The sequence below is a fragment of the Jidongwangia harbinensis genome, assembly GCF_020216025.1.
Lineage (GTDB): Bacteria > Actinomycetota > Actinomycetes > Mycobacteriales > Micromonosporaceae > Actinoplanes > Actinoplanes harbinensis.
This window is the reverse complement of the sequence record NZ_JAIWNC010000046.1, coordinates 1-57,671: the sequence shown is the minus strand read 5'-3', so window position 1 is coordinate 57,671 and position 57,671 is coordinate 1. Positions and strand designations below refer to the sequence as shown.

The window sequence follows — 57,671 nt, the reverse complement described above, 5'->3', positions numbered from 1 at the left end:
TGGTCAACCTGGTGGCGTTCGCGCTGCTCCGGGACGGTGCCCGGGAGAGCATCAACGTGCGCGGCGCCTACCTGGAGGTCCTGGGCGACCTGCTGGGCTCGGTCGGCGTCATCGTGGCCGCGGCGATCATCGCGGTGACCGGCTGGTCGTACGCGGACCCGATCGTCGCGGTGCTCGTGGCGCTGATGATCCTGCCCCGGACGTTCGCGCTCGGCCGGTCCGCCGTCCGCATCCTGGTCCAGGCCGCACCCCGCCACCTGGACGTGGGCACGGTGCGCGACCGCCTCGCCGCGGTCCCCGGCGTCTGCGACGTGCACGACCTGCACGTCTGGACGCTCACCTCGGGCATGGACGTGGCCTCGGCCCACCTCAGCCTGGACCCGGACGCCGAACTCGGCGCGGTGCTCGCCAGTGCCCGCGACGCACTCCACGAGGACTTCTCGATCGACCACGCCACGCTCCAGGTGGAGCCGGTCGGCGCCGGGCGGTGCACACCGGTCGGCTGGTGAGCCGGGAGGACAGTTCGCCGAACGGCGCGCGGCATCGCAGAACATCAGTGAAAATTGGGACATGAGTGCGGTCATGGTGTTCGCTCCGGCCCCCCAGCTGACGGTGACCATCGAGCAGCAGCACGACCAGCCGGAGCTGCACGTCCACCCCGGCGGGCAGGGCATCTGGCAGACCCGCATGATCACCTCGCTGGGCGCCGAGGTCACTCTGGTGGCCGCGGTCGGCGGCGAGGTCGGCGCGGTGCTGGAGCCGCTGCTCGCGTTCGAGGGCGTCACGGTGCGGACCGTGCACCGCGGTTCCGGCAGTGGGTGGTACGTGCACGACCGGCGCAGCGGCAGCCGCGAGGAGATCGCCGAGCAGCCCGGCGTCCCGCTGTCCCGGCACGTCCTGGACGAGCTGTACAGCCTGGCCCTGGCGGAGGGCCTGCGGGCCGGCGTGGCGGTGCTGAGCGGGCCGGCGCACCCCTCGGTGATCGGTCCGGACGTGTACCGGCGGCTCGCCGGCGACCTCGGCGCGAACGGCTGCCGGGTGATCGCCGACCTGTCCGGCGACCACCTGGCCGCGGTGCTGGAGGCCGGGCTGCACGTGGTGAAGGTGAGCCACGAGGAACTCATCGCGGACGGCCGGGCCGCCGACGACTCCCCCGGCGAGCTGATCAAGGCGCTCCACCGGCTGCACACCGACGGCGCCGGGACGGCACTGGTCTCGCGCAGCGACGCGGGGGCGTACGCGCTGATCGACGACCGGGTGTACGAGGTCGGCATGCCGACACTGGCACCCGCCGAGACACGTGGCGCCGGCGACTCGATGACCGCCGGCGTCGCGGCCACCCTGGCCCGCGGCGGCGACCTGGCCCAGGCGGTCCGCACCGGCGCGGCCGCCGGCGCACTCAACGTCACCCGGCACGGCCTCGGCACCGGCCACGCCGACGCGGTCCGGGTACTCACCGAGCGGGTCGACCTGACCCCGATCAAGGCGGACTAGATGAGCGAACGCATCCTGATCACCAACGACGACGGGATCGAGGCGCCGGGCATCCGGTGGCTGGCCCGGGCCGCGCAGCGCGCCGGATACGACGTCGTGGTCGCCGCGCCGCTCACCGAGGCCAGCGGGAGCAGCGCCGCGATGACCGCGGTGGAGAAGGACGGCAAGATCGTGGTGGAGCCGCGGGAACTGACCGGGGCGCGCAACATCCCGGCGTACGCGGTCGCGGCCTCCCCGGCGTTCATCGTGCTGCTGGCGCTGCGGGAGGCGTTCGGCGCGGTGCCGACCGTGGTGCTGTCCGGCATCAACCGGGGCGCCAACGCGGGGGCCGCGGTGATCCACTCCGGTACCGTCGGCGCCACCCTGACCGCCTCGCACGCCGGCCTGCGCGGGCTGGCCGTCTCGCTGGACGTGCTCACCCCGGCCGCGGCCAGTTCGTCCAGCGGCGGCGCGGCGATCGCCGACCTCGACAAGGTGGACGACGAGCAGCGGCACTGGGACAGCGCGGCGAACCTGGCCGTGCAGCTGCTGCCCACGCTGACCCACACGCCGCCCGGCACCGTGCTCAATCTGAACGTCCCGGACCTGCACTGCGACGGGATCCGCGGGCTGCGCCGGGCCCGGCTGGCCCGGTTCGGCCAGGTCCAGGTGAGCATCGCGGAGGCGGGCGAAGGCTTCGTCCGGACCGCGGTGCAGGCCGCCGAGGAGGCCCTCGAGCCGGACACCGACCTGGCCGCGCTGGCCGACAACTACGCGGTGGTGACGCCGATCCGGGCGCCCGGCGAGGCCACCGACGTACGCCTGAACCTGGAGTCGATCCGGGTGCAGTCCCCGGCGCTCTGACCGGTCACACCGACAGCCGGCGCAGCGCACCGGCGATCTGGCCGACCGCGGCGTGCGCGGCGTCGAACAGCGCGAGCTTGCGGACGAAGTTGTGGTTGACGCCCTGGTAGCGGGCGCACACGACGGGTACCCCGGCGGCCTGCAGCCGGGCCGCGTACCGCTCCCCCTCGTCGCGCAGAATGTCCAGCTCGGCGGTGACCACCACGGCCGGCGGCAGCCCGGCCGGGTCGGCGGCCAGCGGGTTCAGGTCGGGGTCCGCCCGGTCCACCCCGGGCGGCGCGAACGCGTCCCAGAAGAACCGCATCTCGTCGGTGTGCAGCCCGTAGTCGTCCAGGTCGGGGTAGGCCATGGCGGGGTCGAGCGCCGGGCAGATCAGCACCTGCGCGGCGACCGGGAGGCCGGCGTCCCGGGCCCGGCGCGCCACCACCGCGGCGAGATGCGCGCCCGCGGAGTCACCGCCCACCGCCACCCGGGGGGCCGCGCGCCGCAGCCAGCCCAGCGCCCGTTCCACGTCGTCGACCGGCGCCGGGTACGGGTGTTCCGGGGCGCGCCGGTAGTCGACCGCGAGCACCGACCAGCCGCTCGCCGCGGCCAGGTGCCGGCACAGCCCGTCGTGGGTGTCCAGGTCGCCCAGCACCCAGCCGCCGCCGTGCGCGTAGAGCAGCGCGGGCGCGTCGGCCGCGCCGGTGCGGTACCACCGGGCGGGTACGCCGTCCGCGTCCACGTCGGCGACGCTGTGCAGCTGCGGCCCCGTTCCGACCTCGGCCGGCACGGCGTCGACCATGCTGCGCCGCACCTCCGCGAGGCGGGCGACGGTGAGCGGTACCCGGTGCTGAGTCTGCATCGCGACACGGGCCTGGAAGTGGAGGCGGGAGAGGTCCATCGGGGTGCACAGTAGCGGCATGACTGAGTTGCTGCCCGCGCTGCCTGAGGACTGGGAACGGTGCCTCGCGGTGGCGGCGCATCCCGACGACATCGAGTACGGCACGGCGTCCGCGGTCGCCCGCTGGACCACCCAGGGCAAGCAGGTGACGTACCTGCTCGCGACCCGCGGCGAGGCGGGCATCGACGGCATCCACCCGGCGCAGGCGGCGCCGCTGCGGGAGCAGGAGGAACGCGCGGGCGCCCGGGAGGTGGGCGTCGACGTGGTGGAGTTCCTGGACCACCGGGACGGCGTGGTGGAGTACGGCCTGGACCTGCGCCGGGACATCGCCCGGGCGATCCGCCGGCACCGCCCCGAGGTGATCGTCTCCGGGGCGTTCACGGTCCGGATGATGGGCGGCATGCCGAATCAGGCGGACCACCGGGTGGTCGGGCTGGCGACGCTGGACGCGGCCCGGGACGCCGGCAACCGGTGGATCTTCCCGGAGCTGCTGGACGAGGGTCTGGAGCCGTGGGGCGGGGTACGGCTGGTGGCGTTCGCCGGCGCGGAGCGGCCGACCCACGCGGTGGACGTGACCGGGGAGCCGCTGCGGCGCGGGATCGCCTCGCTGGAGGCGCACGCCGAGTACACCAAGGGCCTGGGCGCGGGCGGCCCGGAGCCGGGTCCGATGCTGACCTGGATGGCGCGGATGGGCGGCCCGGCGCTGGGCGTCGCCGAGGCGGTGCTCTTCGAGGTCTACCAGCTGGCCTTCACCGGTCCGCCGCCGTGGGCGGATCAGTTGTAGGAGGGTTCCAGCAGGCGTACCCCGGTGTGGTGCAGCACCGACCACAGCGCGAGCGCGACGTCCGCGCTGGCCGGGCGGTCCGCCGGGTTCTTCGCCATGCAGGCGCGGACCAGGTCGCGCACCTCGCCGGCCAGGCCCGGGACCGCGAGCACGGGGGTGGGCGCGAGGTGGCCGGCGCGGCCCGAGGCGAGGATGGTGGCGGCCACCGCCCGGGGGTACGGTGAGTGCCCGACCAGCATCTCGTAGAGCAGCACGCCGAGCGTGTAGACGTCGTCGGCGGGGTGCGCGAACTGGGTCTTCGGGTGCGTCGGGAGCACCCCGCGCGGCTGGTGGGACCGGATCACCAACGGGCCGGTGACGGCGTTGACGTCCCGCAGCGCCGCGGTGGCCAGCCCGAAGTCGATGATCTTCACACCGTTCGCGGTGATCATCACGTTCCGGGCGGTGAGGTCGCGGTGGACCACGCCGCGGCGGTGGGCGACGGCCAGCACGTCGGCCACGCTGGCCGCGATGCGGACCGCCTCCGGCCAGTCCAGCGGCCCGCCGGCCAACTTCTCGGTGAGCGGGACGCCGGAGAGCAGTTCCAGCACGACGTACGGCACCACGGTGCCGTCCGGCAGCGGCGCGTCGCCGTACTCGAAGACCCGCGGCACGCCGGGGTGGCGCAACCGGTGGGTGATCAGCGCCTCACGCCGGACGTCGTCGCGGGCGCCGGGGTCGTCGGCCATCGTGGGGGCCAGCACCTTCACCGCGAGCCGGCGGCCGCGATGGGCGTCGACCGCCGAATACACGGTCGAGACACCGCCCTGGCCGATCGCCCTCATCAGGACGTACCGCCCCAGGATGGGGGTGCCGAGCGGGAGTCGCGCCACGGGCCGCACTATTCCCTACCGGACAGCACGGCATCAAGCCGGATCATCAAGGCTTAACGTAACGGTCACCGGCGGTCAGGCGCCCGACACGGCGGGCTGCCCGGTGGGGTCGACGCAGTCGGGACAGGGTTCCGGATTGCCGAACAGGCCGAGCAGGCCGGTGATCCAGAGCTGGCGGTGCGCGAACCGGCTCGGACGGGTGACCACGAGTTTCACGCTGCTGATGCTGGCGAGCTGGAAGGCACCGACGAGGGCGGTGATGCCGGTGGAGTCGATGAAACTGACGCGCTCCATGTTGAGCTCGATGCGGCTGGGCCGGCCGGCCGCGAGCTGCGCGGCCACGGTGTCCCGGATCTCGTACGCGTTCTCGACGTCGATCTCGCCCGCGGGTGCGACCTCCACACCACCGTCAGCAAGCGTCGATGTCGTTATCGACAGCGTCACGCCTCTTACCTCCACCCACCCGGGGCGTGCCCCGGGCGTCTACTCGTCGGGGGCGGCGTTGACTACCCCCACGGGGTTCGGTGAAACTGCCTCAACGCTAGTCACCGAACCTGACAGATGCCTGTGTACGTCATCTGAACCGGCCCCAGCCTACCCAGGTATGTCGAGCGTTTTTACCGACGTGATGCTGTCCACAGCCGACACATCGGCGCGCCCCGGGCCACGTTTGCCGTTCCGCCGGTCCGGGCAGGGGTAGAACCAGTACCGGCGAGCAGGAGGTAGGACGGATGTTTTCCCGTACCAGTAGAGCCGAGCGCACGGCCGCCCAGGCGTGGGACTACCTGTCGTCCGCCGTGGCCTCGGCCGGCGACAGCGCGCGTGAGGCCGGCCGGCACACGGTCGACGTGACCAGCACCACCGCGGCCAGCCTGGCCGGCGAGGCCAGCCGTAGAGGCACGAAGCTGGCAAATCGCGCGGGTCGAAAGAGCACGAAGCTCGCGAAGCGGACGAACCGCCAGAGCGCCAAGTTGGCGAACCTGGCCGGCACCAAGGTGAACTCGGTGGCCGACGAGGCGTGGACCCGGGCGAACGCGGCCGCCAACGCGCTGGCCGGCCAGAAGCCTGGCCTCCCGTGGGGCCTGATCGTGGGCGCCGGCCTGATCGGCGTGGCGGTCGGCTGGGCCGCCGCCTCGGCCGCCCGGGCCGCGCTCGAGCGGCAGGCCGAGCAGGAGGAACTGGAACTCGCGGAGACCGCGGTCATCGTGACCCCGGCCACCAGCGCGCAGGAGAGCTGACTCCGGTCCGGCCGCCGGGCGGAGCCCTTTGCCGCCCGGCGGCCCTACGCTGTCCGGATGGAACCTGTGTTCTTCGCCTCCTCGGCGGAGTTGCGTGCCTGGTTCGAACGGCACCACGAGGACCAGCCGGAGCTGCTGGTCGGCTACTGGAAGAAGGGCAGCGGCCGGACCGGTGTCACCCATGCCGAGGCGATCGAGCAGGCGTTGTGCTTCGGCTGGATCGACAGCGTCGGCCGCCGCATCGACGACCAGCGCTACCAGGTCCGCTTCACCCCGCGGCGCACCGGCAGCGTGTGGAGCGCGGTGAACGTGGCCACCGTGGCGCGGCTCACCGAGCAGGGGCTGATGCACCCGGCCGGGATCCGGGCGTTCGAGCAGCGCCGCCCCGATCGGGTGGCGACGTACTCGTACGAGCAGCCCGCGGACGCCGTGCTCAGCCCGGACCAGGAGCAGCGGCTGCAGGCGGACGCGGCGGCCTGGGAGTGGTTCCGAAGCCAGGCGCCGTCCTACCGCCGGGCGGCCGTGCACTGGGTGGTCAGCGCGAAGCGGGCGGACACCCGGGAACGCCGGCTGGCCCAGTTGATCAGCGATTCGGCGGCCGGCCGCAGGGTGCCCCCGCTGCACCGCAGGTAAGGCTTCCGCTTTGTACAGTTGAGCGTCACTCAGGTCTGCCGTCGCGCATGACGACGGCCCCGATCAGATAAGGTCCGCTGGTGCTGGATGCCGGACACCTGCTGGACAACCGTTACCGGTTGGACGAGCGCATCGCCACGGGCGGTATGGGCGACGTGTGGAAGGGCACCGACGTGGTGCTCGGCCGCATCGTCGCGGTCAAGGTGCTGCGCTCGGCGATGATGACCGACCCGGAGTTCGCCGCGCGGTTCTACGGCGAGGCCCGGATGATGGCCGCGTTCCGGCATCCCGGCGTGGTCGAGGTCTACGACTACGCCAGCGCCGGCGACTCCGCGGACGAGGAGCAGTGCGCCTACCTGGTGATGGCGTACGTCGAGGGCGAACCGCTGTCCACCCGGCTCAAGGAGGCCGGCCGGCTCAGCGTCGAGGAGACCATGTCGATCGTCGCCCAGGCCGGCGACGCCCTGCATGCCGCGCACCTGAACGGCACGGTGCACCGCGACGTCAAGCCCGGCAACCTCATCGTCAAGCCCACCGGCGCGGTGATCCTGGTCGACTTCGGGGTCGCCCGGTCCGCCGCGGTGACCAGCGTGACCGGCCTCAACGCGATCGTCGGCACCGCGCTCTACATGGCACCCGAGCAGGTCGCCAAGGGCAACGTCACGCCGGCCACGGACATCTACGCGCTGGGCGCGGTGGCGTACCACTGCATCGCCGGCCATCCGCCGTTCGACGGCGACAACGCGCTGCAGGTGGCGCTGCGGCACCTGGACGAGGACCCGGAGCCGCTGCCGGACGAGGTGCCGCTCGCGGTCCGCGAACTGATCACCCGGGCGATGGCGAAGCATCCGGAGGACCGGTTCGAAAGCGCCGCCGAGTTCGCCGACGCCGCCCTGGCCGCGGTCGCCACGGACGCCACCACCACGGTCACCCCCGGGGTCACCGGGACCGGCCTGACCCGGACCGTGCTGACCGCGGCGCCGGTCGCTGCCGCGGCGGCGCCCACGACGCCCGTACCCCGGCACTCCGCTCCGCCGCCGAGGCCGTCGGCGGCCCGGCGGTCCCGTGCCCAGCTGGCCGTGCTGCTGACCGTCATCGCCCTGATCCTGACCGCGACCGGCCTCGCGTTCGCCCTGGTCCTCGGCGACAACGACGGCGACAACCCGCCGGTCACCCCGGCCGCCACCACGCCGGCCGAGCCGACCGAGAGCGCCGAGCCGGAGGTGCCGGCCGCGCCGCCTCCGTCGGACGAGGAGACCCGGCGGACCACCCGGCCGAACGGCGAGGCGCCCCGGCCGACCCGCACCACCACGCCGCCCCCGACCACCACGCCGACCACCCCGCCCACCACGACGACCCCGCCGACCACGACCCCGACCACGCAGACCACGACGACGACCCCGCCGACGCAGACCACGACCACCACGACACCGCCGGGAAACCCGGACAGCGACGGCGGAAACGACGGCGGTGGCGGAAACGCGGACGGCGGCACCGCCGGAGGTTGACCCGGACACCGTGTCAGGGCTCAGCATCGGGGGATCATGTTCACCATCGGAGACTTCGCCCACCTGGGCCGGGTGTCGGTCCGGATGCTGCGCCACTACGACGCGATCGGCCTGATCCGGCCCGCCCGGGTCGACAAGTCCAGCGGCTACCGCTACTACGCTGCGGCCCAGCTGACCCTGCTCAACCGGGTGGTCGCGCTCAAGGACCTCGGCTTCACGCTGGAGCAGGTGCAGACCATGATCGACGACAAGGTCGGTACCGCCGAACTGCGCGGCATGCTGCGGCTGCGCCGTGCCCAGCTGGCCGAGCAGATGGCCGAGGACCAGGCGCGCCTCGCCCGGGTGGACACCCGTCTCCGGCTGATCGAGACCGAGGGCCACATGGACACCGCCGACGTCGTCCTCACGTCGGTACCGGCGCTGCGGGTCGCCGAGCTGTCCGCGCCGTGCGCCGGATACGACGGCCCGTACATCACGTCCGCGCTGAGCCCGCTGTATCCGGTGCTGATGGACCGGATGACCGCCGCCGGGGTACGGATGAGCGGCGCACCGATCGCCTACTATCTGCCCGCGCCCACCGGCCCCGGCGACGAGTCGATCACCGTGCACGCCGCCTTCCCGTTCACCGGTGACGTGCCGGCCGACCCGGGGTTCGCCGTGGTGGACCTGCCGCCGGTCCGGTACGCGGCCACGCTGCTGCACCACGGCCCGATGTCCGAGGCGTTCCGCACCGAACAGATCATCGCCCGCTGGATCGACGACCACGGCTATCGCACCATGGGCTGCGGCTACGCCCGCGAGGTGTACCTGGAATGCCCGCCGGACGACCACGGCCGGTGGGTGACCGAGATGCAGGTGGCGGTCAGCCCGGGGACCTGACCGCCCGGGAACACTCAGGTGGGGCCGCCGGGCGTCGATGAGACGACCACTCTGGCACGGCGCTGCGCCACGGTTGCTACCGGAAAGGCCACCCCGCATGACCACCCAGACCCCGTACGGCGCGGATCCCGCGGTCCCGCCGCAGGCCTACCCGACCAACCCGCCCTGGGCCACGCCGCCCCCACCGGACCAGCCCCCGGCGTACGGCCCGCCGGCCCCGTACGCGCCGCACGGGCAGTTGCTGGTGCCGTTCCCGGAGGAGATGCACAACGCCGCCCGGCCCGACCCGCCGTCCTGGTGGCCGGTAGTCGCCTGGACGTGGGTCTTCGGCCCGCTGGGCGCGATCGCCGCGGCCCGGCGCGCCGAGCAGGCCCGGCGGGGACGCAACGGCGTCGCACCGTACTGGGTGGCCTGGGCGGTGGTGACCGCCGTGTGGGTGCTCGGGTTGGCCGTCTCGGTGGCCGTCGCGGTCCCCACCTACCTGACCATCAAGGAGAACGCCACCACCAAGCTGGTGCAGAGCAAGCTGGTCGGCGACGGTCAGCTGACCGAGACGGCGCGGGTCACCGCGACCAGGGCCGCCTGCACGCCGGTCGGAGCCCGCGGGACGGACGGTCTGCGCCGGTACGACTGCGTGCTGACGTTGAACGACGGGCGTACCGCGTCGCTCACCGTCACGGCGGACGCCGACGGCGTGTGGACGGCCGTGCCGGCGCGGAAGTAGAGGACCCGTGGCGCACCCCCGGCGGGGAGGGTGCGCCACGCCTCTGTACCGGGGTCAGGCCCCGAAGACCGGCTCGCCGGCCCGGACCAGCCGCCAGTTCGGTACGAAGAAGTCCGCCGGGTCGATCACCCCGCGGGCCTGTGCCCAGTCGATCAGCAGCTGGCGGATCTCCTGCTGGGCGTTGTAGACCTGCCCGGTGACGATGCCCGGGAAGTTGCCGCCGCCGGAGCGCCGGTAGTTGTTCACCGCCACCACGAACCGGGCGGCCGGGTCGACACCGCGCAGGGTGATCCGCTCCCCCACCGGCCGGCTGATGTCGATGTCGTAGTCGACGCCGGAGAACACGTCGTAGTTGTAATCCGGCACCGCCGGGTCGTTGAGGTCGGCGGGCACCACCGGCGCGCCCGGCGCCAGCGTGCGGAAGTACTTCGCCGAGTACTCCAGGTACGCCTTGACCTCGGCGCCGGTGAGGATCACCGCCTCCAGCGTGTTGTCATAGATGTAGAGCCCGGCCACATCCTTGATCTTCACGTCGCCCTGCGGGAACACCGCGGTGCGGCTGAACGGCGCCGCGATGGACAACACCGGCAGGCCGGCGTGCTCGGTGCCGGCCAGCGCGGCGGTCACCGTGTCGGTCTGCACCCGGTTGATGAAGTCCAGGATCGGCGTGTCCCGGTAGCGCGACTCGGCCGCGGACAGCTCGACGGTCGACCGGGCCACCACCTGGTTGACGTACGCGACGGTCCGGGTGTGCTGGGCGCGCACCGCGGCGAGCACCGCCGGGTCCTCTCCGACCGTGTTCGAGTTCAGCGTGGTGGACTTCTTCCCGGTGACCGTCCAGCGTCCCCGGGACCGGGTCAGCGTGAAGTCCATCCTGGTCAGCCGCTGCCCCCACCGGGACGGCTCGGACAGCAGCACCTGCTCCCCGGTGGCCAGGTTGGTGACGAACCGCTGCGGCACGTCGGCGTGCGCGTGGCCGAACAGGATCGCGTCGATGCCCGGCACCCGCTCCGCGATCAACGCGCTCGGGTTCTCCACCGGCAGCTCCGGACCGTAGCTGGAGGTGCCGCTGTCCCCGCCGTGCGCCGAGATCAGCACCACGTCGGCGCCGCGGGCCCGCATGATCGGCACCCACTTCGCAGCGGTCGCCACCAGGTCCTCGAAGCGGAGCCTGCCCTCCACGTGCACCCGGTCCCAGATCGCCGTGCCCGGGTTGGTCAGCCCCAGGATGCCGACCCGCAGCGTCGGCGCGTGCCGGCCGAGCGAGACCCGCTTGATCACGTACGGCGTGAAGGCCGGCCGGCCGGTGCGCACGTCCACCGCGTTCGCGGCCAGCGCCGGGAACCCGAGCTGGCGGATCCACAGGTTCAACAGCGGCAGCCCGTAGTTGAACTCGTGGTTGCCGAGCGTCACCGCGTCGTAGTGCAGCACGTTCATGGCCCGCGCCATCGGGTGCTTCGCGCCGGTGGTGGTGATCGGCTCCTGCTTGGCGTAATAGGTGGCCAGCGGCGTGCCCTGGATCGTGTCGCCGGCGTCCAGCACGAGCGTGGTGGTGTCCCGCTCGGCGCGGATCTGGTTGACCAGCGAGGCCAGCTTGGCCACACCGACGTCGTTGTGGGCGCTGTCGTCGTACTCGGTGTCCTTGTAGTAGTCCCAGTTGTAGACGTTGCCGTGAGTGTCCGACGTACCCAGCACGGTGAGGTGGTAGGTCGTGGTCTTCGGGGCGGCCGCGGCGCCGCCGGAGACGGCGAGCGGGGCGGCCGCGGAGGCGGCCGAGGCGGCCAGCACGGCACGCCGGGAGACGCCGGGGGTGAAGGTCATGGAGGAACCTTTCGGAAGTCGAACGGACGCCTCGTGAGCGCCTTCCGCACCATAACCGTCGATGCATCATCGGGCGAGGGTGGCGGATGCCCGCTGAGCCGGTGACCTCATCACCTAGGATTCGCGCCATGTCTGCGCAGCCGGAGTTGCCGCTGCGCCCGATGACGCTCGGCGAGCTGCTGGACGCGGCGATGGCGCTGCTGCGACGCCGGGCGCTGCCGTTGTTCGGCGCCGCCGCCGTGCTGGCCGGGGCCGAGCAGCTGGCGCTGGCGCCGATGCGGAAGGCCGCGTACCTGTCGCCGCCGTTCTACGGGCCCGCCGAGGAGCACGTCGGCGCCTGGTGGGCGGTCACCGCGCTGGGCTTCGGCACCGAGATGACGATCCTCACGCTGCTCGGCGCAATCGCCGCGGCCGCCGCGGGGCCGGCGCTGCTCGGGCTGCCGGTGCGGGACCGGCAGCTGTGGCGGCGGGCCCGGCCGGTGGCCACCGGCGTGGCGGCGGTGCTGCTCGGGGCGATGGCCGCGGTGGGCGCGTTCCTCGGGCTGCTGCCCTGGGTGGTGGTGTTCGGGCTGTGCGCGATGACCGCGCCGGCGCTGGTCATCGACCGGGCCCGGCATCCGGTGGGCCGGTCGCTGGTGCTGGCCGCCCGGTCCGGGCTGCGCGGCTTCTGGGTGCTGCTGGTCGCGTACCTGACCTGGCTGGCGATCCGGTTCGCGCTGGGCGCCGGCTGGTCCGCGATTGCCGAGGCGGTCACCGGGTCCCAGCCGGCCTGGGAGGCGTGGCTGCACCCGGTCTCGTGGGGACTGGCCAACACCGTGGCGTACGCCGCGCTGGCCTGCGTGTCCGCGGTGCTGCTGCTGGACGTGCGGGTGCGTACCGAAGGTCTGGACATCGCGGTCAGCCGGGCCCGCAGCCGCGGCACCGACGTCGAGTCGACGCTGGTGCACGCGCCGTGACCCGGGCCTGGGACGAGCTGGCCGCCGCGGTCTTCGACGTGGTGCCGCCCGGCGTGCTGCTGCTGTTGTCGCTGCTCGCGGCGGGAGTGATCGCGGCGCTGTGGTACTGGTTCCCGGCCTGGGTGCCGCGCCGGCTGCCGCGCTGGCGACTGCGCCGGCGCCGCCGCAAGAAACCGGCCGCGCCGGTCCAGGCCGCGGAGACCGCCCCGCCGACGAGCACGCCTGCGCGCCCCGCCGACGAGACCACCGTGGTGGTACGGGACGGCATGTCGCTGGCCGACCGGTACGCGGCCGAGGGCCGGTACGCCGAGGCGATCCGGCAGCGGCTGCGCGACGCGGTGGGTGACCTGGTGGCCGCGCGGGTGGTGGCCCCGCAGCCGGGCTGGACCGCGGCCGAACTGGCGGCGGTCGCCGCGACCCAGCGGCCCGGAGTCGCGGGCCCGCTGGGCGAGGCCACCGAGCTGTTCTCCGAGATCTGGTACGGCGACCGGCCCGCGCACCGCGATCACGACGAGCACATGCGCGCGCTGACCGCCCAGGTCCGGGCGGGTGCGCGGTGACCGCCCTGCGCAGCCGGCGGCTGCGGGTGGTGCTGCCGTTCGCGGTCGTCCTGGTGCTGGCGCTGACCACCTGGATCGCGCACGCGGTGCAGCAGCCGGACCCGACCGAACCGTCGTTCCTCTCCCCGGTCAGCGACGCCGGCGACGGCGCCCGCGCCCTGGCCGACCGGCTCACCGCGGCCGGAGTCACGGTGGACCGGCACACCAGCACGCTGGACGCGCTGGCCGCCGCGAACACCGGCGACGCGACGCTGCTGGTGACCGCGCCGGGACTGGTCCACCCGGAGTACCTGCAGGAGATCACGTCGTCCGGCGCCCGGGTGGTGCTGGTGGCGCCGGAACGCCAGGCGCTGTCCGACGCCCAGCTGTTCGTGCCGCTCACCGGCCCGCGGTGGACCGCGGCGGCGCCGGAGCCGGGCTGCGCGCAGCCGTTCGCCACCGCGCCGGCCGCGGTGCTGCGCTGGTCCTACGGCGAGGCGCCGGACGAGGTGTTCCGCTGCTACGGCGGCGGGGTGGTGGAGATGGTCACCGACGACGCCGCGGTCACGCTGGTGGGTGCGCCGGACCCGTTCCGCAACGACCGGCTGGACGAGCACGGCAACGCCGAGTTCGCGGTCGGGCTGCTGTCCCGCAGTTCCCGGCTGGTGTGGCTGGACCTGCACCGGCAGGAGACCCCGCCGCCGACCCCGGAGCCGACGATCCGCACGCTGGAACCGGAACCGGCGGACCCGGGCGGCGAGGAGGAGTACCCCGAGCAGGAGCAGTTCGAGGAGCCGGCGCAGCCCGGTCCCGGCGAGCCGCAGGACGGCGGCCAGGCCGAGCAGACGCAGCCGAACCCGCTGGCCGAGGCGTTCCCGCCGGCGTTCTGGGCCACCGTGCTGCTGCTCGCGCTGGCCGCGCTGGCGCTGGCCGCCGCGTCCGCCCGGCGGCTCGGCACGCCGGTGGCCGAGCCGCTGCCCAGCCGGGTCCGGGCGGCCGAGACGGTACGCGGGCTGGGCGGCCTGTACCGCCGGTCCCGGGCGCGCGACGCCTCACTGGCGACCGTGCAGGCGGCGGCCTGCCGGCGGCTCGCCGACCACTTCGGGCTGCCGCCGGACAGCACGCTGGACGTGGTGGCCGGCCGGGTCGCGGCCGAGACCGGGTGGCCCGAACACGAGATCCGGGCACTGCTCGGCGGCGGGGTCGAGGACACCGACGAGGACCTGGCCGAGAAGGCCGCGGCCGTGCAGAACCTGGTACGAACCGTGACCGGGCATCAAGCAATGATCGAGGGGACTGTGACGTGACGACGGCTTCTGTGGACGCCGCGGGGGCGCGGGACGCGCTGGGCCGGCTCCGGGTCGAGGTGGCCAAGGCGGTGGTGGGACAGGACGCGGTGATCAGCGGGGTGGTGATCGCGCTGTTGTGCAGCGGCCACGTCCTGCTGGAGGGCGTGCCCGGGGTCGCCAAGACCCTGCTGGTGCGGTCGCTGGCGGCGGCACTCGACCTGGAGACCAAGCGGGTGCAGTTCACCCCGGACCTGATGCCGGGCGACGTGACCGGCTCGCTGATCTACGACGCGCGCACCGCCGCCTTCAACTTCCGCCCCGGGCCGATCTTCACGAACCTGCTGCTCGCCGACGAGATCAACCGGACTCCGCCGAAGACGCAGGCGGCGCTGCTGGAGGCGATGGAGGAACGCACGGTCAGCACGGACGGGGTGCCCCGGCGGCTGCCGGAACCGTTCATCGTGGCGGCCACCCAGAACCCGATCGAGTACGAGGGCACCTACCCGCTGCCGGAGGCGCAGCTGGACCGCTTCCTGCTGAAACTGTCCGTGCCGCTGCCCGAGCGGGAGGACGAGCTGAACGTGCTGCGGGCGCACCACCACGGCTTCGACCCGCGCGACCTCAAGGCCGCCGGGGTGAGCCCGGTGGCGACCGCCGCCGATCTGGCGGCCGGGCGCGAGGCGGTACGCCGGGTCAGCGTCACCGAGCCGGTGCTGGCGTACATCGTCGACCTGTGCCGGGCCACCCGGGTGTCGCCGGCGCTGGAACTGGGCGCCTCCCCGCGGGGCAGCACCGCGCTGCTGGCCGTGGCGAAGGCCCGGGCCTGGCTCAGCGGCCGCGACTACGTGGTGCCGGACGACGTGAAGGCGTTCGCACTGCCCACCCTGCGGCACCGGGTGCGGCTGCGGGCCGAGGCCGAACTGGACGGCGTGACCACCGACTCGGTGCTGCGCGCGGTCCTCGCCGCCGTACCGGCCCCGCGCTGAGCCGGCCGTGGTGACCTGGCGCTTCGCGCTGCTGCTGGCGGCCGGTGGGCTGCTGCCCGCGCTGCTGCCGTCGCCGTGGCTGATGGCGCTGGCGGTGGTCATCATCGCGGTGGCGGTGGCGGTGATCGACGCGGTCGCGGCGGCCCCGCTGACCGCGGTGACGCTGCGCCGGGCCGGCGACACCACGGTGTGGCTGGGCCGGACCGCGACCGTCACGCTGACCGTCGGCAACACCTCGGGGCGCCCGATGTGGCTCTCGCTGCGCGACAGCTGGGTGCCGTCGGCGGGCACCGGCAACGCGGAACATCGGCTGCGGCTGCCCGGCGGCGCGGAGGAGCCGGTGGTCACCACGCTCGTACCGACCCGGCACGGCGACCGTCCCGCGGTGCGGGTGACGCTGCGGTCGTACGGGCCGCTGGGGCTCGCGTACCGGCAGCGCGGCCAGGCGTGGAACGCGGGCGTCACGCCGCCCTGGACGCTGCGGGTGCTGCCGGACTTCCCGTCCCGGCGGCTGCTGCCGGAGAAACTGGCCCGGCTGCGGGTCTTCGACGGTGCGGTGGTGACCCGGGGGCGGGGCCAGGGCACCGAGTTCGACGCGCTGCGCGAGTACGTGATCGGCGACGACGTGCGCTCGATCGACTGGCGGGCCAGCGCCCGTACCCATGATGTGGTGGTCCGCACCTGGCGGCCGGAGCGCGACCGGCGGGTGCTGTGCCTGCTCGACACCGGCCGCACGTCCGCGGCCCGGATCGGCGACGAGCCCCGCCTGGACGCCGCCATCGACGCGGCCCTGCTGCTCAGCGTGCTCGCCACCCGCGCCGACGACCGGGTGGACCTGCTCGCGGTGGACACCGCGGTCCGGGCCCGGGTGCAGGGCGGCGGCCACCGGGCCAAGGTGTCCCGGCTGATCAACGCGATGGCGTCGCTGGAACCGGCCCTGGTGGAGACGGACTTCGGGCTGGCGGTGGCCGAGCTGATGCGCCGCGACCACAAGCGTGCCCTGGTGGTGGTGTTCACCGCGCTGGACGCGGCGCCGCTGGTGGAGGGCCTGCTGCCGATGCTGTCCCGGATCTCCACCCGGCACCGGGTGGTGGTGGCCAGCGTGCGGGACCCGGAGACGGCCCGGCTGGCGGTGCTGCCGGAGGCGGGCGCCACCGCCGAGGACGTACACCTGGCCGCGGCCGCCGAACTGGCCCTGGCGGAACGGGACCGGGTCCAGGCGGTGCTGCGCCAGCAGGGCGTGATCGTGGTGGACCAGACCCGGGAGTCGTTCGCGTCCCGGGTGGCCGACGTGTACCTGGAACTGAAGGCGGCCGGCCGGCTCTAGACCGGTCAGCGCATCGGGACTTCGGCGGCGCCGTCCTGCTCGGTGAGGTCCGCCGACGCCCGGCGCCGGTGCGCCGCCCCGCCGACCCCCAGCGCGTACCCCAGGAACAGCAGCCAGACCAGCGCGCCGATGGCGATCCGCAGCACCGCCGGCAGCGACGACGGCGTCACGTACGCCTCCAGCAGGCCGGCCACGCCGAGCGTGAGCGCCAGGCCGAGGGCGACCAGCATGCCGCTGCGGGCCCGTTCGGCCAGCGCCTGCCCGCGGGTGCGGTGCGGGCCCGGCGCGATCCACGCCCAGCCGATCCGCAGGCCCACCCCGGCGCCGACGAACACACAGGTCAGTTCCAGCAGGCCGTGCGGCGCGATGTAGGTGAAGAAGGTGTCGCCGGCGTCCGCGCCGATCATCACCCCGCCGGTGACGCCGATCGAGAGCAGGTTCGCGCCGAGCAGGTACAACACCGGGATGATGAGTACGCCGGACGCCAGGCACTGCGCGGTGAGCAGGGCGTTGTTCGTCCACACCAGGGCGGCGAAGTTCTGCGCCTGGAACTCGCTGTAGTAGCCGACGAAGTCGTTGGCGACCAGCTGCTGGATGTCCTCGTCGCTCATGAACAGCGCGGCCACGTCCGGGTTCGCGGCGACGTACCGCATCAGCGCGCCGCCGAGCACCACGCAGAGCACGCCGACGCCGATCCACCACCACCGGGCCCGGTACAACTCGCCGGGGAGCGCGCTGGTGAAGAACCGGGCCACCGGCTGCCAGGAGAAGCGGCGCCCGCCGGTGATCGCGGCGCGGGCGGCCAGCACCAGCCGGGACAGCCCGGCGATCAGCACCGGGTCCGGCGAGCGGCTGCGGACCAGCGACAGGTGGGTGGCGGCGCGCTGGTAGAGCAGCACCAGCTCGTCCGCCTCGTCCGGGGACAGCCGGCGCTTGCGGGTCAGCGTCTCCAGGCGGTTCCACTCGCCGCGGTGCTCGGCCACATACGCGTCGAGGTCCACCGCCGCAGCGTAGCCCGCGGTGCGGATGGTGTTGACTGTGCGGGTGACCGTGCCCGCCGTGCCCCGTCCGCCGGACGCCGCCCCCGGCGGCGACCGGCTGGTCAACGGCGAGGCGGTGGAGGTCGACGTCCGGGTGGCCCGGCTCGGCTCCCGGGCGCTGGCCCTGCTGCTGGACATCGGCGTCCAGGTGGTGCTGGTGCTGTTCCTGGTCGCGGTGGCGCTGCTGGCGATCCCGCCGATCTTCGGTGACCTGGTCGACGACGCGTTCGTGCAGACCACGTTCCTGGTGCTGACGATCGGCGTGTTCATCGCGTACCCGACGCTGATGGAGACCCTGACCAACGGGCGCAGCCTGGGCAAGCGCGCGCTGGGCCTGCGGGTGGTCCGGGAGGACGGCGGCCCGATCCGGGTACGGCACGCGCTGACCCGCACCCTGGTCGGCGTGGCCGTCGAGTGGCCCGGCCTGATCATGCCGCTGATCACCTGGGTGGTCAGCATGCTCACCATGCTGTTCTCGGCGCGCAGCCGGCGCCTCGGCGATCTGGCCGCCGGCACGTTCGTGGTGCACGAGCGGTCGTCCGCGGAGTGGGGCTGGATGCCGGCCATGCCTCCGGCGCTGGCCGGGTGGGCGGCCACCCTGGACCTCAGCGGGATCGACGACGACCTGGCCCTGGCCACCCGGCACTACCTGGCCCGCAGCAAGCAGATCCGGCAGCCGTACCATCGCCGGTTCGCGTACGCGCTGGCCGAGGAGATGGCCGCCCGCATCCCGCAGCCGCCGCCACCGGGCACGCCGCCGTGGCTGTTCCTGGCCGCGGTGCTGGCCGAGCGGCGCCGCCGCGCCGCCCAGCACGTGTACGCGTCCCGCGAACTCACCGACCGGATCTGGCCCGGCTTCGGACGGCTGGACCGCTTCGGCACGTCACATGCGCTCCGGAGTGTCGATGCCGAGCAGACCCAGCCCCTGCCGTAGCACCCGGGCGGTCAGCTCGCACAGCCCGAGCCGGCTGTCCCGCACCGCCGGCGGGGCGGTGCGCACCGGGCACCGCTCGTAGAACGCGCTGAACGTGGTCGCCACCCGGTACAGCTGCCCGGCCAGCCGGTGCAGTTCCAGCGACGACACCACCTGCTCCACCAGCGCCGGGAACGCGAGCAGTTCCAGTGCCAGCGCCCGCTCCGCCGGGTCGGTGAGCGACACCGGGCCCGGCGCGGCACCGGACTTCCGCAGGATCGAGCGGATCCGGGCGTGCGCGTACTGCAGGTAGGGCCCGGTGTTGCCGGTGAGCGCCAGCATCCGGTCCCAGTCGAACAGGTAGTCGGACATCCGGTCGCCGGACAGGTCGGCGTACTTCAGCGCGCCGACGCCCACCGCCCGGGCCACCAGAGGATCGGCGCTCAGCGCGGACGCCCGCTGCTCCGCGGTGTCCAGCAGGTCGGCCAGTTTCACCGGGTCACCGGACCGGCTCGCGAACGTCCGGCCGTCCGGCCCGAGGATGGAACCGAACCCGATGTGCGTGGCGGTCACCCCGGCGGGCAGCCAGCCGGCGGCGCGGGCCACCGCGTACACCATCTGGAAGTGCATCCGCTGCGGCGTGCCCACCACGTAGAGCAGCTGGGACGCGCCCAGCTCCCGCACCCGGTGACGCAGCGCCGCCAGGTCGGTGGCGGCGTACCCGAATCCGCCGTCGCTCTTGCGCACGATCAGCGGCAACGGCCCGCCGTCCCGGCCGGTGAACCCGTCCGGGAACGCGCACAACGCGCCGTCGCTGACCCGGACCAGGCCCTTGTCCTCGAGTTCCGCCACCACGTCGGCGAGCATGTCCTGGTAGAAGCTCTCCCCCACGAAGTCGCCGGCGGTCAGCGTCACGCCCAGCCGGTCGTACACGTCCAGGAAGTAGCTCTCCGACTGCGCCACCAACCGCCGCCACAGCGCCGTGGTGGTGGCGTCGCCGCCCTGCAGCGCCACCACCCGCAACCGGGCCCGCACCCGGAACTCCGGGTCGGCGTCGAACCTCGCCCGCGCCGCCCGGTAGAACGCGGTCAGATCGCCGCCCTCCCCGCCGCCGGTCTCCAGCAGGTGCTCCAGCAGCATCCCGAACGGCGTACCCCAGTCCCCGAGATGGTTGGCCCGCACCACCCGGTGACCGGCCCACTCCAGCAGCCGCGCCGCCGCGTCCCCGATCACGGTCGACCGCAGATGCCCCACGTGCAGTTCCTTGGCCACGTTCGGCGCCGAGTAGTCGACCACCACGGTCCGCGGCTCGGTGGTCAGCGGCACCCCGAGCCGGCCGTCCGCGGCCAGTTCCGCCAGCGCCGCGTGCACCAGCCCGTCGTCCACGCTCAGATTGACGAACCCGGGCCCGGACACCTCGGCCACCGCGATCCCGCCCAGGTCGGCGCGGGCCAGCACGTCGGACGCGACGTCCCGGGGTGCCCGCCGCAGCACCCGGGCCAGCGGCAACGCCGCCCCGGACTGGAAGTCGGCATGCTGCGAACGCCGGACGGCGGCATCCACCGGACGGCCGGCGACGGCCTGCAGAGCGGTGGCGAGCCGGTCGGACAGCAGAGCTTCGAAGTTCATCAGAGACCCCATCGACGGTACGGACGGTCGCGGGTCGATCAGCACCGTCGTGCGCCCGGGGGTGCACAGCCGGCGGGTGAGGCGACCCGCCGGCGGAGAACGTGCGTCAGCGCGGACGGTCGGGACGGACCCGGCGTCGCTGGCGTCGCACGTCGCTGCACATGCCGCCCACTCTAGCGGCCGGCTCCCCCACCCGCCGCCGACATTTCACCCGGCCCGTGCCGAGCGGACGTCCCCGGCCGTCCCCGCCGCACGCCGTCTGCCGCTCAGATCGCGCCGAGTCGCGTGGCGCTGGTGTACCACTGGAGCGCTCCAGTGGCACACCAGCGTCGTTGGCGAACGGCTTGCGGGTGGGAACGGGACGGATCGGGTCACCTTGACAAGAACGGCGGCCGGCGATCCGGAGCGCACCACCCGCTGCCGGGCACCGGCCCGGGCACGGCCGGCGGGGGCGCCGCCGGCCAGGTCCACGACATCCCCTTCCCCGGCACGGGCGCGCGGGCCGGCGCCCGGCAAGGAAAGATGGGCGGCGTGAAGAAACTCATCAACGCGGCCGGCGACGTGGTCGGCGAGGCTTTGGACGGACTCACACTGACCCACCCGGGCATCGCCCGCCTGCAGGGCTCCACCACCGCCCTGCGTCGCGACGTCGCGGACGTGCGCGCCGCCGGGCTGGTCACGCTGCTCTCCGGCGGCGGCGCGGGACACGAGCCGGCGCACGCCGGCTACGTGGGACGGGGCATGCTGACCGCCGCAGTCGCCGGTGAGGTCTTCACGTCGCCGTCGGTGGACGCGGTGCTGGAGGCGATCCGGGCGGTGGCGTCGCCCGGCGGGGTGCTGCTGATCGTCAAGAACTACACCGGCGACCGGCTCAACTTCGGCCTCGCCGCGGAGCTGGCGCGGTCCGAGGGCATCGACGTGGCCACCGTGGTGGTCGCCGACGACGTGGCGCTGGCCGGCGGGGCCGGTGCCGGGCGGCGCGGACTGGCCGGGACGGTCCTGGTGCACAAGGTGGCCGGCGCCGCCGCGGAGGCGGGCCTGCCGCTGGACGAGGTGGCCCGGCGGGCGCAGCGGGCGGCGGACACGGTCGGCACGATGGGCCTGGCGCTGACGCCGTGCACGGTGCCGGCGGCCGGGCAGCCGGGGTTCCTGCTGGAGGCCGACGAGATCGAGTGGGGGCTGGGCATCCACGGCGAGCCGGGCGTCGAGCGGACCACGCTGCAACCGGCCCGGGACGTGGTGGACCGCCTGCTCACCGCGATCGTCGAGGACCGTGGCATCGCCGCGGGGCAGCGGGTGGCGCTGCTGGTGAACGGTCTGGGTGCGACGCCGCCGATGGAGTTGTCCATCGTGGCCGGAGCCGCCGTGGCGCGGCTGCGGGAGCGCGGCATCGTGGTGGACCGGGTGTGGGATGGCAACTTCCTCACCGCGCTGGACATGGCCGGTTGTTCGCTGAGCGTGCTGCCGGTGGACGACGAGACGGTGGCCGCCCTGGACGCACCCACCACGGCGCCGGGGTGGCCGGGCACCGTCTCCGCGGGCGAGCCCGCGTCGGTGCCCGCGCCGCCGGCGGACCGGGGCGAGTCCGGCACGCTGCCGGTCGACGATCCGGTACGCCGCGGGCTGGAGGCGGTGGCCGAGGCGCTGATCTCGGTACGCGACGAACTCACCGAGCTGGACCGCGAGGTGGGCGACGGCGACCTGGGCATCAGTCTGGCGCGCGGGGCGGCCGCGTTGCTCGCCGAGTGCCCGGACTATCCCGGCGAGGCCGGGCCGGCGGCGGTGCTCCGGGCCGCGTCGGCGACCGTGCGGCGCAGTGTCGGCGGCACCTCCGGCCCGTTGTACGCGGTCCTGCTGCTGCGCGCCGCGGCGGCGTTGCCGGACTCCACGCCGCGGTCGTGGGCGGCCGCGTTACGGGCCGGCGTGGACGGGGTCCGCGAGGTGGGCGGCGCCGAGGTGGGCGACCGGACCATGGTGGACGCGCTGGCACCGGCGGCGGACGCCTTCGAGGCGGCGTTGCGGGACGGGGCCGGCTGGCGGGACGCCCTGTCGGCGGCGGCGGACGCGGCGGCGGCCGGGGCGGCGGCCACCGCGGACATCCGGGCCCGGCTGGGCCGTTCCAGCTATCTGGGCGACCGGGTGCTGGGCCGTCCCGATCCCGGTGCCCAGGCGGTGGCCCTGTGGCTGGCCGCCCTGGCCGGGCCGGTGCGGCCGTGACCGCCGACCGGGGGCCGCAGGACCGGGCCCAAGCAGACAGCCGGAAGCCGATCAACCCCGCCGCCGACCGGGAACCGACCGGCCCGGACCCAGCCGCCGACCGGGAACCGACCGGCCCGGACCCGGCGCCGGGCTGGGAGCCGGACGATCCGGGCGTGCTGCGGCTGCCGTCGGGGCTTCTCGTCCGGGGCCGGGGCCTGCGTCGTCCGCTGCCGCCCGGCCGCACGCCCACGTTCGGCCTCTACCTGCTCGGGCGGGCGCCGGCCGAGCCGGACTGGGAGTTCCGCCACGTGCGCTGGCCGGACTTCCGGTTGCCGTCCGATCCGGCGTACCTGCGGGTGGTGCTGGCGGAGGCGCGGGAGCGGGCCGCGACCGGCCGGGTGGAGGTCGCCTGCGGCGGCGGGGTCGGCCGGACCGGTACGGCCCTGGCCTGTCTCGCCGTGCTGGACGGGGTGCCGGCCGCGGAGGCGGTCGCGTTCGTCCGGGCGCACTACCATCCGCGGGCGGTGGAGACCCCGTGGCAGCGGCGTTTCGTGCGCCGGTTCTGAGGCGACGGTTCAGGCTGGGCCGTCCAGCACCCGGTTCACGTAGGTGTCGATGCGATCGGCGAGGCGCTCGTCGTCGACCCGGAACTCCATGCCGACCTGACCGGCCTCCGCGCCGGTGCCCCGGTTCACCACCCGGGCCTGGACCGGGATGCGGTCGTCGCCCTGGATCAGCACGACCTCGAGGGTGTCCCCGACGGTGAGCGGCAGCTCCGGCTCGACCCGCACCCGTACGCCGCCCGCGCTGACGTCGAGCAGCGCGGCCGGGTGGGGTTCGGTGCCGCCGGGCAGGCGCAGTTCCACGGTGCCGCCCACCGCCACCCGGTCGGCCCGGCGGCGTTCCAGCTGCACGGCCAGCCCGGACATCTCCTCGACCCGGCCGATGGTGTGCCCCATCAGCTCGGCCAGGCGGCCCACCACCGCGCCCTGGTCGGCGGCGACCGCCCGCAGCGAGGTGGCCGCCTCGCCGACGCTGCCGATGCCGGACACCATCGCGGCGATCGTGTCGGACATCTCGGCGGTGTCGCGTTCCAGTTTCTCGATGGTCTCGGTGATCTGCTCGGTGGACCGCGACGTCGTGGTGGCCAGTTCCTTCACCTCGTCGGCCACCACGGTGAAGCCGCGGCCCAGGTCGCCGGCCCGGGCCGCCTCGATGGTGGCGTTCAGGGCGAGCAGCCGGGTCTGCCCGGCGATGCCCTTGACCAGGACCGCGGTCGCCGCCACCCGGCGCAGGCTCTCCTCCAGCGAGGTGATCACCTCTTCGGCCCGGCGGGCGTGGTCCACCACCGCGGCCGTCGCCACGTGGGTGGTGGAGATCTGCGTGTCGATCGTGTCGGACGCCTGGCGTACGTCGCCGACCTGGTCGGTGACCTGCCGCAGTTCCTCCGCGATCACCGTGGTCGACTCGTCGATGATCGCCTGCGCGCGTTCCTTGAGCCGCAGCTCGGCCTGTTTCTGGTTGAGGAAGCTGTGCCGCAGCTGCTGCTCGCGGATCGCCTGGCCGTCGCGCAGCTGCGCCTCCTGGGTGACCATCCGGGTCCGGGCGGTGTCCAGGGCCTGCCCGATCTCGCCGAGTTCGTCCCGGCCGGACGGCAGCCGGCGGGGCGCGAAGTCACCGTCGGCGATGGCGGTCACGCCGGTCACGGCGAGCGCCACGTCATGCCGGGTACGCCAGAGCACGGCGGCGGCGAACCAGGCGGCGACGACGAACCCGCCGGCCGCGATGAGCAGGATGACCAGGCGTTCGTCGGTGAAGCCGTCGATCCGCACGGTGAGCAGCCGGCGGAGGGTGTCGACGGCGGCCGGGACGGCGGCCTTGATCGCGTCGGCGGCGGCCACCACGTCGACCGGACCAGGGTTGGCCAGTGCTCCGGTGAGCGTGGTGGCCAGGGCGGCCAGGGCGTCGGCGGCACCGTTCAGCGGCGCCAGGTCCGCCTCCAGGCCGGGCAGCGCGGTGCTGGCGGCGGCCGTGCGGACGTCCGTACGCAGGCTGTCCGCCACCCCGGAGAGGGTGCCCGCCCGCACCGCCTGCTCGGCCACCGCGGTGCGGTCGGTGGCCGCCTCCGCGGTGGCCGCCTCCGCCGCCGCCAGCAGCGCCCGGGGCAGCTGCACGATCTGCACGTCCATCACGTAGAACGAGTCGAGGTCCGGGTCCAGGATCAGGTTGGACGTGTTGCCGACCTCGGTGACCAGGGCGGCCAGCGCGTTGGCCAGGGCGACCAGGTCCGAGCCGTTCGGCAGGTCGTCCCGCAGCTTCAGGTCGGGATGGGCGTCGATGGCCGTACGCACGGCGGCCAGGTCGGCCTGGCGCCCGGCCACCGTGTCGGCGAGGGCCAGCAGCGTGGGCCGGACCACCTCGGTGCCCTGGTACTCCAGCGAGCTGAAGGCGATCTTGCCGTTGGCTTCGCTGGTGTAGGCGTACGTCGCCAGCAGTCCCGGGACGACCAGCAGCAGGACCAGCGTGCCGAGACGCAGACTGGTCCGCATCCGGTCCGCGGCCACCAGCGCGGGGCGCAGCAGTGCCGGCGGACGTGCCACGGAGCTCGCCATGATCCGATTTCATCACGTGGCCCGCCCCGATCAGACCATTTTGCGCCGGTTACGCCGGGCCTCAGCGGCGGCGGGCCAGCACCTCGACGTACCCGGACGGCACCCGGACCGTGCCGTCGCCCGCGACGTTGTACCGGTGCACCAGCTGCACCAGGTCGTCGAAGAGCGGCGCGGCGTCCGTACCCAGCGCCTCGAACGCCTTCAGCGTGGGGCCGTAGTGGTCCCGGAAGTACTCCGCGAACGCCTCCGCCGAGCCGAACCGGAAGACGAAGTCGCGGCGGGTCACCCGCAGGTCGTCGACGCGCCCGGCGAACAGCTCCCGCAGTCGCGGCTCGTGGCCCCACTCCACCGGTGCGCGCACGCCCGGCGGCGGCGGTACCCGGCGGCCCACCGTGCGGAACAGGTCCCCGATGAACCCGTCCGGCGTCCAGTTGGCCAGCGCCACGGTGCCGCCGGGCCGGACCACGCGGACCAGTTCCGCCGCCGCCTGCTCCTGGTTCGGCGCGAACATCACGCCGACCACCGAGAACACCGCGTCGTAGGCGCCGTCCGGGCCGGGCAGCGCCTCGGCGTCGCCCTCGAGGAACCGGACCGGCAGGTGTTCGGCGGCAGCCCGGGCCCGGCCGCGCTCCAGCAGGTCCGGTACGTAGTCCACGGCGTCCACGGCGCACAGGCAACGCGCCGCCGCGATGGCCGCGTTGCCGGTGCCGGTGGCCACGTCGAGCACCCGGCTGCCGGCCGCCAGATCCGCCGCCTGCACCAGGTGCTCCGCGATGGGATGGATCAGCGCCGCGACCGCGCCGTAGTCGCCGCTCGCCCAGGTGTTGCGCTGCTTGGCCTTGAGGCCGTCCAGTTCCAGTGTGGTGGTCATGGCGGGAACGCTAGGAGCGGCCGGCCGCCCGCCGCATGGGGAGACCTCCCTATGTTGGGAGCAGCCCGCGCCGGCGGGCCACCGCGGCCGCGAGACCGCGCGAGGGTACGCCGAGCTTGCCCAGCACCGCCGACACGTGATGGTCGACGGTCTTCACCGACACCGTCAGCCGCGCCGCGATCTGCGCGTTGCTGAGCCCGTCGGCGAGCAGTTCGAGCACCTCCAGCTGCCGCCCGGTCAGCCCGGCCGGGTCGGCTGCCGTGGCCGGACGCGGTCCGCGCGGCAGCCGCACGCCGCGTTCCCGCAGGTCGGCCCGGAGCCGCCGGACCACCGCCGGGGCGTCCAGCCGGTCCATGATCCGCAGTGCCTCGGCCGCCGCGTCGGCGTCGCCGTACGCCAGCGCATGCGCCCGGTGGTACGGGCACCGCTGCCGCGCCCAGTGGTCGGCGGCGCCGCGCCAGTCGCCGTCCACGAGCATCCGGTACGGCGGGGCCAGCACCGCCGGCACCGCGTCCGGTGCGCCGCACCGCCGCAGCGTGGCCACGAGTTCGCCGGTGTACCACGGGTGCTCGACCCGGACCGCGAGTTCCAGCCCACGGCGGGCCTCGGCGGCGCCCCGCTCCGGGTCTCCGGTGAGCCAGTAGTACTCGGCCAGGGCGATGGCGGCCGGCACCAGGAACTGCCGTTCCCCGGTGCGGTAGCCGCGCTCGGCGGCCAGCGCCAGGTCGTCGTACGCGCCCGGGTCGCCGCGCCGGGCCCGGACCGTCCCGCGCACCGCCAGCGACTCCACCAGCGCCCCGCCGGGTTGTTCCGGCCCGGACAGCGCGTCCTCGGCGTCGGCCAGCGCGGCCGTCCAGTCGCCGCGCTGCAGGCGCAGCCGGGCCCGGTGACCGAGCACGTGGCGGGTGTAGCCGTCCAGGTCGCGGGCGGTGGTGAAGTCCAGCACCCGGTCCAGGCTCTCCTCGGCCAGGTCCAGGTCCATCCACTCCACGGCGAGCGTGGCCAGGTTGACCAGCGCACGCCCGGCGTGGTCGTCCATGCCCGCGGCGGCCGCCACGGTGTGCGCGCGGCGCAGCTCCTCGACGCCGGCCCGGTCGCCGACCCGCAGGCGGGCGGTGCCGATGTTGACCCGGGCGTGCAGTTCGGTGTCGCGGTCGCCGAGCCGGCGGGCGAGTTCGCGGGCACGCTCCCCCGCGGTGATCGACTCGGTCTCCTGGTCGGCCAGCATGCACAGCTGGGACAGGTTGCTCCAGGCCGCCGCGAGCTGCCGCCCGGGCGGGATCGCCGCCAGTACCTCCACCGCGCGCAGGCCCGCCTCCCGGGCCTGGTCCGGCCGCCCGTTCCACCAGTGCAGGCGGGACACCCAGCGCAGGTTCTCGCCGAGGCGCTCGGTGTCCCCGGTCTCCCGGCGCAGCGCCAGGGCCCGCTGCCGAGCGTCCAGCGCCTCCGGGGTGAGGCCACCGAGGTAGGCGGCCAGCGCGTACGCCTCCAGCAGGTCGGCCCGGTCCGGTGCCGGGTGGCCGCCGGTCAGCGGCAGCGCGGTCGCGTAGTGGGCGGCGGCCTGCCGGTAGGCGCCCACCTCGGTGGCGCGCCGGGCCGCGACCGGCGCCCAGTGCAACACCGCCGCGGTGTCGCCGGCGTGGTGCGCGTGGTGCACCAGGCGCGCCGGGTCGGTGCCGGGGCGCCCGGCCAGCGCGGCCAGCACCTCGGCGTGCAGCGCGGCGCGGCGGACCGGCGACAGCGACTCCTCGACGGCCCGGCGGAGCAGTTCGTGCCGGTACGCCACCCGGTCCCCGACCGCCGCCAGCACGCCGTGGACCAGGCACTCGTCGACCGCGGCCGGACGCGACCCGAGCAGCGCCGACTCGGCCCGGGACGGCACCACCGAGACCAGTCCGGCCACGTCGCGGGCGGCCGGGGAGAGCCGGCTCAGCCGGGACAGGGCCAGGTCCCGGACGGTTGCCGGGATGCCCGGGGCGGACGCCTCCAGCAACTCGGTCACCAGCAGCGGGTTGCCGCCGGTCACCGCGTACACCTCGGTGGGGGAACGACCGGCGCGGCGGGCGAGCCGCGCCACCGCGGCGGCCGACAACGGCGCCGGCGTGAACCGCCGGACCGACGCGCGGGGCAGGCCGGCCAGCACGGTCCGCAGATGGTGGTCCGGGCCGACCTCGTCGTCGCGGTAGGTGAGCAGCAGCAGGGCCCGGCACAGCGCGAGCCGGCGGCCGAGGAACGCCACCATGTCGAGCGTGGCCTCGTCCGCCCAGTGCAGGTCCTCCAGGACCACCACCGGCCGGGCGAGTTGCCGCGGCCCGTCCAGCGCGGACAGCAGCGCGTCGAAGACGTCGCCGCGGGACGAGTCGGCGAGCCGTTCCCGCAGCGCGCCGCCGACCTGGCGGGCGATGTCGTGCAGCGGCCCGAGCGCACGGGGGGTGAGCAGCGGATCGCAGGCGCCCCAGAGGACCCGGGCCCGGCCGCCCAGCCGGGACGTGAACGCGGCGGCCAGTGCGGACTTCCCCGCGCCGGCCTCCCCGGCGACGACCGCGACGCGTCCGCCGCCGGCCGTCTCGGCCAGCAGCGCATCCAGGCCGGCCAGCGTGTCCGCGCGTTCCAGCAGCTCCATCACGGCCGATGGTAGGCATTCCGGCGGTCGCCGGGCAGCCGCCGGTCGGACACTTTCCGGCACTGACTTAATCCATTTCTAAGGAACGCCAAAGCAACCATTTTGAAAAGTTTTTCGGGCTTGAACGACTGCGTCGTCCCCGCACGTATCGCCTGCCGAACACCCCCAGCGGAAAGACAGGTGAGGCACATGTCGGTCAATGGCTACGGCAGTTGGCGTCGGTCGGGTTCGGCCGACGGGCAGCGGCGGTGGCGCGCCCCGGTCACGATCGCAGCCGCCGCCCTGGCGTTGGCCGGCGGCGGACTCGGCGTGGCACTGGCCGGCACCGGCGGCTCCGAGGCGTCCGGCTCGGCCATCGTCTGTCCCGATGTGGCGAGCAGGTTGCCGGACATCCCGGCCCGGGCGCAGGCCGAGGTGGACCGCAATCTGGCGCTGTTGCAGAAGCAGATCGACGAGGCCAACGCCGACCTGGTCCGCCGAGGAGGCGAGGGCGGCGCGAACTTCGTGCAGAACGCGATCCTCGGCCCGCTGGAGGACAAGCGGACCGCGGCCATCGACCGGATCGCCATCTCCATCGGCCGGGCCGGGGAGAAGCCGCAGGGTCTCGGTGCGCTGGCGGCGTGCTCGCTGGGCGAGGGCGGGCAGGGCGGCGACGAGGCCGAGGAATCGGCACCGCCGGCCGACGAGGCACCGCCCGCGGAGGACGGCGACGACACCGGCACCGCCGGCGCCATCACCTGCCCCGACGTGGCCGGTGAGCTGCCCAACGTCCCGGCGCAGGCGCAGGCCGAGGTGGACCGCAACCTGGCGCTGCTGCAGACCCAGATCGACGAGGCCAACGCCCGCCTGGTCAGCAGCGAGGGCGAGGGCGGCGCGAACTTCGTGCAGAACGCCATCCTCGGCCCGCTGGAGGACAAGCGGATCGCCACCATCAACCGGATCGCCACCGCCATCGGACGCAACGCCGTCCGCCCGGCCGGGCTCGACGCGCTCGCGCCGTGTTCGGTCTCCGACGACGCCGCCCCGCCCGCCGAGGAGGGCGCCCCGCCGGCTGAGGACGGCGCGGCCCCGCCCGCCGAGGAGGGCGAGAACGTGACCGCCGGCGACATCACCTGCCCGGACGTGGCGAGCCGGCTGCCCGGCATCCCGGCGCAGGCGCAGGCCGAGGTGGACCGCAACCTGGCCCTGCTCAACACGCAGATCTCCGAGGCGAACAACCGCCTGGTCAGCAGCGAGGGCGAGGGCGGCGCGAACTTCGTGCAGAACGCCATCCTCGGCCCGCTGGAGGACAAGCGGTTCGCCACCATCAACCGGATCGCCACGGCCATCGGGCGTAACGCGGCCCGCCCGGCCGGACTCGACGCGCTGGCCCCCTGCCAATTGGCCAGCTGACCCCCCGCGAGTCCGCGCCCGCCCGGCACCGCCCGTCTTCCCGACGGGCGGTGCCGGGCTTCGTTGCAGGCCCAGCCTCGGTAGACCGGGCCGCAGCATCCCCGCGCCTTTGCAACCGCCCGGCAACCGCCGGGCACCACCGCCACTCCCTCCGCACCGTCTCCTGTCCTCAGCACACTCCCCCGTGCGCTGGAGGCGACGTGATCTCGAAGAAGCTGTGGGCCGGGCTGGGCGCCGGAACGCTGACGGTGACGCTGGGCGCCGGCGTGGCCGCGGCCGTGCTGCCGCGGCTCGACGACCTGCCGCTGCGGCCGCTGGCCGTGGACGGGCCCGCGCTGGACGATCGCGAACACGTCCTGGTCCGGGTGCCGGCCGCCGCGGCCCTGGTGCCGGTGGCCACGGCGCCCGCGGCACCGCCGACCGGCGCGGTGCCGGGCCTGGACCTGAAACGCCTCGAGCGGTACGCGGGCCGGATCCGCGCCCTGGAACGCTCCGGCGACCGGGTGCACGCGGTCCTCACCGACGGGACCCGGGTGGACGTGACCAAGGGTGTGCCGGCCGCCTCGCCGGTGGCACCGGCCGAACCGGTCGACCACCGCCGGGTGCCGGAACCGCTGCGCGAACTGGCCGCCGACCCGGACGTCGCCGAGGTGTCCCGGGTGGACGCCCGCACCTGGCGGGTGATCGGCGACCTGTCCGCGGCGAAGGTGGGCAAGCTGACCGGCCTGGCCGCGTCGGAGGACGTACTGATGCACATCGAGCACACCGACGACACGTACGGGCCGCTGCTCTGGGCGCTGGACAACGAGGGGGACGCGGTCGGCGGCTACCCGGCGAAGGACGACGCGGACGTCGACGGCGTCGAGTCGACGGCGAAGGCCACCGGTGCCGGCGTCACCGTCGCGGTAATCGACACCGGGGTGCAGCTGAACCACCCGGACCTGCCGCCGATGTGGCAGAACCCGGACGAGATTTGCGGGAACGGGACCGACGACGACCAGAACGGGTACGTCGACGACTGCACCGGCTGGGACTTCGTGCACGAGGACAACACCGTGTACGACGCCGCCGACAGCAACGACCACGCCACCCACATCGCCGGCACGATCGCGGCGGTACCGAACAACGGCCGCGGGGTGGCCGGGCTCGCGCCGGGCGTCACGATCATGCCGCTCAAGGTCTCCGCGAACGGTTCCATGCGGATCTCGGACATCGTCGAGGCCATCCGGTACGCCGCCGACAACGGCGCCCGGGTGATCAACGCGAGCTTCGGCAACATGCCGGGCTCGGCGCCGCGCTCCGCCGTCCAGGTGCTGGAGGACGCCATCGCGTACGCCCGCGGCAAGGGCGTCCTGGTGGCCGCCGCGGCCGGCAACGACGCCGCGAACACGGACACCGCCGCGGTGTGGCCGGCCGACCTGCCGCTGGACAACATCGTGTCGGTGGGCGCGTCCACCGCGGACGAGAAGCGGGCGGCGTTCTCCAACTACGGCAGCGCCACCGTGGACCTGTTCGCACCCGGCCACTACATCGTGTCCACGGTGCCGGGCAGCGGATACGAAGCGATGCAGGGTACGTCGATGGCCGCGCCGCACGTCGCCGCCGCGGCCGCCGCGGTGCTCTCGAAGCACCCGGCGATGACGCCGGCCCAGGTGCGCGAACGGTTGATGGAGACGGTCGACCCCGATCCCGGGTACGCCGGACGCTCGGTCACCGGCGGCCGGTTGAACGCCGACCGCGCCGTGGCACCGACCGCGGCGACCGACCCGTCCGTGCTGGCCGCCGGGTTCGCCGAGTTCGCCGCGGACCGCAGGCACACCGGCACGCTGACGGTCAGCGCCTCGGCCGGGCTGGCACCGGCGGACGCCCGGGTCACCTGGCGGGGCTCGCTGGTCGCCGCGGTGGAGGGCGCCACGTACGCGGTGGTCGGCCACCCGTTGACCGTGAACGGCACGGAACGCTCCACCGACGCGCAGGGTCAGGTACTGCTCGGCCCGGCGGACGGGGTGGCCGGGAACGATCCGGCGCTGACCGGCGAGGGGGTGGCCGTGGAGTTGGGGGCGACACTCCCGGCCGGGGAGTACGCGCTGGTGGTGGACGTGGTGTCGGCAGCGGATCCGCGGTTCGCGTACGGCCAGTCGGTGGCGGTGTTCTTCACCGTCGCGCCGGCCGGCGGTTCGGCTCCGGGCGACGGCTCCGCACCCGGCGACGGCTCCGCACCCGGCGACGGCTCCGCACCCGGCGACGGCTCCGCACCCGGCGACGGCTCCGCACCCGGCGACGGCTCCGCACCCGGCGACGGCTCCGCACCCGGCGACGGCTCCGCTCCCGGCGACGGCTCCGCTCCCGGTGACGGCTCCGCTCCTGGGGTCGACCCCGTTCAGCCGGGTGCTCCGGGTGACGGCTCGGTTCCGGGTGCGCCGGCTCAGCCCGGCGTCCCCGGCAGCCCGGTTGAACCCGGTGACGGCCCGGGGAGTCCGGCTCAACCCGGCGACAACCCCGGCAGCCCGGCTCAACCCGGCGACGACCCGGGCGGGCCGGCTCAACCCGGCGATGGCCCCGGAAACCCCGCTCAACCCGGTGACAACCCCGGGGCGCCGGGAGACCACCCCGGTGCCGCTCCGACCGCACCCGGTAACGCTCCGGCACAGCCCGGCCCCGGCCCGGCCCAGCCCGGCGACGGACCCGGCGCGCCCGGCCGGCCCGGTAATGGGCCAGCCGCGCCGGGAGACCGACCCGGCGACGAGGACGGCGGTGCCCCCGGGACGCCGGGGTCGCCCGGCGCACCCGGTACTCCGGGCGACCCGCTGCCCCAGCCGGACCCGGTGACCGACGACGGCATCACGATCAGCGCGGTCACCCCGGACCACGGCCCCGCCACCGGCGACACCGCGATGATGATCGTGGGGTCCGGCTTCCCGGAGTACCCGGTGGTGACCGTGGGCGGCCGGCCCGCCCCGGTACTGAGCCGCAGCCGCGCCAGCCTCACCGTGTCCACCCCCGGCGGCGACGCCGGGACCACGGTGGACGTCACCGTGGCGGACCGGGTGGACCGCTCGGTCACCATGCGGAACGCGTTCCGCTACGACGGCACCGCGACGGCAGACCCCGCACCGACCACGCCCGGCGACCCCGGCAACGACAGTCCCGGCAGTGACGGACCAGGCAGCGACGGGCCGGGTAGCGACGGGCCAGGCAGCGACGGGCCAGGCAGTGACGGGCCGGGAAGCGACGGGCCAGGCAGTGACGGACCAGGCAGCGACGGGCCAGGCAGCGACGGGCCGAGCACCGACAATCCGGCGCCGACCGGTCCGGCGGGCACCACCTACCGTCCGGCGCCGATCGTGGGGCCGGACGGGGTCCAGAACGGCCTTCGCCTCGCGCTGTTCCTGGACAACAACCCGCTCGGCGCGTGGCAGCCGGGGCGCTGGCCGCAACACCGCTGCACCAAGCCGGCCTGCCCGGCGGTGGCGGTGCGCTAGCCGGACCTATCCTGCGGGGCGGCGTTGATCATCATCGGTGGAGGCCGAGCATGGCATCAACCCCGGGCGTCGGACGGCCCCGCGCGGTCTGCCACGACGCGCCGCCGCCAGCCCGCCCTGCCGTCCGGACATCGCCGCGCCGCCACACCCACCTCAGTGGGACACGACGGTAGTTATGAGGCGGGCTCATAGCAGCGTTGGTGTACCAGTGGAGCGCTCCACTGGTACACCAACGTCGGAACGACACCCCGGCAGCCACCATCGCGTGTGAGCCAGCCGGCCCCGGTCACTCTCGGCCACGGCACCACCGCGAATTCGGCAACCCGCCTCGCCGAGAGCACCCCATCCGGAGATCCGGCAACCACCGTGGCCGCTCTCACCAGCAGCCACCGCGACCCTGGGCAGCCTTCCCGGCCGCCCACGACCACCGCTGCATGCGCCTCTTCCACCCGCGATCTTGTGGACTAGTGGTCGGACACCGACCACAGCTGCACGACTTCGATCCTCACACGCGCCCAAGCGCCCGATTCGCCCCTCCGCGACGCACCTCGCCCGTACCCGGCCCAGCCACGCCGCGTGGAGAACCGGCGCGCTCCGCACCACAACCCCACACACCCCGCCGCCCCACCACGACGTGCGGGAAAGCGGCGCCCACCGCACCACACCTCCACACGCCCCCAGCCGCCGACCCCGCCGCGTGGAGAACCGGCGCGCTCCGCACCACAACCCCACACACCCCCGGCCACCAACCCCGCCGCGTGGAAAACCGGCCCGCTCCGCACCACAACCCCACACACCCCCGGCCACCGACCACGCCGCGTGGAAAACCGGCCCGCTCCGCACCACAACCCCACACACCCCCGGCCACCAACCCCGCCGCGTGGAAAACCGGCCCGCTCCGCACCACAACCCCACACACCCCCGGCCACCAACCCCGCCGCGTGGAAAACCGGCCCGCTCCGCACCACAACCCCACACACCCCGCCGCCCCACCACGACGTGCGGGAAAGCGGCGCCCACCGCACCCGGCACCAGCCGAACCACACGCGGCACTGCACGCACGGGGCGCCGGGGCCGGGGGGCCCGGGGCCGGGGGCCGGGGGCCGGGGGCCGGGGGCCGGGGGCCGGGGGCCGGGGGCCGGACACCATGGATCCCTCGCGCTGCCGGTCGGGCGGCACGAGGGATCCGGTGCGTCAGCTGGCGGTGCAGGTCACCGCCGGTGCCGCGTTGGTGCCCGTCCACGAACCGAGAACCCCGAACGTGGCGCTGGCCGCCGGGTTCAGCGCGCCGTTGTGGCCGGCGTTCCGGGCCGTCACCACGGCGCCGCTGCTGGACAGCACCGCGTTCCAGCCCTGGCTGACCTGCTGCCCGTTGGCGAAGGTCAGGGTGACGGTCCACCCGTTGATCCGGGCCGCTCCGGCGGTCACCGTCACCTCACCCTGGAAGCCACCACCCCACTGGCCGAGCTGCGTGTAGGCGGCGGTGCATCCGGCCACCGGGGTCGGTGGCGGCGGAGTGGTCGTCGTCGGAGGCAGCGGCGGGCTGGTCGTGGTGCGGCCCCAGCCGGCCGTGCTGTCCAGCCAGGCCGCCCGCTGGGTCATCCAGGTGCGCATCACCTGCACCTGCCCCGCCCAGGTGGGCGTGGTGTCGGTGATGAACGGCCCGACCATCCGGGTGCCCAGGTTCGGCCACTTCTGGAAGTTGCGCTGTGCCGCGTTGGTCAGCGGTGCGGTGAGCGCGTCGATCCGGGCGCCCAGCGACGCGTCGGACAGCAGCCCGTTGCGCAGGGTCTGCCAGCGGGCCCGCAGTTCCTGCTGGAACGTGGGTTCGCCGAGCAGGATCTGGAACCAGTCGTTGGCCATCGGCGTGCGGGTCTGCTGGTACTGCCAGCCGGCGGTCTGGTTGTTGTTGAAGAACCCGCCGGTGCCGAACGTCAGGTCGTAGTCCCAGAGCGGGCCGGCCGTGATCGGGCCCTCCCGGTCCTTGTAGAAGTACGTGCTCCGGATGTAGGAGTCCATCTCGCGGCTGAACTCGTTGAGGATGATCAGGTCGATCCACGATTTTACGTCGATCCAGCTGCGATAGCCGGTCTGTGGATCGGCCATCTGTGGACTGTGCAGCATGTCGTGGAACTGCTGCAGATACTGCGTCAACCAGGTCTTCTGCTGCGCATTCAGCGGCGACGGGTCGTACACCTCGAGGAAGTTCCAGCAGGTCGCCGCGGCGCCGGTGCAGGGCAGCGTCGGCTCCTCGGCGGCCAGCCACTCGAACTTGAAGATGTACCCGCCGGAGATCTTGGGCAGCGTGGTGTCGGTCTCCTCGAGTTCCTTCAGGTCGAGCCGGTCCTTGTTGTTCTTGATCGTCTCGACCAGCATGTAGACGCCCTGGTAGTCGGCGGCGGCCACCGGCGAGTTGTCGACGTTGAGGTACAGCTCGACGAACCGGTACCGCGCCGTGGCCATGCCCATCTCCCGGCCCAGGTCGTACACCAGCGCCTCGCGGACCAGCGACTTGTCGCTGAACGGGCCGCGCAGCACCCAGTCCGAGTCGGCGGGCATGCCCAGCATCGGGTGGTCCGCGTCCTCGTCCGCGTTGTCGCGCAGTTCCAGGCGGTACGGCGCCTTCTCGAACATCGCCGACGACTGGCCGCGCAGGTGGATGCCCGCCCGGGTGGCCACGGTGGGCGCGGCGGACAGGGAGGTGCGTCCGCCGGCGGTGTCGAACACCATCGCGGCGGCGTCCACGTACTCCCGGCCGGGTTTGCCCTTGCCGTAGTTGTCGATCAGCATCAGTGGCAGGTCGTGCTGGGCGTCGACCGCGCGGGCCACGTACAGCGCGGTGCCGGCGGCGCCGGTGGGTGCACCGTTGGCGAACGCCTGCGCGCGCACCTGGGTGGTCCGGGTCAGAGCCAGGGCGCCGGAGTACGCCGGGGAGGTCGCGGTCGGCACCGAACCGTCCGTGGTGTACCGGATCTGAGCGCCGCTGAGCGCGGTGCCCAGCGTCACCGACAGCGAGTTCTGGAACGTCCCGCTCGGCACCGAGAAGGTGATGTCACCGCTCAACTCGTCGCCCGCGGCGCTCACCGGGGCCACCGCGGTCTCCGTGCCGTACGCCGGCGCGGCCGTGACCACCATGCAGATGGCCAGGAGGATGCCGACGACTTTCGGCACGGGTCTACGCATGGAGCATGTCCTCTCTCGGGGCGGTGAAGTGCCGCCTCAGCACCCGTTGCCAGGGTGCGGCCGGAAGGTCCGCGCGGATCGCGGCGAGTCCGGTGGCGTACTTGGAGATCGCGACCGGACGGTGGCCGCGCTGCCACAACCTGCGGTCCGCGAACGACGCGGCCGAACCGGTCTTCGTCTCGACGATGGCGGTCTGCGGCAGTTGCAGTTCCCGGCCTTCGGCGGTCCACCGCAGGTGGGTGTCCACGGTGACCCGGCTTTCCGAGGCCGGCAGCAGCAGCGCGAAACGCAGATACTGGGTACGCAGGGTGGGCCCGAACTCGGCACCGATCCGGGCCGCGAGGTCGTGGCGAGTGAAGATCTCCTCCAGGAAGCTCCGGCCGGCGCCGACGGTGTGCTGGTGCTCGGGCTGGTGCGGCGCGCGATACTTGATGGTGCTGCCGCGCGGGCCGGGCACCTTGACCTCGAGCCAGCACGTGCCGGAGTCCACGTACGTCCGGGTCCGGATCTTGAACCGCCGCCGGTGCCGGTGCGCGGTCATCCGGTAGCTGGTCAACTCCGGGGTGTCGAAGTAGAGCGACTCGTAGGTGAAGTGGCGCACCCCCTCGATCTCCAGCACCGCGGCCGACGGTCCGAGCGTGTCCAGCAGCCATCCGACCTCGCCGACCGGGACGACGTACTTGCGGTCGACCCGGCTCTGCAGGGCCGCCCGTTCCTCGATCTCGGCCAGCCCGACCCGCGGCAGCGCGTACAGCGACGGGAAGGCCATGGTGGCGGTCATCGGTGCACCGCATAGGCAGCCGGGCTGACCGGGTTCACCGGTGCGGCCGAGCGGCGTGACGACATCGCGTAACGGACGTCGACCACGGTGGAGTCGTTGATCAGGTCGACCCGCTGCGAGCGAGCGGAATGGACCTTGGCACCGAGCAGTTCCTCGAGGCGGCTGACCAGTTCGGCCTGATCGGTCACGGCGGAGTCGAGGACGACGATCTGCTGCCGGTACCGGCTGAACAGGCGGCGGTTGTCGGCGATCCCCATGACCAGCAGGATCAGGCCCATCAACGCGATGTTGCGCCAGATCGACGCGGTGTCCAGCGCGCCGAGCAGGCCGAGCGCCAGCGCCGAGAAGAAGTAGGCCACCTCGTGCTGGTCCAGCTCCGTGGAGCGGAGCCGGATGATGGACAGCACACCGAACAGCGCGAATCCCAGACCGAGGCCGGTCGCCGTCGTGCTCGTCCGCAGGGCGTCGGCCACGGCGAGCACGCCGATGTTCACGCCGAAGTATGCGACCACCAGGTCGCGGCGCCGATGCCGCGGAAAGTAGAGCCCGAGCACGAGCAGCGAGACCGCGACGATCTCGGCCCCGAGCAAGGCGAGTTCGGACATGCTCCGTCCTCCTCGGTGAATATGAGTGAGCCAGAAAGTTTCCGGAAGTTGTCCGGAACTTGTCCGAAAAGACTAGATCGGTCCAACGATAGATGTCAATGTCTGCGCTCGCGCCGGACCGTCGAGCGCGACCCACAGGAAGCTGAGCTGGCAAGACGGCCAAGGAAACCGACAATATGAATGGCCTGTGAATAACGAAAGTTTCGGAAATTGTTTCGATCATCGGTGCTCGGCATTACTGAATGTGTCGATCCGACTACGCGGACACGGCAAAACGCCGTCCGGGAGCGGAAGCTCCCGGACGGCGCTGTCGTTCCGCCGCCCGCGGCGCGCGGGCGGTGTCCCGCCTACGGCCAGACGGTCGTCCAGAGGGCGCTGAGCCCACCGTCCTTCACCAGGGCCGGCCCGTCGAGGGTCACCACGCCGATCCGGTCGGCGGCGATGTCGAGCTGCCGCACGTTGGTGTACTGCGTGACGAACGCCGCGGTCAGCGCGCCGTCCTTGACCTTGGCCACCCGGTCCGTGGTGAGCAGGCCGATCCGGTCACCGGCCAGGGACAGCACGTCGGCACCGGAGGTGGCCTGGATCTCCCAGAGGGCGCTCAGTCCGCCGTCCTTCACCCGTGCCGCCCCGGCCGTGGTGACCACGCCGATCCGGTCGGCCGACAGCGCGATCTGGCGTACCCCGGTGAACTGGGTGACCCAGGGTGCGCTGAGCCCGCCGTCCTTGACCAGCGCCGCGCCGGCGTTCGTCAGCACGCCGATCCGGTCGCCGGCCAGCGCGATCTGCTGCACGCCCTGGTATTCGGTCACCCACGCCGCGCTCAGCCCGCCGTCCTTGACCAGCGCCACACCGGCGTTCGTGACGATGCCGATCCGGTTCGCGGACAACGCCAACTGCTTGACGTTCGAGTACTCGTTGACGAAGGTGGCGGTGGTCGCACCGTCCTTGACGTAGGCGACGCCGTCGTTGGTCAGCACGCCGATGCGGTCGCCGTCGACCACGATCTGCTTGGCGTTCGCCAGCAGGGTGGTCCAGGCGGCACTCAGGCCGCCCTCCTTCACCTGCGTGCCGTAGTCGCCCTTGAGCAGCCCGATCCGGGTGGCGGTCAGCGCCAGCTGCTGCGCGCCGGGGGTGACGGCGTTCTGGCTGATCCAGGTGGCGAGCCCGTCGAGGCGCGCCTCGACCGCGGTGCGCCGCGTCTCGGTCTCGCCCAGGCAGCCGCCCTGTGTGGACGCGACGTGCACGCCGACCAACTCGAACCCGGAACCCACCCGGCGCAGCGCCGGGCCGCCGGCGTCGCCCTTGCAGATCGTCGCGTCGCCGGTGCCGGTGAGTTCCAGTGTGCCGGCGGCGACCGCGGCCACGGTGAAGTCGGCGGTGCGCAGCGTGGTCGGTACCCAGGTGTCACCGGTGCGGCCGTAGCCACCCGCGACCACCGTGTCACCGACCGTCGGCGCGGCGGTGGAGACCTTCACCACAGGTACGCCGTACGCCGGTCGCGACAGCCGGGCCAGCACCACGCCGCGGTCCGGATGCGGCACCACCCGGTCGACACGGACGACCAGGCCGGCCGAGGTGGCGAGGTCGGGACGGCCGAGCGTGGCGGTGGTCGGCAGCGCGGGTGCCCCGGCCGGCACCGCGCCACCGTCGGCGAAGCACGAGGTCGCCGTGACCAGCCACCACGGCGTGATCAGCGCGCCGGTGCAGGAGCGCACGCCGCCGACGTCGAGCTTCGCGGCGAACCGCAGCGCGTCACCGGATGCCGCCGTTCCGCCACCGACCGCGTGGGCCGCCGTGCCGACAGCTTGGACTCCGGCCGCGCCCAGCAGCGCCACGGCGCAGGCGACAACCCATCTTTTGGCCATGAATATCCGCATTGAACCGTGCTCCCCCGTAGAGCTTGATCTGTCTGGCGTGGACCTTATCGACATCCGCCGACGCGCGTCGCCCCGCGCACTTCGGACGACCCGAGGCTCGGCCGTATGACCGGTGCCCGAAGGTCATCCTCGCTGATAAATATTGATCGCCGTGGACCACGGTGGTGGACCGGCCGGGTCTTGACACTGAACGGAGCAACATGTCACAGCCGCGCGTACGGCGCTTGATTCTTCCTGCCCTGACGACACTCGTCGTCGGCGCCGGCGCAGTCTTCATCCCCTCCGCGTTCGCCGCACCGGGTCCGTCGTCCGACGCCGTCGAGCCCAGCGCCACGCCCGCCGACCCACCGGTCACCGTCCGGGTCGAGCAGAAGACGCCCGCACAGCTGCGCGCGATCTGGACGCCGGAACGCCTCCGGCAGGCCGAGGCCAACCCCGTCGACGTCCCGGCCGCTCCGCCGGCCGGCGCACCGAAGGCCGCGGACGACGCGGATGAGACCGCACCGACCCTGAGCGCCTCGGCCCCCGCGGTGGCACCCAAGGCCGCCCGCTCGACCGCGTCGGTGTCGGCCCAGGCGACCGTCAGCGTCTCGCAACGGGTGCCCAACCCCCGGGCGAGGCCCACCTCGGCGGTGGGCCGGCTGTACTTCCAGGACGCCAAGGAGGAGGGGTACTACACCTGTACCGCCACCGCCATCACCAGCCGCAACAAGAACACCGCGTGGACGGCCGGCCACTGCGTGCACCGCGGTTCCGGCGGTGAGTCGGGCTGGTACCGGAACCACATCTTCATCCCGGCACGCGACGGTTACGACACCGGACCCTACGGATACTGGTACGGCTCCCGGACGTTGGTGCCCACCGCCTGGCCGACCCGGGGCGACACCAAGGACTCGGACATGGGCGCCATCGTGCTGACCCCGCCCGGGTCGACCACCCTCGAGGACGCCGTGGGCGCCTACGGTTACACGTTCGGCGGGTCCACCGCCTATGCGAGCGTCCGCACGTACGGATATCCCGAAAAGGGTTACAACCGGCCGGACAGCGACTTCGCCGAGGGCGAGTACATGATGTTCTGCGAGGGCAACACGGTGGACGCGGCCACGTCCAGCGCCACCGACGATCGCCTCCGGATGTCCTGCGACATGGGCGCCGGCTCGAGCGGCGGCCCGCTCGCCACGGGCGTCGGGACGAACAACATCCGGATCGTCGGCACCAACAGCAGCCGCGACATCCAGAACGGGAAGTACATCAACAACTGGCTGTACTCGTCGAATCACGGTGCCAACGCCGTCGAACTGATCAACCGCGTCAACAACAGCTGAGGCCCGCCGGGCTAGATCGCCCGTCGCTCCCGGTACCTGGCAGCCGGATACAACTCGAGTTCGATCGACCGGGTACGCGGCCGGTCGGCGACGAGTTGTTCCGGCTCGCCGACGTGGAAGCCCTGCGCGAAGTCGACTCCGTAGGCGCGCAACAGATCCAGCGTGGCGTCGTCCTGGACGTACTCGGCAGCGGTCAGAATGCCGAGCTTGCGGCAGATCTGCACCAGGCCCTGGACGACCGCCTGCAACGGCTCGGAGTCGGGCAGCCCTTGGATGAAGCTGCCGTCGATCTTGACCAGGTCGACCGGCAGCTTCGTCAGGAAGCCGAGCGGGGTGTTGCCGGTGCCGAAATCGTCCAGCGCCAGCTGGCAGCCCAGCTCGCGTACGCCGTCGGCGAACCTGCGGGCGACGGTGAGATTGCCGATGGCCGCGGTCTCGGTGATCTCGACGGTGAGGTGCTCCGGGTTGACGCGGAACCGTTCGACGGCCGCCCGCAGGTGTTCCAGCAGGAGCGGGTCCGCGAGCGAGCGGCCGGACACGTTGATCTGGTAATGCGACGTCTGCGCGCCCTCGCCGATCAGGCGCAGCGCGTGGTTGATCACCCACTTGTCGACCGCCAGGATCTCGTCCACGTGCTCCGCGAGGTGCAGGAAGGTGGTCGGCGGGATGGGCCGGCCCACGTCGTCCAGGACGCGCAACAGGATCTCGTGCCGGGTGGTCCGGTTAAGTTCCAGGTCCCGGAGCGGCTGCGCGTAGAGCGCGAACCGGTTCTGCTCGACCGCGCTGCGGATGCCGGCCCGGCAGATCTCCCGCCGGTCCTCGGCCGACGGCGGCTGCCGCAGCACGTGCAGCGGCCGGTCCTCGTGCTTGGCCCGGCGCCACGCCGTCTCGGCGTCGAGCAGCAGTTCGATGCTCTCGCTCGGCAGCCGGTAGTCGTAGTGCACCAGCCCGCCGAACGCGTCCAGGCGAGGGCACCCGGCCAGGAACCGGGTGCTGCGGAGCTGACCGACCACCATTTCCGCCTTCGCGGTCGCCGACTCCAGGGTCGTGTACGGCATCAGCACCCCGAACTCGTAGCGGCCGAGCAGTCCGCACGGGTCCGAGTCCACGACGTCACGCAGCACCTTCGCGGCGGCCGCGCCGAGCCGGTCGTCGTGCCCGGAGTCCACGTCGGAGCTGCGCCGGATGTACGGCGGCGCGGAGACCACCAGCAGGGTGCCGGTCCCGGTACGGAGGGCCCGGCCCACCTCGTCCGCGAACGCCCGCCGGCTGAGCAGACCGGTCTCCGCGTCCACCTCGGCCAGGTCCTTCTGCACGCTGCCGTCACGCAGCGCCCGGCGCTCGTCGTCCTGGCGACGCTTGCAGGCCGTGGTGACGTCGTGTCCGGTGGCGATGATGCCGGTCGGCCGGCGGTGCCGGTCGGTGAGGATCTCCACCAGTACCTCGACGTAGGCGGCAGACCCGTCCCGCATGGTGATCCGGCAGGTGAACTCCACCGCCGACCGGTGGCGCCAGGCGCTCCGGAGCCGCCGGCACACCGCGGTCCGGTCCGCGGCATGGATGAGCGACACCAGCCGGATCATCGACTTCTGCGCCTCGACCGGGGCCAGGCCGAAGATCCGCGACGTCTCGTCCGACCAGTCCAGCCGCCCGGTGCCCGCGTCCCAGATGATCGAGCCGCGCTTCCGGAGCTGTGCCGCCCGCCCGATGCGCGTGGCTTCGCCGCCGTCCCCGCCGACCGGGTCGGGCAGGTCCACGTCGCTGATGATCTCGGGTCCCTCGCGCAGCCGGCGGCCGTGGTCCTCGGCCACCCGGCGTACCGCACGGCGGGCCCGGGCGTGCTCCAGGGGGGTGGGCGCGTCCTGCGCGGCGAGCGCGAGCAGCTCATCGAGATTCATGCCGGCGTCCCCTCGTCGGCACCGGACCGAAACAGCTCGCGGTACTTCCTGCGCACCTCACTCTTGTAGGTGCACACCGTGGTGACGGCCAGGCCCAGCTGCATCGCGATCTGCTCGTCGGTGTCGCCCTCGACCATCAGCGCCAGCACCGCGCGCTGCCGGAACGGCAGTTGACTGAGCGTGTACCGCAGCACCATCTCCGCCTCGTACGCGCTGGTGGGCTCCGCGACCTCGTCCGGCTCCAGCGGAACGAGGCTTCTGCCGTTCTGCCGCTCGTGCAGGCTGAGCAGCTTGTGCCAGGCGGTCCGCCGGACCCAGTACAGCGGCTTGTCGCAGGCCGACACCGCCTCCCACTTGTCCATCGTGACAATGAGGGCCTCGTGCAGCGCGTCCTGAGCGAGGTGCGGGTCGAAGCACTGCCGCAGCAGGAAACTCAAGATCTTGGAGTAGTTCTCCTCGAGGAACCGGGCCAGCGAGTCCTGCAGCTCGGCTCGGCGACGCTCGTTCTCGTCGTCCGGTGGGAACGCCTGCGCCGGCATCATCAGGCCGCCGCCTCCCCGGACCGGGCCGGCTCGCCGATCTCGATCAGCCGCTCGCCGTCGTCGTCCCGCTCGACCATCCGGATTCTGGCCCGTGGATTGTTCACCAGCTCGGCCATCCCGGCGGCCCGCGCGATGCAGCGGGCCGAGCGCTCCCGCTCCAGCTGCACCCGGACCCGCTGCCGCAGGTGCGTACGGAGCAGGCCGCCCAGGTTGACCGCGGTGACGGCCGCGCCCACCAGACCCGCCCCGGCCGCAAGCCAGGCGTTGATGTCGATCATCTCTGTCCCTTCAGGGCAGTTCGCTTTCGCATGTAACTCCGCGAACGCGACGTTCGGTAAGCCCCGATGGAACAACTATTTTCACCATGATCGATGATCAGTAAGGTGAGCTGCGGAGATCGTGAGTCATGAATTTCCGCCACGATCGACTTTGGTGACTGAGAGTTATCGAGAGCTCACGTGAACCGAAGGTTCCTCCCTCGATGACCAGATTCGCCCGCGGCGCCCGCGGCCCGGTTCCCCGTCCGGGCACACGGGGCAGCCTCGCATGATCGATACGGCTATTCTCCGCCCGTGCAGAACGCAGACCAGAATGACGGCCCGCCGACCTCGCCCGCACCGCCGAATGGGCCGAGCGTCCCGGACTCCGGCTGGCATCTGCCCGCACCACCGGCCGACCCGCAGTACCCGCCGCCGGGCCCGCAGTACCCGTCCGGTCCCCAGTACCTGCCCGGTGGGCAGTACCCGCCCGGCCAGCAGTACCCGCCCGGCCAGCAGTACCCGCCGCACCCGCCGCAGGGTGGGACCGCGCGGGCCGTACCCGCGAATCGGACCCTGTTCATCGTCCTCGCCGTCGTGACCGCGGCCTCGCTCGTTCTCTGCTGCGGCGGCGGCGCAGCGGCGGTGTTCTATCTCAACCGGTCCGGCAACGATCCGGTCACCGGGACGACCGCGGACCCCACCCCGCCGCCCACCGCACCGGCGACGAGGTCCGCGTCGCCGACCACGGCGCCGCCGAGGCCGATCGAGGCGGACCGCACGTACCAGGGCAGAGGTTCGAAGGTCGTCCGGCTCCCGGCACCGACCGGGGTGATCCACACCGTGACCATGACGCACTCCGGCAGCGGCGGCTTCGGCGTCACCACGCTCAACGACGAGGGCCAGACCGTCGGCCTGCTCGGCAACAGCTACGGCAAGTACCGCGGCACCATGATGCTCGACGGCGAGCGTGCGGCCCCGGCGGCGGTGAAGATCCGGGCCAGCGGCAGCTGGAAGCTGGTGGTCCAGGACGCCCGTAAGGCCCCGTTCTGGACCGGCAAGGGCTCGGGTTCCCGGTCCACCGTGCTCCAGGTCCGCGCGGACTCGACCGAGTCGCTGCCGGTGGTGCGCTACAGCCACAAGGGGAAGAGCAACTTCGTCGTCCGTTCGTACGGTGGCGAGTCCTGGGATCTGCTGGTCAACGAGATCGGCCGGGTCTCCGGGGAGACCACGATGCCGAGCGGAACCCGCTTCCTCGAGGTCACCGCGGACGGCGCGTGGACCTTCACCGGTTCCTGAACGGCCACCGACAGCGGTGAGATGATCGGGGCATGCTGTCGAACGCGGTGCAGCTCCGGCCGTTGACCGTCGCCGACTGGGCGGCCGTGCACGACTGGGCCCGGCGGCCCGAGGTCTGCCGGTACCAGACCTGGGGCCCGAACACGCCGGAGCAGACCCGGGCCTTCGTGCAGGCGGCGGTCGACGCCTGGGCGCAGCATCCCCCGGTCCGATTCGTGTTCGCCGTCGTGTCCGGCGAACAGGTCGTCGGCAACGCCGAACTCAAGCTGCGCGGCGCACACATCGGCGAGATCGGCTACGGCGTCCATCCCCGCGTCTGGGGCCGGGGCATCGCCACGGAGACCGCGCGACACCTGCTCGGGTACGGCTTCCGGCAGCACCACCTGCACCGGATCTTCGCCACCTGCGATCCGCGCAACGCCGCCTCCGGCCGGGTGCTGCGGAAGATCGGGATGACGTACGAGGGCCGGATGCGCGAGGCGGTGCTGATCCGCGACGGATGGCGCGACTCCGACCTGTACGCGATCCTGCGGCACGAATGGCACCCCGCGGATCAGCCGGCCGGATCAGCCGGCCAGTGCGTCCAGCGCCCGGTCGACGTCGGCCTCGGTGTTGTAGACGTGGAACGACGCGCGTAGCCGCCCGGCCCGCACGGCCATCCGTACCCCGGCCGCGGCGAGCGCCGGCTCGGCGGCGCCGGCGTCCACCGTGACGATCGCGCTGTCACCGGGCGGCCGGCCCAGCCCGGCCCGGAACCGGTTGGCCAGGCCCACGTCGTGGTCGTGGATGGCCGCCACGCCGATCCGCTCCACCACCTCGAGCGCGGACGCGGCACCCACCCAGCTGAACCACGCCGGCGACACGTCGAACCGCCGCGCGTCCCCGGCCAGCCGCATCGCCGGACCGTAGAACGACTCGCGCACGTCGGCACCCGCGAACCAGCCCGCGGCGATCGCCCGGACGGAGTCCCGGATGCGCGGGCTCAGATAGGCGAAGGCCGCACCCCGCGGACACATCAACCATTTGTACGCCGCCACGACGACCACATCCGCGAGCGTCGGATCGCACGGAAGCCACCCGCACCCCTGGCTGGCGTCGACGACCACCATCGCCTCCACGTCCCGGGCGGCCGCGACGATACTCCGGTACTCGGCGACCTCACCGGTCGCGGACTGGACCAGCGAGAACGCCACCACGTCGCAGCCGGCCGCAACCGTCTCCACCAGCCGACCGGTCGGCACCGTGACGACGTCCAGCCGGTCGCCGTGCACCAGCCACGGGAAGAGGTTCGACGCGAACTCGACCTCCGGCACCACCACCCGGGCCCCGTCCCGTACCGCGGTGGCGACCGGCGCGAGCAGCTGCGACACCTGCGCACCGACCGCGACGTCCCGGCTCGGCGCCCCGATCAAACGGGCGAACGTCACGCGGGCCGCGCCGGTCGCCTCCTCCCACGCCGCCGAACTGGTCGCGCCGACCCGCCAGTCGGCGAGCGCGTCCTGCACGGCGTTCCAGGACGGTTCCGGCGGAAGGCCGTAGCTTGCGGTGTTCAACCAGCCCGGAAGTGCCGTCCAGAGCGGTTGCGCCTCGGTGATCCCCACCCGGCCGAGTGTGTCACCGCCGCATCCGAGCCGAAGGAGCCAATCACCCGGCGGTGGCTACCCGCGGCCCTCACCGTCGCCCCAGACCGCCACCTCACCCCGTGCCAGGCAGACGATCAGGAAACCGCCCGGACCGGTCACCGCCCAGGACTCGACGTCGTCGTCGACACAGACCACCAGCTCCGGCCCGCCGCGGAACCGGATGTGCAGCTCGCCGTTGTCCCGCACCCGAGCCACCCGGACCACGTCACCGAGCAACGTGGCAAGGGCGTCCGAGGCGTCGTCCCCCGGTTCCACGTCGACGGGGCCGCTCGGCCCGTTCAGCCGGGTGACGGTCTCGATCAGCACCTGCCGGCCACCGGAAAAGCTCAACACGATGGCGTGCCCGAGGCGGATGTACTCCAGCTTCTGACCGACCAACTCGTCGATCGACCGCGCTCGCCCCGGAGGCCGTCCACCGCCCACGCCGGCGACCATGACTGGCAACATGACTACCTCGATCGGCTCGTCCCACCACTTGACGGCAGGACGGTAGCCCGGGCCGCCATAAGAGAGCCTTAAAGGCGCCAGACAGATTCCTCAAGAGGTACGAGCCCCGGTTTCCGCGCTCTGCCGAAAGGCGCCCGGGACGCCCTCCCTTCATTGCGTCTGCGGTGGGCCGGCGGCCGGCTCCTGCTCGGGGCAGCGCAGTCGCAGCAGCTGATGCCCGAACGCCGCGTCGACGAGCCGACAGTGGTGCGGATCAGCGGCTCCCGGATGGGCGTACCCGTCGAAGAACCGGCAGGTGAGACACATCTTGACCACGGGAATCTGCCCCTGCCGCTGCAGCCGGCGAATATGGCCGGTCACCACCTGCAGCAGCTCGCGCTGGCCAGTCTCGTTCAGGTTCCGCAGTTCGGCCAGCAGGTCCGCGGCCCAGTGCAACAGCTCCGGCGCCTGCGCCCGGCCCCGCTCAGTGATCTTCACGGCCACATCCCACGACGGCGCCGCCACCGGCCTCATGACGACGAGACCCTCGCACAGCAGGGTGCTGATCGCGGACACCGTCGCGGGCGCGGTCATGCCGGCGTCCGCCGCCAGCTCGGCGAGCGTGTACCCGTCCCGGCGCCGGCTGACCAGCAGCAGCAACTGCTGTTGCGCGAGCGTACGCTCCAGCCCGGCGGCAGGATCGTCGACGGCGAGGTGCGTGGCGACAGCCACCCTCGCCAAACCGGCGGCCAACCGATGAGGCAAAGCTTCGAAGTCCACAGCGGCCATCCACAGTCACGTAACGTTGACAGCCCGCCACGTTAGCCGACAATGGCGCCCGAATCGATGCTCCGTCCGAATGCGACACCGGAACTCCGGGCCGGGGCTCTCATGCGTCTATTATCGCGGGTTCAGCAGAGCGGCGAGTCGCCGTCGGCTGTGCACTCTCATACCTCGTCACGGCGACGTGAGTTGCGTACCGGCTGACCGACGAGGTCGCAAGGGCCGAGACCGGGCTTTTCTGCTCAGCGTCTCCGCCGACCGCATCGCTCACGCCGCCTTTCGCTGCGCGTGGATGCTGGCGCGGCATGCGCCGAAAGTCAGCCGGCGGACGGGTGCTGGACCGGCGTGGTAGCGGAGGCTTATCCGCGACGCGGCGTTGCGCGATTGGGACTGAACCAGCAGAGCTACAGCACACCCCGTCGTGACGTTGGGCATAACTTCCTCGTCGATGAGTTGATGGGGCCGGCGCCGTGCGCTGCGCCGGCCGACAAGGTTCCGTTAGCGATGTCCGGCCTTGTGCGGACGACACCGACGGGATGCGAGGCCGACCTGCCTCTAGCTTGATCTTTAACCTGCGGCGGGGTGGCATCGACCCCGGCTGATCATGGGGACAGCCCTTGATTGATCATTCCTCTTGTCTAGGGAAGAAGATCAAGAACCAAGGGCTGTCTAGCCTCGCGCCTTCAGTAAGGGCGGGGGCGGCGGGGCCGGGGAACGCGAAAGTGCTTCTGATCTGGGATGATCTGGCTTGTCTAGAGTCAAGATCGTCCCGCACGGAAGGCACCTTCAGAGTGCAGAGTACTCGTACGCGCCCGAAGGTTGTCGTCGCCGGTGGGGCTCGCGGTGTGGTTGGTCTGCCAGCACCCGGCTGCTCACCGATCTCGCTGACAAGACGGAGCTGACCAGCGGTTTCGTTCAGGCGCTTGGACTGGACCGGGTTCGCCGTCCGGCGCATGAGCCGGGCCGTGTCGCGGTTGATCTGGCGGTGCTGTTGGCTGACGGCGGTGAGGCCATCGCGGATTTGGCGGTGTTGCGGCAGCAGACCGGCCTGTCCGGGCGCGTGGCCTCGGATCCGACCGCGTGGCGGGTGCTCGACGCGATCGACATCGCGGCCCTGGCCCGGTTGCGGGCGGCTCGCGCCGCCGCGCGGGAACTGGCCTGGCTGCAACCGGTCGACACGCGCGGCTCGTTGCCGGCGACCACGGTCCTCGGCCGGGCGCTGCCCGGGTTCGTGCTGGACATCGACGCGACGATCGCGCTGACGCACTCGGAGAAGCAAGCGGCGGCCCCGACCTGGAAACACAGCTTCGGCTATCACCCGCTGCTGTGTGTCCTCGACGCCACCGGTGAGGCCCTGGCCGGGATGCTGCGGCCGGGCAACGCCGGCAGCAACACCGCCACCGATCACGTCACCGTCCTCGGCCAAGCCCTGCACCATGTCCCGGACGCCTATCGCTACGGCAGCCCGATCCTCATCCGGTCCGACTCGGCGGGCAGCAGCTACGAGTTCCTCGCCCACATCCGCGGCCTGCGCGAACACGGAATCGACACCGAGTTCTCCGTCGGCGTCGCGATCACCACACCGGTCCGGGCCGCGATCACCGCCGCCTGCGACTGCGTGGCGGCGCTCGACGGCGACGGCAGCCTGCGCGACGGCGCGGAACTGGTCGAACTCACCGACTACCTCGACTCCGCCGTGCTGGCGGCGTTCCCGGCCGGCACGAGGCTGATCTGCCGCCGGGAACGCCCGCACCCCGGCGCGCAACTGACCTTGTTCGACCAGATCAACGGGATGCGCCACCAAGTCTTCGCCGCCGACACACCACACGGCGCAGGCTCGATCCAGTTCCTCGAAGTCCGGCACCGCTGCCACGCCCGCGTCGAGGACCGCATCCGCACCGGCAAGACCACCGGCCTCGGCCGGTTCCCGTCCCGACAGTTCGCGATCAACGCCGCCTGGCTCGAACTCGCCCTGACCGGCATCGACCTACTCAGCTGGACCCAGCACCTGCTGCTGGACGGCGCCCTGGCCGCCGCCGAACCGAAAAAACTGCGCTACCGGCTGCTGCACGTCGCCGCGAGAATCACCCGCACCGCCCGCACCGCCACCCTGCGCATCGCCGCCGACTGGCCCTGGACCAACCACCTCATCCGAGCCTTCGAACGCCTCGCCGCGCTACCCGAACCCGTTACCTGACACCAGAATCCACCGCCCACCCGACCAGGACCCACGGAGAAACCCAGCCCACGACCGGGCGATACCACCCGTCCACGCCCAGCACCACCGAAACCAAACACCGCGACCACCCACGAACACACGCCGCGCCGCTTGATGAAAGACGGAGGCTAGGGCACAGCGCTATGTCGATCTCGACGTTTGTAGCGCCGCACTGGCGGCCGCGGCAGCTGCGCCTCATCGGGCTCGTGTTCTATGCCCCGGCAGTCAGTCAGCTGTGGGGCGTGAGTGATTAGAGGGTACGTCGGCGACCGGCTTTGTCCGATGGAACATGCTGGCCTGCCGTGGGCCTCAATGATGCGGACCCGACGGGCACCATGTGCTCTACAAAGCCGCGATCAAGGGTCTCGGCGCTCGCGAATCTACCGCTGTTCCATTCCTGTCCGCCTCGCGTTGCACACCGTCTCGCGGGACCAAAACGGACGGACTGGCGAATATGTGTTCAGATGTCTAAACAGCGGCGGATCTCATCTCTTGCGTCCGGCGGCAGCCTTCTGTAGGAGCTCCATGCCTGATCCAAAGGAGTCGGAACCCTCCGCCCCCTGTCCATCCAACGCTTCAGTTGACGACGCTCGTCATCGTCCAGGGCCTCTATTGTGCTCAGCACCTCATCCGCCCGGACCGGCGACGGGCCCGAGCCAGCGCGGCACCGCTTGCATTCCGTGACCAGCATCAGGCGTTCACTGCCATTAGGGAGCAGCGTCGCGCGACGGCTCACCGAAAGCACGCCGGTCTGGGTAGGGTCGTCAGGGTAGGACTCACCGCCGGATATGCCACATATTGTACACATGTAGTCGTCCCGGCTCAGCGCGGCCTGCTTCTCCTTCGCTGACATTGTGGTGTGTGGTGCGGCTGCCCGGCGGGCAGCTGGGTCCCACACCGGTACGCCGGCACAGATAAAGCGCTGTTCCTCCCTTAGAAGGGAAGCATCCTCCGTACTGGTGAGGATTGACCACCGATAGGCCCGGAGGTCTCGGAGTCTTCGGTCAGCCTGGCTGACGCCAGGAAACGCGAGCCGTAGCTGTTCTTTGGTGAAGGTGTTGCCTTCGCCCACCTCCTGCACCAGCCATAGCGCAGCGCGAACCATCGTGCCGCCCCCAAGGTCTGGACTGTTCCAGGGTGGAAGATCCACTATGCCCCCTCCGTCGCACGGCACATGACCGCTGCGGGTTGCCTGCGGAAATGTCAGTGGGTGGTGCCATCATGCATGAAGCAAGTGGCACAGGTCCCGGGAGGCTCGAACATGTCCGCAGATTTCGGCGCTCCGCCGGAGAGTGAGAACATCCGCTCGCTCGTAGAAGAGCGGCTCAAGCAGGTGATGGCGGACAACGGTGCCAAGGTGACGGTGGATTGGCGAGGTGAGCAGCGGCACCTTCACGTGATTTCCATGCCCGTCGACATGCTGTACTTCAACCCCGACACCCACCGCATCCGGGCGCAGCGGACGCTTGACCTGGAGCGGAACCGGATCCTCGAAGAGGAGCCATGGAGCGAGGCGGCGCAGCAGTACCTGCACCACCTGCTGACGCGGAAGCCCTCGAACCCTGATCAGGTTGATCCCGACTACACGGCGCTGAAGGAGGAACTCGAGGACTTCGGGCAGAAAGAACCTGGAATTACCAGCCCGAACGGGATCCTGGTGGATGGGAATACCCGGTGCGCCGCCCTACGAGACCTTGGCGTTAAGAACATCCGCGTCGGTGTGCTCCCGGCGGACACGTCGCGGCGCGATATCAACGCCGTGGAGCTAGCTCTGCAGCTGCGACGCGACAAGCGCCGCGAGTACTCCTACATCAACCGGCTCATCGCCGTCGAAGACGAACTCGCGAGCGGGCGCCGGGAAGAAGACGTCGCACGCGACTTCAACATCAAAACGACGACCCTGCATCAGGATCGCTGGGTTTACCAGCTCATCAAGGATGCCATCGACCGCAGCGTGGCTGGTGATGGCGTTGCACTACGAGAGGTGGACTTCGAGGACCATCAGGAGAAGCTCCGAGAGCTCTACCGCGATTACACCAAGCTGGCTAAGAGTAATCCCGACGCCGCGGAGCAGCTGAAGGAAACCCGGCTTGCCATGGTGGTCCTGAACTACCCGAAGACGTCCGTGCGGCTCGCCGAGGCCGACTTCCACACGCGGTATCTCAGCGAGCGGCTGCCCAATGATCTGCGCCCTGCGGTCCAGGAAGGGGCCACGGTTAGCATTCCGGGGCTTCCGGGCGTAGCAGTGCAGGACGCCAGCCCGGTAGTCAAGACGACGCGTGCGCTAACTGACTCGCTGCTGCAGGCGAGCGCGAAGGCACGCGCCGGCGAGAAGATCGCGCCCGCCGCCGTAGCCGAGGCGGACGGCCTTATGAAGACGGCGCGCAAGACTTTCGACGCGGCGGTCAAGCTGGCCGGTCAGAACGCGCAGTTGCAGAAACGGCAGGTTGTCGTCACTGAGCGGCTCACCGACGCAGCTGATTACGTGAATCAATGTGCAGCAGAGTTTGCGGAAGCCAGGGCCAAGCGGGCGCTCGACGAGGACGCCTTCGACGACGCATTGCTGACCCTGCGAGCAAGCCTGGCGCGGCTTGCCAAGCACGCCGGCCGCGCATTTAGCTCGCCCGGTGATGGCGTCGCCTGGCTGCTGGAAGCCTCCCAGGAGCGTTGACGTGACCGACAGTCCCATACCAAGTCTGCGGATCGAATTCGGTGACACGGTGACGACTGCACGGCTGCGCTCTGGTCGCGGTTTCGAGACGGCCCTCCGGCGCCTGGCACTGCGATTTCGCTCGAGCGTCCAGCGATCGCCGTCAACGATGGACATCGACATCGACGACCTCCTGACCAATCTGGCGACACTCACCGGCTGGCCCGCCGCGCACAGTGTCACGTGGGAGCCACAGCTAGCAGCGCTCGCGTCTGGCTCTGCGGCTGATGCTCAGACTGTCGCCCACCACCTAGAAGCCGGTGATGTCCCAGATAGCGGGGTACAGCCTTGCGAGATTCCTGGTGTCTTGGGGCCCAATTGGGTTGGGCACCTGACAGATTTCCAGCGACGGGATACTGCGAAGCTCCTCTCGCTGCGTCACGGAGCGAATTTCTCAGTCCCAGGCGCTGGTAAGACCCGGGTTGGACTCGCCGTCTTCGAAGCACTGCGGCACGCCGGGCAGGTGCAGCGACTACTCATCGTCGGGCCGAAGTCATGCTATGACGCCTGGCACGATGAGAATCTGATGTGCCTGAAGGATCCTCTGCACATGGAAGTGTTCTCTCGGCCCATAGATCCCGCCGCCGACGTACTTATCATCAACTACGAGCGCCTCGATGGCGCTGTGAATGAGCTCGGCGGCTGGCTCGCTGACCGTCCGTCCTTACTGCTACTTGATGAGGCCCACCGGATGAAGCTGGGGGCCGAGGGCACATATGGCGCTGCCTGCCTTTCCTTGGGCCCGCGGGCACGGCGCCGGTTGATCCTGACCGGCACTCCGGCGCCGAACGGCGTCAAGGATCTGGAGAATCTCTTCAGTTTCGTCTGGCCCGGGCACGGGCGGCAAAAGGTCATCCAGGCGGTCGCTGGGGGGGACTTGGTGGAAGCCAGCCGCGTACTTAAGCCGTTGTTCTCCCGGACGACGAAGACAGAGCTGGGCTTGCCTCCCGTGACAACAACCCTCCGCCCGCTTGTAATGCCGCCGCTTCACCAAGAGATTTACGAGGCGTTGCTCGGGCGCTTCTCCGCCCGTATAACGGATGCCGCAGACGACATCCAGGCCATCGGCAAGATCGTGGTCTACATGCTCATGGCGGCCACCAGTCCCGCACTACTGTCTGTGGGTACGACCCGGTACGAGCCTCTCATGTATCAAGTACCGCCGCTCAGCGTTCCCGACGGCACCCCGTTGTCGGCTCTAATGCGCGATCTTCCTAGCTATGAGATGTCGCCGAAGTACCAAGAGACCCTGGCAATCGTTGCAGCTAATGCGAGCCGGGGCCGCAAGACGTTGGTCTGGTCCACATTCATCCGCAGCTTGAACACCTTGCGAGAGGTACTCCGGGAGTTCGGGCCTGCCGTCGTCCATGGCGGCACCGAAGACCGCGACACAGAGATCCAACGTTTTCGGGCGGACCCCTCCTGCGCCGTCTTGCTTTCCAATCCGGCGACGCTCGGCGAGGGAATCAGCCTGCATCACGAATGTCACGATGCCGTATATGTTGATCGTGATTTCGCCGCTGGCCGATTCTTGCAGAGTCTGGATCGTATCCACCGGTTAGGATTGGCGCCAGATGTGGAAACCCGCATCACGGTCTTGGCAACCGAGGGCACCATCGACGAGGTCGTGGAACAGCGGCTGAGCGACAAGTTGAAGTTTATGGGTCGCATCCTTGACGACGCGGCCGTCCAACGCCTGGCCGACCTCGAGGAGGAACCCTCCGCGGGTGCGGGCCTCGACAACCGAGACCTGCAAGCACTGATGGGGCACCTTCGTGCCTACACCGCCTGAGCCGGTGCTACGTGCGGCTGTTCGGTGGCTGGAACGTCTGCCGCCGTCCAGTGCGGCACGCTGTCGTGCGCTATTCACAAATCACCGGGAGTTTAGCGACATCACGCCTACGCAGTACGAGGCCGCATACGCCTGGCTGGGAGAAACAGGCCTACTGAACGATCTGCACAGCCCGCTGCCCGCTGCTCAACGCGTCTTCACCGCGACCGTCACGCACGGCGGCAGCCACTGGCTAAGAGATGCCGGCGACCTGGTGCGCTCACCCGACGAGCTGCCGGATGATGCCGTTCGCGCCGCCGAGATCCTCGGCTTACCCCTAGCCACGGCGTTCGCGCATGTCATCGCGGCATGGGGAAAGGTCGAAACAGCGGAACGAGCTCGGGTTGGCATGGCTGGGGAAGCAGCCCTCGTAGAGTTGTTACGTGATTCCGTCGATGCGGACGTCGACCACGTCGCAGCGGTATCCGACGGATATGGCTATGACATAGCCATCAATGCTGCGTACTACGCATTGCACATCGAGGTGAAGGCCACGCTTCGGCGGAGCCGCCTTAAGATTTACCTGTCACGCAATGAGTACGAAGTCATGCGCCGCGACCCATCATGGCAACTGGTTGCGGTACGACTTGACACAGACGACAGGATCGCCGCCATAGCTACGGTGAGCCGCACGTGGATGGCTTCCGAGGCGCCGACCGACCACGGTATGTCAGGAAGGTGGGAATCGTGCCGCTTCGACGTGCCACCAGCCGCCCTGCGTCCAGGCATCACATCCCTCCAACCCGTCCTACGCTCCTTCGCGCCGCCCTTGATTAACGGCGACGCCGGGTGGCCCGGAGCCGCGTAAGTACTAACTTGAGTTTTCCGTGTGGCTGGGTTGCATCGACCCCTGGTTGATCACAAAGACAGCCTTTATTGATTATCTTGTTATCTAGGAATAAGATCCACATCAAGGGCTGTTAGTGATCAGTGCGCATGAGGCTGTGCCAGCTGACAGTGTCGGGCGGTTGACGGCGTTCCGGCGGGAGTTCCACCGTTGTCTGACCACGCGGGCGGATGCATTGTTTGAGCTGGTGGACGCATTGCTGTGCGGCGACAGGCCAGTGGGGTTGGTGGTCGAGTTGTCGCTCGCGGGTGAGCATCGGCGGAGCCACGGCTCGCTGCATGCGGCACTCAGCTTGGGTCGGACAACGTCAACCGGGTGCGGACCGCCCTGACCGCAGTCGCGGTGCCCCCGGGCCGCGCACGGACGGATCATTCTCGCGGTCGAATGCGACTTGCCGGCTGCCACCGGAGGGCACACCTCACCGCAGCGGCTGCCCTGCCACACCTACGGTCGCGGCAAGGACACCCACATCAGGGTTCCAGGCTGGCGTACTTCGTAGTCACCGCCTTGGAGAACGGCCACAGCTCGTCAACCGCGCCGCTGGACACTCGCAGGCTGGCCCCCGCTACGCCGCCGCCACTGCCGGCCAACTCCGTCACGTGGTCGAACGGCTGATCAGCGGCCAGTGGAAGCCCGACGACCACGACATATGGATCGTCGAGGACCAGCAGGCCGCCGCGGACGCGGGAGCGGACCGCCTCGTCGCGCCGGCTACGACGGTCTCCGGGCGTTCCTGCTCGCCGACCTGCCGGCGATGTCCTGGTCCGGATGCGTTCTGACCACGTCGTGCGCGAGCCGTACCGCCGCATTACCAGAGACGACCGGCCGTCCACCGCGACCGGCGCCGAGTTCGTCTTCGGCGATCCGGCCAGCTGGGGCACCCCGGACGCAGCCACCACCACTGACACCCGCCTCTACGGCACTGCGACCGTCCGGGCCTGGCATCGGCTGCATCCTCGATGACTCATCGCACCGCCTGGACCAGCGAACACGGCCCGCTACCCATCGTCCAAGGCACTGTGATCCTGCTGAGCTGACCGTCTTCCGTCCGGTGCCACCGCGTAACCGGTCCGGCTCTGGTGGTCACACCCCGACGGCCGACATCAGCGAGGTCTACCTGGCCTAGCAGGGGGGCGTCCCTGCGCCGTTTCGACATCGAGCGCACCTTCCGCATGCTCAAACAAACTCTCGGCTGGACCCGCCCGAAACTGCGTGACCCGGCCGCCGGGCCTGGCTTGTCCTGACCGCTTGCACCCAGCTGCGACTTGCCCGCGGCGCCGTCGCCGATTTGCGCCGTCCCAGGGGAACGCCCCGCACCAGCCGAGCGGCTTACTCCAGCTCGCATCCGACGAGCGTTTGGTACTTGCGCGGCAAAACCAGCAGTCCCGCCGCCGCACCGAAACCCTCCGGCCAGGCTTGAACGCCCATCCGGCCACCGCAACCACCGGCCAGCCAACCGCCACGACGTCCATATCGTCACCAGCGCAGAAGCCAACCCGAGAAACACATAACCCTGACCACGCCGCACGGGCTAAACTCAAGCTAGTCGCCCTACCCACCACATCCGCATTTCGTGCATCGGCGCAGATAAGCGCGTCGGCCACTGGCCGTGCGACAGGAATCCAACCGACTCGTGCCAGGATAATTCCGGAACTAGTGCTCCCTTCGGATAACGCCGCACAGTACTGCGAATTATCCGCGCGCTAACGCCCTTGGTGACCAGCGTGTCGCCACGGGGCTGCACCTTTAGGCTCAGCCCAATCTCCGCTTCCGAAGGGGTGGGCTTCCCCCGGAGGTGTGGACACCCTGAGACTGGATCTTGAGTCCAGAGGAAGGGGTGTCCCCGTTGGGACGTCCGTCGAAGTACACGCAGGAGTTTCGGCGGGATGCGGTCGAGTTGGTGCGC

General features: G+C 71.9%; 47 protein-coding genes and 1 pseudogene (1 of these 48 running past the window's edge). 28 read left to right on the top strand and 20 right to left on the bottom strand.

All coding sequences use genetic code 11. The annotated features are described in order from the left end of the window. From LDL48_RS37365 to surE, 3 genes are all read left to right on the top strand, one after another. A protein-coding gene (locus LDL48_RS37365; protein ID WP_225259891.1) for a cation diffusion facilitator family transporter crosses the window boundary here: on the top strand, nucleotides 1-509 show its 3' portion. Its footprint begins 403 nt before the window's first position; only the last 509 of its 912 coding nucleotides appear in the window; the start codon falls outside the window, past its left edge; it ends in the stop codon at nucleotides 507-509. 61 nt (nucleotides 510-570) lie between these two features. Further along, complete coding sequence (locus LDL48_RS37360) at nucleotides 571-1,494, top strand: 1-phosphofructokinase family hexose kinase (RefSeq protein ID WP_225259890.1); 924 nt, start codon at nucleotides 571-573, stop codon at nucleotides 1,492-1,494. After that, nucleotides 1,495-2,337 carry a 5'/3'-nucleotidase SurE gene (gene surE / locus LDL48_RS37355; protein ID WP_225259889.1) on the top strand — a complete coding sequence of 281 codons (843 nt, stop codon included), beginning with the start codon at nucleotides 1,495-1,497 and terminating at the stop codon, nucleotides 2,335-2,337. It abuts the gene before it with no gap. A 4-nt stretch (nucleotides 2,338-2,341) separates the two neighbouring features. Here surE and LDL48_RS37350 read toward each other — a convergent pair whose 3' ends face one another. Beyond that, on the bottom strand, nucleotides 2,342-3,220 hold the full coding sequence (locus LDL48_RS37350; protein WP_225259888.1) for an alpha/beta hydrolase: 879 nt from the start codon (nucleotides 3,218-3,220) through the stop codon (nucleotides 2,342-2,344). Between the two features lie 19 nt (nucleotides 3,221-3,239). Here LDL48_RS37350 and LDL48_RS37345 point away from each other — a divergent pair, with 19 nt between their 5' ends. Then, nucleotides 3,240-4,004, top strand: a complete 765-nt coding sequence (locus LDL48_RS37345) for a PIG-L deacetylase family protein (RefSeq protein ID WP_225259887.1) — start codon at nucleotides 3,240-3,242, stop codon at nucleotides 4,002-4,004. Here LDL48_RS37345 and LDL48_RS37340 read toward each other — a convergent pair. Beyond that, entirely contained in the window at nucleotides 3,995-4,876 is an 882-nt protein-coding gene (locus LDL48_RS37340) for a serine/threonine-protein kinase (RefSeq protein WP_225259886.1), read from the bottom strand. The two genes, LDL48_RS37345 and LDL48_RS37340, sit on opposite strands and share 10 nt — an antisense overlap. Nucleotides 4,877-4,951: 75 nt before the next feature. Further along, nucleotides 4,952-5,320, bottom strand: coding sequence for an STAS domain-containing protein (locus tag LDL48_RS37335; protein WP_225259885.1), 369 nt, complete (start codon nucleotides 5,318-5,320; stop codon nucleotides 4,952-4,954). 287 nt (nucleotides 5,321-5,607) lie between these two features. On the opposite strand from LDL48_RS37335, the gene LDL48_RS37330 reads away from it, so the two are divergent. The 5 genes from LDL48_RS37330 (at nucleotide 5,608) to LDL48_RS37310 (ending at nucleotide 9,858) form a co-directional block, all read left to right on the top strand. Further along, a complete protein-coding gene (locus LDL48_RS37330) occupies nucleotides 5,608-6,114 on the top strand; it encodes a hypothetical protein (protein ID WP_225259884.1) in 507 nt (168 codons plus the stop codon). Between the two features lie 57 nt (nucleotides 6,115-6,171). Next, complete coding sequence (locus LDL48_RS37325) at nucleotides 6,172-6,747, top strand: YdeI/OmpD-associated family protein (RefSeq protein ID WP_225259883.1); 576 nt, start codon at nucleotides 6,172-6,174, stop codon at nucleotides 6,745-6,747. 80 nt (nucleotides 6,748-6,827) lie between these two features. Further along, nucleotides 6,828-8,255, top strand: a complete 1,428-nt coding sequence (locus tag LDL48_RS37320) for a serine/threonine-protein kinase (protein ID WP_225259882.1) — start codon at nucleotides 6,828-6,830, stop codon at nucleotides 8,253-8,255. 36 nt (nucleotides 8,256-8,291) lie between these two features. Then, nucleotides 8,292-9,134, top strand: a complete 843-nt coding sequence (locus tag LDL48_RS37315) for a MerR family transcriptional regulator (RefSeq protein WP_225259881.1) — start codon at nucleotides 8,292-8,294, stop codon at nucleotides 9,132-9,134. A 97-nt stretch (nucleotides 9,135-9,231) separates the two neighbouring features. Continuing rightward, nucleotides 9,232-9,858 (top strand): hypothetical protein, encoded by a 627-nt coding sequence (locus LDL48_RS37310; protein WP_225259880.1) that lies wholly within the window; start codon nucleotides 9,232-9,234, stop codon nucleotides 9,856-9,858. 54 nt (nucleotides 9,859-9,912) lie between these two features. Here LDL48_RS37310 and LDL48_RS37305 read toward each other — a convergent pair whose 3' ends face one another. After that, nucleotides 9,913-11,679 carry a bifunctional metallophosphatase/5'-nucleotidase gene (locus LDL48_RS37305; RefSeq protein ID WP_225259879.1) on the bottom strand — a complete coding sequence of 589 codons (1,767 nt, stop codon included), beginning with the start codon at nucleotides 11,677-11,679 and terminating at the stop codon, nucleotides 9,913-9,915. Nucleotides 11,680-11,807: 128 nt separating this feature from the next. Here LDL48_RS37305 and LDL48_RS37300 point away from each other — a divergent pair, with 128 nt between their 5' ends. The 5 genes from LDL48_RS37300 to LDL48_RS37280 are packed head-to-tail and all read left to right on the top strand — an operon-like array spanning nucleotide 11,808 to nucleotide 16,776. Then, nucleotides 11,808-12,635, top strand: coding sequence for a hypothetical protein (locus LDL48_RS37300; RefSeq protein WP_225259878.1), 828 nt, complete (start codon nucleotides 11,808-11,810; stop codon nucleotides 12,633-12,635). Beyond that, on the top strand, nucleotides 12,632-13,195 hold the full coding sequence (locus LDL48_RS37295; RefSeq protein WP_225259877.1) for a DUF4129 domain-containing protein: 564 nt from the start codon (nucleotides 12,632-12,634) through the stop codon (nucleotides 13,193-13,195). Before LDL48_RS37300 ends, LDL48_RS37295 begins: the two co-directional genes overlap by 4 nt. Next, nucleotides 13,192-14,481 (top strand): DUF4350 domain-containing protein, encoded by a 1,290-nt coding sequence (locus LDL48_RS37290; protein ID WP_225259876.1) that lies wholly within the window; start codon nucleotides 13,192-13,194, stop codon nucleotides 14,479-14,481. The genes LDL48_RS37295 and LDL48_RS37290 overlap by 4 nt, the downstream gene beginning before the upstream one ends. Beyond that, nucleotides 14,478-15,449 carry an AAA family ATPase gene (locus LDL48_RS37285; RefSeq protein ID WP_225259875.1) on the top strand — a complete coding sequence of 324 codons (972 nt, stop codon included), beginning with the start codon at nucleotides 14,478-14,480 and terminating at the stop codon, nucleotides 15,447-15,449. The genes LDL48_RS37290 and LDL48_RS37285 overlap by 4 nt, the downstream gene beginning before the upstream one ends. 7 nt (nucleotides 15,450-15,456) lie before the next feature. Further along, nucleotides 15,457-16,776 carry a DUF58 domain-containing protein gene (locus LDL48_RS37280; protein ID WP_225259874.1) on the top strand — a complete coding sequence of 440 codons (1,320 nt, stop codon included), beginning with the start codon at nucleotides 15,457-15,459 and terminating at the stop codon, nucleotides 16,774-16,776. A 5-nt stretch (nucleotides 16,777-16,781) separates the two neighbouring features. On the opposite strand, the gene LDL48_RS37275 is transcribed toward LDL48_RS37280, so the two are convergent. Beyond that, nucleotides 16,782-17,777 (bottom strand): stage II sporulation protein M, encoded by a 996-nt coding sequence (locus LDL48_RS37275; protein ID WP_225259873.1) that lies wholly within the window; start codon nucleotides 17,775-17,777, stop codon nucleotides 16,782-16,784. Between the two features lie 43 nt (nucleotides 17,778-17,820). On the opposite strand from LDL48_RS37275, the gene LDL48_RS37270 reads away from it, so the two are divergent. Next, on the top strand, nucleotides 17,821-18,750 hold the full coding sequence (locus LDL48_RS37270; RefSeq protein WP_225259872.1) for an RDD family protein: 930 nt from the start codon (nucleotides 17,821-17,823) through the stop codon (nucleotides 18,748-18,750). Here LDL48_RS37270 and argS read toward each other — a convergent pair. Further along, the gene (gene argS, locus LDL48_RS37265; RefSeq protein ID WP_225259871.1) at nucleotides 18,700-20,358 is read right to left on the bottom strand and encodes an arginine--tRNA ligase; all 1,659 of its coding nucleotides are present in this window, start codon (nucleotides 20,356-20,358) and stop codon (nucleotides 18,700-18,702) included. The two genes, LDL48_RS37270 and argS, sit on opposite strands and share 51 nt — an antisense overlap. A 531-nt stretch (nucleotides 20,359-20,889) precedes the next feature. Between argS and dhaL the strand changes: the two genes are divergently transcribed. Together dhaL and LDL48_RS37255 are read left to right on the top strand one after the other, a co-directional pair. Continuing rightward, nucleotides 20,890-22,575 carry a dihydroxyacetone kinase subunit DhaL gene (gene dhaL / locus LDL48_RS37260; protein WP_225259870.1) on the top strand — a complete coding sequence of 562 codons (1,686 nt, stop codon included), beginning with the start codon at nucleotides 20,890-20,892 and terminating at the stop codon, nucleotides 22,573-22,575. Beyond that, complete coding sequence (locus LDL48_RS37255) at nucleotides 22,572-23,123, top strand: protein-tyrosine phosphatase family protein (RefSeq protein WP_443667689.1); 552 nt, start codon at nucleotides 22,572-22,574, stop codon at nucleotides 23,121-23,123. The genes dhaL and LDL48_RS37255 overlap by 4 nt, the downstream gene beginning before the upstream one ends. A gap of 9 nt (nucleotides 23,124-23,132) precedes the next feature. On the opposite strand, the gene LDL48_RS44320 is transcribed toward LDL48_RS37255, so the two are convergent. From LDL48_RS44320 to LDL48_RS37235, 3 genes are all read right to left on the bottom strand, one after another. Further along, nucleotides 23,133-25,169, bottom strand: a complete 2,037-nt coding sequence (locus LDL48_RS44320; RefSeq protein WP_272493131.1) for a methyl-accepting chemotaxis protein — start codon at nucleotides 25,167-25,169, stop codon at nucleotides 23,133-23,135. Between the two features lie 61 nt (nucleotides 25,170-25,230). Next, nucleotides 25,231-26,040, bottom strand: a complete 810-nt coding sequence (locus LDL48_RS37240; protein ID WP_225259869.1) for a class I SAM-dependent methyltransferase — start codon at nucleotides 26,038-26,040, stop codon at nucleotides 25,231-25,233. Between the two features lie 49 nt (nucleotides 26,041-26,089). After that, nucleotides 26,090-28,663, bottom strand: coding sequence for an ATP-binding protein (locus LDL48_RS37235; RefSeq protein ID WP_225259868.1), 2,574 nt, complete (start codon nucleotides 28,661-28,663; stop codon nucleotides 26,090-26,092). Nucleotides 28,664-28,852: 189 nt separating this feature from the next. Here LDL48_RS37235 and LDL48_RS37230 point away from each other — a divergent pair, with 189 nt between their 5' ends. After that, a complete protein-coding gene (locus tag LDL48_RS37230) occupies nucleotides 28,853-30,055 on the top strand; it encodes a hypothetical protein (RefSeq protein ID WP_225259867.1) in 1,203 nt (400 codons plus the stop codon). A gap of 200 nt (nucleotides 30,056-30,255) precedes the next feature. After that, nucleotides 30,256-33,537 (top strand): S8 family serine peptidase, encoded by a 3,282-nt coding sequence (locus LDL48_RS37225; RefSeq protein WP_225259866.1) that lies wholly within the window; start codon nucleotides 30,256-30,258, stop codon nucleotides 33,535-33,537. 1,194 nt (nucleotides 33,538-34,731) lie between these two features. On the opposite strand, the gene LDL48_RS37220 is transcribed toward LDL48_RS37225, so the two are convergent. The 4 genes from LDL48_RS37220 to LDL48_RS37205 all read right to left on the bottom strand — a co-directional run bounded on the left by LDL48_RS37220 (nucleotide 34,732) and on the right by LDL48_RS37205 (nucleotide 39,974). Then, on the bottom strand, nucleotides 34,732-36,720 hold the full coding sequence (locus tag LDL48_RS37220) for a CotH kinase family protein (protein WP_225259865.1): 1,989 nt from the start codon (nucleotides 36,718-36,720) through the stop codon (nucleotides 34,732-34,734). Beyond that, nucleotides 36,713-37,501, bottom strand: a complete 789-nt coding sequence (locus tag LDL48_RS37215; protein WP_225259864.1) for a polyphosphate polymerase domain-containing protein — start codon at nucleotides 37,499-37,501, stop codon at nucleotides 36,713-36,715. Before LDL48_RS37215 ends, LDL48_RS37220 begins: the two co-directional genes overlap by 8 nt. After that, nucleotides 37,498-38,106 (bottom strand): DUF4956 domain-containing protein, encoded by a 609-nt coding sequence (locus LDL48_RS37210; RefSeq protein ID WP_225259863.1) that lies wholly within the window; start codon nucleotides 38,104-38,106, stop codon nucleotides 37,498-37,500. Before LDL48_RS37210 ends, LDL48_RS37215 begins: the two co-directional genes overlap by 4 nt. A gap of 347 nt (nucleotides 38,107-38,453) precedes the next feature. Further along, nucleotides 38,454-39,974 (bottom strand): S1 family peptidase, encoded by a 1,521-nt coding sequence (locus tag LDL48_RS37205; RefSeq protein WP_225259862.1) that lies wholly within the window; start codon nucleotides 39,972-39,974, stop codon nucleotides 38,454-38,456. Nucleotides 39,975-40,210: 236 nt separating this feature from the next. Here LDL48_RS37205 and LDL48_RS37200 point away from each other — a divergent pair, with 236 nt between their 5' ends. Next, nucleotides 40,211-41,311, top strand: coding sequence for a trypsin-like serine peptidase (locus LDL48_RS37200; protein ID WP_225259861.1), 1,101 nt, complete (start codon nucleotides 40,211-40,213; stop codon nucleotides 41,309-41,311). A gap of 11 nt (nucleotides 41,312-41,322) precedes the next feature. Here the strand turns inward: LDL48_RS37200 and LDL48_RS37195 are convergent, their stop codons facing one another. From LDL48_RS37195 to LDL48_RS37185, 3 genes are read right to left on the bottom strand one after another with little or no spacing between them, the layout of a single operon-like run. Next, nucleotides 41,323-43,209: an EAL domain-containing protein gene (locus LDL48_RS37195; RefSeq protein ID WP_225259860.1), complete on the bottom strand. Its 1,887-nt coding sequence runs from the start codon at nucleotides 43,207-43,209 to the stop codon at nucleotides 41,323-41,325. Then, the gene (locus LDL48_RS37190) at nucleotides 43,206-43,751 is read right to left on the bottom strand and encodes an RNA polymerase sigma factor (RefSeq protein WP_225259859.1); all 546 of its coding nucleotides are present in this window, start codon (nucleotides 43,749-43,751) and stop codon (nucleotides 43,206-43,208) included. Before LDL48_RS37190 ends, LDL48_RS37195 begins: the two co-directional genes overlap by 4 nt. Continuing rightward, a complete protein-coding gene (locus LDL48_RS37185) occupies nucleotides 43,751-44,029 on the bottom strand; it encodes a hypothetical protein (RefSeq protein WP_225259858.1) in 279 nt (92 codons plus the stop codon). The genes LDL48_RS37190 and LDL48_RS37185 overlap by 1 nt, the downstream gene beginning before the upstream one ends. A gap of 294 nt (nucleotides 44,030-44,323) precedes the next feature. Here LDL48_RS37185 and LDL48_RS37180 point away from each other — a divergent pair, with 294 nt between their 5' ends. Both LDL48_RS37180 and LDL48_RS37175 read left to right on the top strand, forming a co-directional pair. Beyond that, on the top strand, nucleotides 44,324-45,307 hold the full coding sequence (locus LDL48_RS37180; RefSeq protein ID WP_225259857.1) for a hypothetical protein: 984 nt from the start codon (nucleotides 44,324-44,326) through the stop codon (nucleotides 45,305-45,307). Nucleotides 45,308-45,339: 32 nt separating this feature from the next. Then, nucleotides 45,340-45,945: a GNAT family N-acetyltransferase gene (locus LDL48_RS37175; RefSeq protein WP_225259856.1), complete on the top strand. Its 606-nt coding sequence runs from the start codon at nucleotides 45,340-45,342 to the stop codon at nucleotides 45,943-45,945. Here LDL48_RS37175 and LDL48_RS37170 read toward each other — a convergent pair. From LDL48_RS37170 to LDL48_RS37160, 3 genes are all read right to left on the bottom strand, one after another. Continuing rightward, a complete protein-coding gene (locus tag LDL48_RS37170; protein ID WP_225259855.1) occupies nucleotides 45,874-46,908 on the bottom strand; it encodes an aminotransferase class V-fold PLP-dependent enzyme in 1,035 nt (344 codons plus the stop codon). The two genes, LDL48_RS37175 and LDL48_RS37170, sit on opposite strands and share 72 nt — an antisense overlap. Nucleotides 46,909-46,965: 57 nt before the next feature. Then, entirely contained in the window at nucleotides 46,966-47,397 is a 432-nt protein-coding gene (locus tag LDL48_RS37165) for a DUF6188 family protein (protein WP_225259854.1), read from the bottom strand. 150 nt (nucleotides 47,398-47,547) lie between these two features. Continuing rightward, nucleotides 47,548-48,108, bottom strand: a complete 561-nt coding sequence (locus LDL48_RS37160; protein WP_225259853.1) for a winged helix DNA-binding protein — start codon at nucleotides 48,106-48,108, stop codon at nucleotides 47,548-47,550. A gap of 842 nt (nucleotides 48,109-48,950) precedes the next feature. On the opposite strand from LDL48_RS37160, the pseudogene LDL48_RS37155 reads away from it, so the two are divergent. Continuing rightward, nucleotides 48,951-50,356 (top strand): annotated as a pseudogene (locus tag LDL48_RS37155) (IS1380 family transposase). 481 nt (nucleotides 50,357-50,837) lie between these two features. Here the strand turns inward: LDL48_RS37155 and LDL48_RS45460 are convergent. After that, complete coding sequence (locus tag LDL48_RS45460) at nucleotides 50,838-51,482, bottom strand: KpnI family restriction enzyme N-terminal domain-containing protein (RefSeq protein ID WP_504786579.1); 645 nt, start codon at nucleotides 51,480-51,482, stop codon at nucleotides 50,838-50,840. 156 nt (nucleotides 51,483-51,638) lie between these two features. Here LDL48_RS45460 and LDL48_RS37150 point away from each other — a divergent pair, with 156 nt between their 5' ends. From LDL48_RS37150 to LDL48_RS37135, 5 genes are all read left to right on the top strand, one after another. Beyond that, complete coding sequence (locus LDL48_RS37150) at nucleotides 51,639-53,048, top strand: ParB N-terminal domain-containing protein (RefSeq protein WP_225259852.1); 1,410 nt, start codon at nucleotides 51,639-51,641, stop codon at nucleotides 53,046-53,048. A gap of 1 nt (nucleotide 53,049) precedes the next feature. Then, nucleotides 53,050-54,879: a DEAD/DEAH box helicase gene (locus tag LDL48_RS37145; RefSeq protein WP_225259851.1), complete on the top strand. Its 1,830-nt coding sequence runs from the start codon at nucleotides 53,050-53,052 to the stop codon at nucleotides 54,877-54,879. Then, nucleotides 54,863-55,726: a protein NO VEIN domain-containing protein gene (locus LDL48_RS44830; protein ID WP_225259850.1), complete on the top strand. Its 864-nt coding sequence runs from the start codon at nucleotides 54,863-54,865 to the stop codon at nucleotides 55,724-55,726. The genes LDL48_RS37145 and LDL48_RS44830 overlap by 17 nt, the downstream gene beginning before the upstream one ends. Nucleotides 55,727-55,841: 115 nt before the next feature. After that, entirely contained in the window at nucleotides 55,842-56,096 is a 255-nt protein-coding gene (locus tag LDL48_RS45275) for a transposase (RefSeq protein WP_372472279.1), read from the top strand. Between the two features lie 437 nt (nucleotides 56,097-56,533). Beyond that, nucleotides 56,534-56,728, top strand: coding sequence for a hypothetical protein (locus LDL48_RS37135; RefSeq protein WP_225259849.1), 195 nt, complete (start codon nucleotides 56,534-56,536; stop codon nucleotides 56,726-56,728). Nucleotides 56,729-57,671: the final 943 nt, after the last annotated feature.

Excerpts from the sequence above, each read along its gene's own strand:
- LDL48_RS37190 (WP_225259859.1), bottom strand. The coding sequence starts at position 43,751 with ATGATGCCGGCGCAGGCGTTCCCACCGGACGACGAGAACGAGCGTCGC.
- LDL48_RS37330 (WP_225259884.1), top strand. The coding sequence starts at position 5,608 with ATGTTTTCCCGTACCAGTAGAGCCGAGCGCACGGCCGCCCAGGCGTGG.
- LDL48_RS37325 (WP_225259883.1), top strand. The coding sequence starts at position 6,172 with ATGGAACCTGTGTTCTTCGCCTCCTCGGCGGAGTTGCGTGCCTGGTTC.
- LDL48_RS37175 (WP_225259856.1), top strand. The coding sequence starts at position 45,340 with ATGCTGTCGAACGCGGTGCAGCTCCGGCCGTTGACCGTCGCCGACTGG.
- argS (WP_225259871.1), bottom strand. The coding sequence starts at position 20,358 with ATGAACTTCGAAGCTCTGCTGTCCGACCGGCTCGCCACCGCTCTGCAG.
- LDL48_RS37210 (WP_225259863.1), bottom strand. The coding sequence starts at position 38,106 with ATGTCCGAACTCGCCTTGCTCGGGGCCGAGATCGTCGCGGTCTCGCTG.
- surE (WP_225259889.1), top strand. The coding sequence starts at position 1,495 with ATGAGCGAACGCATCCTGATCACCAACGACGACGGGATCGAGGCGCCG.
- LDL48_RS45460 (WP_504786579.1), bottom strand. The coding sequence starts at position 51,482 with ATGGTTCGCGCTGCGCTATGGCTGGTGCAGGAGGTGGGCGAAGGCAAC.
- LDL48_RS37310 (WP_225259880.1), top strand. The coding sequence starts at position 9,232 with ATGACCACCCAGACCCCGTACGGCGCGGATCCCGCGGTCCCGCCGCAG.
- LDL48_RS37220 (WP_225259865.1), bottom strand. The coding sequence starts at position 36,720 with ATGCGTAGACCCGTGCCGAAAGTCGTCGGCATCCTCCTGGCCATCTGC.
- LDL48_RS37195 (WP_225259860.1), bottom strand. The coding sequence starts at position 43,209 with ATGAATCTCGATGAGCTGCTCGCGCTCGCCGCGCAGGACGCGCCCACC.
- LDL48_RS37315 (WP_225259881.1), top strand. The coding sequence starts at position 8,292 with ATGTTCACCATCGGAGACTTCGCCCACCTGGGCCGGGTGTCGGTCCGG.
- LDL48_RS44320 (WP_272493131.1), bottom strand. The coding sequence starts at position 25,169 with ATGGCGAGCTCCGTGGCACGTCCGCCGGCACTGCTGCGCCCCGCGCTG.
- LDL48_RS37240 (WP_225259869.1), bottom strand. The coding sequence starts at position 26,040 with ATGACCACCACACTGGAACTGGACGGCCTCAAGGCCAAGCAGCGCAAC.
- LDL48_RS37305 (WP_225259879.1), bottom strand. The coding sequence starts at position 11,679 with ATGACCTTCACCCCCGGCGTCTCCCGGCGTGCCGTGCTGGCCGCCTCG.
- LDL48_RS37345 (WP_225259887.1), top strand. The coding sequence starts at position 3,240 with ATGACTGAGTTGCTGCCCGCGCTGCCTGAGGACTGGGAACGGTGCCTC.
- LDL48_RS37150 (WP_225259852.1), top strand. The coding sequence starts at position 51,639 with ATGTCCGCAGATTTCGGCGCTCCGCCGGAGAGTGAGAACATCCGCTCG.
- LDL48_RS37185 (WP_225259858.1), bottom strand. The coding sequence starts at position 44,029 with ATGATCGACATCAACGCCTGGCTTGCGGCCGGGGCGGGTCTGGTGGGC.
- LDL48_RS37350 (WP_225259888.1), bottom strand. The coding sequence starts at position 3,220 with ATGGACCTCTCCCGCCTCCACTTCCAGGCCCGTGTCGCGATGCAGACT.
- LDL48_RS37215 (WP_225259864.1), bottom strand. The coding sequence starts at position 37,501 with ATGACCGCCACCATGGCCTTCCCGTCGCTGTACGCGCTGCCGCGGGTC.
- LDL48_RS37165 (WP_225259854.1), bottom strand. The coding sequence starts at position 47,397 with ATGTTGCCAGTCATGGTCGCCGGCGTGGGCGGTGGACGGCCTCCGGGG.
- LDL48_RS37205 (WP_225259862.1), bottom strand. The coding sequence starts at position 39,974 with ATGGCCAAAAGATGGGTTGTCGCCTGCGCCGTGGCGCTGCTGGGCGCG.
- LDL48_RS37135 (WP_225259849.1), top strand. The coding sequence starts at position 56,534 with ATGCGTTCTGACCACGTCGTGCGCGAGCCGTACCGCCGCATTACCAGA.
- LDL48_RS37360 (WP_225259890.1), top strand. The coding sequence starts at position 571 with ATGAGTGCGGTCATGGTGTTCGCTCCGGCCCCCCAGCTGACGGTGACC.
- LDL48_RS37300 (WP_225259878.1), top strand. The coding sequence starts at position 11,808 with ATGTCTGCGCAGCCGGAGTTGCCGCTGCGCCCGATGACGCTCGGCGAG.
- LDL48_RS37230 (WP_225259867.1), top strand. The coding sequence starts at position 28,853 with ATGTCGGTCAATGGCTACGGCAGTTGGCGTCGGTCGGGTTCGGCCGAC.
- LDL48_RS37235 (WP_225259868.1), bottom strand. The coding sequence starts at position 28,663 with ATGGAGCTGCTGGAACGCGCGGACACGCTGGCCGGCCTGGATGCGCTG.